This is a genomic window from Streptomyces sp. NBC_00250 (genome assembly GCF_036192275.1).
Classification (GTDB): Bacteria; Actinomycetota; Actinomycetes; order Streptomycetales; family Streptomycetaceae; genus Streptomyces.
The window spans coordinates 284,929-341,148 of the sequence record NZ_CP108088.1 but is presented as its reverse complement, the minus strand read 5'-3'; the positions used below and the strand labels follow the sequence as shown (position 1 = coordinate 341,148).

The following is a 56,220-nucleotide window of genomic DNA, read 5'->3' as shown; positions in this document are numbered from 1 at the left end:
GGGCGAGCGCGGCTTCGGCCATGGTGGCCGACCCGCGCATCGACGCCGGGATCAACATGGACGGGGCCTTCTGGGAGGACCTGCCGGCGGAGGGCCTGCGGGGCCGGCCGTTCATGATGCTCGGCACCCACGACGCCATGCACCTGCCCGGCGGCACGGACACCACCTGGGACGGGACGTGGACGGCCCTCGACGGGTGGAAGCGCTGGGTCACCGTGGCCGACTCCGACCACTTCACCTTCTCCGACGGCCCCGTGATAGCCCGCCACTTCGGTCTGCCGCAGCCCGAGCTGCCCACCGACCGTGCCGTCGACATCACCCGGAGGTACGTCGCCGCCTTCTTCGACCAGCACCTGCGCGGACTCTCCCGCCCGCTGCTCGACGGCCCGTCACCGGCGAACCCGGAGGTCCACTTCCAGCACCGCTGACCCGACCGGGTCCGGTGTGTTCGGCAGCGGTAGCGGGTGTTCAGGAGCGGCACGGAGTGCTCAGGTGCGGTACGGGGTGTTCGCCTCCGCCCAGTCGGCGAGCGCCCGCGCGCACTCGGCGACCGATTCACGCCAGGTGCGCGCGGCGCCGTCACCGGCCTCGTCGCTGACGTGCTTCACGATGCGCAGCGGCACCCCGGCCAGCTCCGCGGCCGCCGCGAGGGCGTACCCCTCCATGTCGACCAGCGGCGCCCGCTCCGCGAGCCGGGCGCGGGCGGTCTCGTCGGAGATGAACGCGTCCCCGGTGGCCAGGACCACGTCGCCGCCGTCCGGCAGCGCCAGCGGCGCGCCGTACGTCTCGCCGGTGAGGGTCGCGAGCAGCCGGCTGTCGAGGTCGTGCTGCAGGACCGTGCCGACGACATGCGTCCCGGTCCAGCCCGGGCGCAGCGCCCCGGCCGTTCCCAGGTTCACGATCCCGGACGGCCGGGGGCCCCGGCCGAGGACGGTCGCGAGCGCGGTCGCCGCGTTCACCTTGCCCATGCCGGTCAGCAGCACGGGCAGCGCCGTGTCCAGGAACTGCGCCTCCTCCTTGACGGCGAGGACGAGCAGGGGACGGTCGGCGGTGATCTCTCCCAAGAGTTCCATGGAGGTCACGCTAGTTCGACGGCCCGCCTGTCGTACAACCGAGACCCGATTCCGGTACGCCCCGGGGCTCACCCCAGCGACAGGCCGCGCTCCGCGAGCACCTCACCGAGCACGCGCAGCGCCTTCGGTCCCACGCCGTGCAGGGCGGCGAGCTCGGCCGCGGGGACACCCGCGAGCTGGTCGAGCCGGGTGTACCCGGCCGCGGCGAGCGCGCGGGTGGCGGGTGCGCCGATGGCGCGGGGGAATTCCGTCTCAGGACGGTCGGATCCGGTGGCCACGAACCGATCGTGCCACGCGGGGGAGCGCTCGGCCCGCTCCCCGTCGTCGTGCCACGTGTGGTCACACGGGCAGGACCGGCGGCACATCCTCGGTCACACCGGCAGCGGGCGGCACACCCACGGTCACACCGGCAGCAGGCGGCCGATCAGTGCCCCCAGCTGGCGGGCGTTCCGGCACGGGCGCATGTCGACGAGACCGGCGTAGGCCGGGGCCACCGAGTCGCCCGTGCCCCACAGCGAGGGCTGCTCGGGGTTGAGCCAGTGGACCCGGCGCGCCCGGTCCGCGATCCGCTTCAGCGCCGCTAGGTTCGGATCGGAGCCGTTGGTGCGGGCGTCCCCGAGGACGAAGACCACCGTGCGCGGGCCCAGCGCCTCCACATACCGGTCGGCGAACTCGCCGAGCGCCGTCCCGTAGTCACTCTGCCCGTGCCACCCGGTCAGCTCCGCCTCCGCCAGGATGCGGTCACCGAGCCCCGCCGGGTCGGCCGAGTCCCGGGCGATCAGCCCCGTCACCTCGTCGACCCGGTTGACGAAGGCGAAGACGCGCACCCGGCTGAACTGGTCGTGCAAGGCCTGCACCAGCAGCATCGTGAACTGCGCGAAACCGGCCACCGACCCCGACACGTCGCACAACAGGACCAGCTCGGGCCGCCGGGGAGGGCGCCGCCGCAGCACGGGCCGCACCGGCACGCCCCCGGTCGACAGCGAACGGCGCAGGGTGCGCCGCAGATCGATCTCCCCGCGCGACGCCCGGCGGCGCCGGGCCGCGAGCCGGGTGGCCAGCTTCCGCGCCAGCGGCCGTACCGTACGCCGCAACTCGTCCAGCTGCGCCCGCCCGGCCAGCAGGAAGTCCACGGAGTCCGCCGTCCCCGCGACCGCGCGGCGCGCGACCAGGTCCCGGCCCTGCCGTTCGCTGACGCGCCGCCGGGCCTCGGTCCGCACCCGCTCGCGGAAGGCCTCGATGCGGCGTCGGATCTCGTCGTCGAGCAGCCGCTCGGTGAACTCGGGGTCCTCCGGTCCGGGAGCCGCCCTCAGCCGCTCTCGTACGCGGGCGAGCAGCGTCTCGGGGCGCAGTCGGGAGAGGGTCTGGTACGAGGACCACCCGTCCGACTCGGGGCCGGAACCGAAGCCGCCGAAACCGCCCACCGCCTCGGCGGCCAGCCGGTCCAGGGCATCGCCGTCCCCGGCCGTGAGGGCCTCGGCGAGCCGGTCGCGCAGCGCCGCGAGATCGGCCGCGGTGTCCTCGTACGTCTCCGTCGTGGTGGTCCGGCCGAGGGGGAAGTACAGGTCGAAGACGCGATCGAACACCGGGCGCTGGCCCTCGCCGTGGAGCAGGGTCGCGGCGAGAGCCTCCCGGACCCGCTCCCGGTCCGTGAACCCGACCGCTTCGAGGGCGTGCCCGGCGTCCACGGTCTCGCCGGTTCCTATGCCGAATCCGTGGGCACGCAGCGCCGCCACGAGACCGGTGAGCCGCGCGGCCGTGGCCGCCGGTGCCGGTTCCGGTGCAGTGGAGGCGTCCGTGGCGCTCACACCGCGTCCAGGTCGAGCTTGGCCGCGGCCTTCACGATGTCGTCCTGGTGCTTCAACAGGACGCCCAGGGTCTCCCGTACGACCTGCTCGTCCAGCCGGTCCGCGCCGAGCGCCAGCAGGGTACGGGCCCAGTCGATGGTCTCCGAGACGGACGGCACCTTCCGCAGGTCCATCGCCCGCAGGGCTCCGACGACCCGCACCACGGACGTGGCGAGCGCGGCATCGAGTCCGGGGACCTTGAGGGTGACGATCCGCCGCTCCAGCTCCTCCTCGGGGAAGCCGATGTGCAGGAAGAGGCAGCGCCGGCGCAGCGCCTCGGACAGCTCGCGGCTCGCGTTCGAGGTGAGCACGGTGAAGGGGCGCCGGGTCGCCGTGATCGTGCCGAGTTCGGGAACGGTGATCTGGAAATCGCTCAGGACCTCCAGGAGCAGGCCCTCCACCTCGACGTCGGCCTTGTCGGTCTCGTCGATCAGGAGCACGGTCGGCTGCTCCGAGCGGATCGCCGTGAGCAGCGGCCGGGGGAGCAGGAACTCCTCGCCGAAGATGTCCGTCCGCGTCTCGTCCCAGGACTCGCCCCGCCCGGCCGTGATCCGCAGCAGCTGCTTGGCGTGGTTCCACTCGTACAGCGCGCGGGACTCGTCGACGCCCTCGTAGCACTGCAGCCGGACCAGTCGCGCGCCCGTCACCTCGGTGACGGCCTTGGCGAGCTCCGTCTTGCCGACGCCCGCCGGGCCCTCGACGAGGAGGGGCTTGCCGAGGCGGTCGGCGAGGAAGACGGTGGTGGCGACGGCGGGTGACGCGAGGTAGCCGGTCGTGGCGAGCCGTTCGGCGACGTCGTCGACGGAGCTGAAGAAACCGGTCGTCATGGCTGTCCCCCCGGGGAGCGAAGTCTCGTACTGGCCAGTAGCCTCTGCTTGTACTTGATCAGATCGAGCACCGCCGCACAACCGCCCGGCGCCAGGTCCGTACCGCGCGCGGGGCGCCGACCGCTGGTGCAATGGGGGGACCGGGTGGACCGCACGGCGGTGGAGGTGTCGTGGCGGAACGGGACGCGGAGCGGGAAGAGGCCCTCCTGACCAGGGTGCGGGCCATGGAGCAGGCGATCGGCGAGATCGGCACGACGCTCGACGAGACGACCACCTGCCGCGAACTGGCGACCTTCGCCGCCCGACGCCTGCGCGCCTCGGTGACGATCGACCTCCGGACGGAACCGGGCGCCCCCGCTCGACGCGCGGCCAGGGCGGACCCCGCCCCCGGGCCGGGTGAGCGCGCCGTGGATGCTCCCGTCACGCCGATCGCCCTCGGGGCCCCCGGCGAGTCCGGTCCCATCGCCGGCGGGTCCGCCCCCGGTGAGTCCGGTCCCATCCCCGGCGGGTCCGCCCCCACCCCTGGCGACCCCGCCGCCGGAGTCGCCCACCAGCTCGTCCTCCCCCTCGCCGTCCACGACGAGGAACCGCTCGGGACGGTCACGCTGACCCGTGTCGGCGGTGCGCCCTTCTCCGGCGGCGACACGGCCCTCCTCCGACAGGCCGCCCGCCTCGCGGCCCGGCACCTCGGGCACGCCCGTCGTCTCGCGGCCACCGAGGACACCGCGCTCCACCTCCAGCGCGCCCTCGTCGCCGAGCCCGGCCGGCCGCACCCCAACCTGGAGATCGCGGGTGGATACCTGCCCGCCGGGCCGCGCGCGCTCGTGGGCGGTGACTGGTTCGAGACCGTACGGCTCCACTTCGGCCGCAGCCTCCTCGTCGTCGGCGACGTCATGGGCCACGGCCTCGACGCCGCCGTCGACATGAACGCCTACCGCACCGCACTCCGTGAGGTCGCCGCGACCGACCTGCCCCCGCACCGGGTCCTGCGCCACCTCGACTCCGTGGTCGCCGAGGACGACGCCCGCCGCCCCGCCACCGTTCTGCTCGTCCGGGTCGATCCGGCCCGGGGCACCGCGACCTTCGCCGGCGCCGGGCACCTGCCGCCCGTGGTGTTCGCCGCGGACGGCTCCGCGGAGCTGGTCGACCTCCTCGTCGGCCCACCGCTCGGCACCGGCGTCGGAGGCTACGAACCGACCACTCGCCCACTCCGCCCCGGCGACACCCTGCTGCTCTTCACCGACGGACTCGTCGAACGGCGCGGCGAGGACATCGACGTCTCCCTCGCCCGGCTCGCAGCCCTCCGGCTCCCTCCGGACTCCGGTCCCGACCAGGTCGTCGACGAGGTGCTCCGCCGCCTCGGCGCGCACGGCGCGGAGGACGACGTGGCCGTCCTCGCGGCGCGCATCCGCGCGCGCCCACCGCAGTGACACGGGGTCACCTCCTCCCCGCACAGCGTCGTGACGGACGGTCACACCAGGCCCGTCTCCGACCTGTTTCGGCCCTGAGCCGGATTCTTCCGGCCGGACGCTTGTGCACGGCCCCCGGGCCCGTCACGCTCCTCGTATGAACACGGCCAGGCATGCCAGTGAACGTCTGATGAGCTGGCCCTCGCTGACCCCCGGCCGCGCCCATTGCGGCGCCGCGCTCGGACTGGGCACCGAGACGCAGGAAATCGTGCATTTCCACGGTGAACACGAGGCCGACGTCCACCTCACCCGCGCCATGATCGCGAAACTGCGCCCGGCCCTCCTCGGGTCGAGCGCGGTCCGCCTTCGCGCCGGATCGGGGTGGGTGACGGTCCGCCTCGACATGGGCTCGGACATCGACCTGCTCGCCACCCTGGTGAGCGCGGCCCTCCAGGCCAACGGCGTCCCCGATGTGGCCCCGGACGGCTGCACCCGCACCCGCCCGGTCACCGGGATCCGCTGAATCGAGCCCACACGGAATCCGGCGCTACGCGCGCGTGCCCCCCGAACCCTCCGCCGGGACCGGGAACAGCATGCACGTGCTGGTCGCGTGGGCGAGCAGTCGGTCCTCCGCGTCGTACAGGCCCGCCTCCGCGAGCGCGGTCCTGCGCCCGCGTGAGATCACCGTGCCGATCGCCCGGACCTTGCCCGTGCCGGTCGTGATCGGCCGGAGGAAGCGGGTCGACAGGTCGAGCGAGGTGTACGCCGTGCCCAGCGGGAGCGTCGAGTGGACCGCGCAGCCGGCCGCCGAGTCGAGGAGGGTCGCGTACACCCCGCCGTGCACACTGCCGATGGGGTTGTAGTGCTCCTCGCCCGGCTCGAAGGCGAACACGGCCCGCCCGTCCTCGACCTCCTCTAGGCCGAAGCCGAGGAGCGCCGCGATCGGGGGTCCCGGCAGCCGTCCCGCCACCATCTCCCGCAGGAAGTCGAGGCCCGCCATCGTTCCGGCGGCCCGCGCGCCGGCCCCGGGGTCCTCCCACTCGACCGTGCGCGACCGCCCCATGACCACTCTCCGCCCGACATGGCCGGCTGACGTCCAGCTGGCTCTGTACGGCGAAGCTAGCTGTCCTGAAAGCTGACTGTCAACGACACAGTCAGGTGGCTACAGTGTGACGATGAAGTGGCTGGAGACGGACACGGAGAACTGCTCGGTCCGCCGCACCCTGGACCTCGTGGGCGAGAAGTGGACCCTGCTGATCCTGCGGGACGCGTTCAACGGCGTCCGCCGCTACGACGAGTTCCGCCGGCACCTCGGGCTCTCGGAGGCAGTCCTCGCCGACCGCCTCCGCAAGCTGGTCTCGGCCGGTGTGCTGCGGGCGGAACCGTACCGAGAGCCCGGCGCGCGCACCCGGTACGAGTACCGGCTCACCCCCAAGGGTGTCGACCTCTGGCCCGTCCTCCTCGCCCTGAAGCAGTGGGGCGACACCCACGCAGCGGACCCCGAGGGCTCGGCCCTCGACATCCGGCACACCGACTGCGGGGCCCCCGTCCGCGTCGTCGTCCAGTGCGAGGGCGAGGAACGGGCCACCCTGAACGCCCGTGACGTCACCGTCCGCCCCGGCCCCGGCGCCCGCCCGCTCCGTTCGTGAGCCGGATTCCTGCCCCGAAACGGATTCCTGCTCCGAGACCGATTCCTCCCCGAAACGGAGTCCTGCTCCGAGACGGATGGCCGTCCTGACGCGGATGCGCCTCCGCCCGGCACCCGTTCGGCCGCACCCCTGCGATGGCCCGCCGCCCGGCCGGGTACCGAACGAGGCATGCCCTCCACACCCGGTCCGCCGCACGACGGTGCCCCCACCGAACACGGCGCCGAACACGGCCACTGGTTCCAGCGACTGTACGTCCGCGTCCTCACCTCGCCCGTCGGCCTCGCCTGGAACCGCGGCCGCGCCATGGAACTCATGCACCGCGCCATGGGCTTCGCGGCGCTCAGCCTGCTCACCCTCGTGCCGCTGCTCATCGTCGTCGCCGCGGCCGACCTCGCCAGCGGCCAGGGCTTCGCCCGCTGGCTCGTGCAGGGGCTGGGTGTCTCCGAGGTCTCGCAGGAGGAGGTCGAGCGGCTCTTCGGCCAGCCGGGACAAGCCCTGCAACGCACCACCGCCTTCGGTCTCGCCGCCCTCGCCGCCTTCGGCGTCACCTTCGGGTCCGCCGTACAGACCGGGTACGAACGCGCCTGGGACCTCCCCACGGCCCGCTGGCACACCATGTGGCGGCACGTCGTCTGGCTCGCCGTCCTCGTCGCCTGCCTGCTCCTCTTCGTCGCCAATCCCGCACCGGCCGACTCCCCGGCCGGTGTCACCGCCCTCGTCGCCCTCGGCGATCTCCTCGGCACGTTCTTCTTCTTCTGGTGGTCGCAGCGCTTCCTGCTCTGCGGACGCATCCGCTGGCGTGCCCTCGCCCCCGGGGCCGTACTGACCGCGCTCGGCCTGCTCGGGCTGCGGATCTTCTCCCAGCTCGTGTTCTCCCCGCTGATCGCCTCGAACGCGGTGACGTACGGCCAGTTCGGCACCGTCCTCGTCCTCCAGTCGTGGCTGGTCGGCGTCGGCTTCGTCGTCTACGGAGGCGCCCTCGTCGGCCGTCTGGTCCACGAGGACCTCGTCCGCCGACGTCTGTACCGCGACCGAGCGACGGCCGCACGACCTCGCTGACCGACCGTCCGAGGGACGCCCCCGCGGCACCCCGGCGCGGCGGGAAAGTGATCACACGATCCGGTGATCCGCCCGTGAGCGGCCCGGTGCCGTCCCCCGGACCGCTTGGATGAAGGTGATCCCATCGGCCCGTCGAAAGAGAGCCGCCCATGGCGAACATCTGGCTGCCGCCCGTCGAGTACGTCGCGACCCTGCCGAGAGCGACGGCGTACGCCTGCCTCTACTTCACCGACACCCGTGGCCGCCCCTTCCAGCTGCGCGCCAGCTACCGCACCGAGCTGTGGCAATGGCCCGGCGGGAACATGGACCCGGGGGAGACTCCTTGGGAGACGGCCGTACGCGAATGCCACGAGGAGACCGGGATCACCTACACCGGCGAACCCCGGCTCCTCGGCACCCACTTCGTCACCGACCGGGGCGACGACTGGCCTGCCAACCACATCGGTTTCGTGTTCGACGGCGGTGAGCTGACGGACGAGCAGATCGCCGGCGTCGTCCTCGACCCCGAGGAGCACAGCGAGTACAGCCTGCGCACGCTCGACGAGTGGGAGCGGGAGATGGAGCCGCGCGAGTTCGCCCGCCTCGCCGAGACCGATCGGGCCCGCAGGACGGGCATCCCGTTGTACCTGGAGGCCGGCCCCGAGGGCGACCGGATGTAGCCGTACGGGGGTGGGGGCCGTCCGGAGGGACGGCCCCCACCCCCGGTTCGGCCCTTCAGGCCCGGCAGCCCACGGGGTGGGCGATGTCGACCACGAAGCGCTCGGGGGAGTGCAGCCGGAAGGTCTTGTACGCGGGCTTGGTGTCGAAGGCGGCTCCGATGGAGACCACGCCCTCGAAGTCGCCGGTGAGCGCGACCCCCTTGAGCGCGGGCAGATGGATCTTCAGCAGCCGGGGTCCCTGGTAGACGGACTTTCCGGCGTCGTCGTGGGCGGCCGCGGGGGAGAGGCGGATCTCCAGGAAGTACTTCCCCGCCAGGGGGACCTTCTGTCCCGAGCCGTCGTAGTACAGCGCGCCGGCCTGGTGCACGGTGACCGGGGGCACGGCACCCCGTATGTCGATCACGAGCCGGTCGAAGGTCGCGTGGCCACCCCAGCGGGCGTTGACGACCAAGGCCGTGGACGGGGTCGCCGAGCTTGTGGACGGGGCGCTCGCGGTGCCTGCCGGGGCTGTGGCGCCGGCCGGGATCGTGGCGCCGATTCCGGCGGTCAACAGGATTCCCGCGGCGACGGCCGCGAGGGTGTGACGGTGATGCATGACGTCCCCCAATTCTCCTGCTCCGGGGACAGTGGTGTCACTGAGAGAGACATCCACCACAACCATACGGTTCCACCCGATATGGGGTAAAAGTTCCGCTGTCCTGTGCGCGCCGGTCGGACTCCTCGCCGCCGTCGCCTCCCCGCTGCCGCTCGTCCGGATCCGGCGACGGCCGTAACTCCTCGGCCGCTCAGTAGTTGACCCGGTCATGAAGAAGCGCAGCATGCTCGCCATCGCCTCCCTCGCCGCAGGCGTCGTCACCGCCCTCGTCACCCCTCCGCCGCAGGCCAGCGCCGCCGAGAGCCCGCTGGGCGGCGCGACCGGCCTCCTCCAGGAGGATCAAGGCGTCGAGACCGTCCTCCATGACACCGTCCAGGGCGCCGAAGGCACGCTCCCGGCCCCCGGGACCGGTGGACTGCTCTGATCCGTGCCGCTCGCGGCGACCGGTGCCCCGCGCCCCCGACGGGCCGCGGGGCACCGGCACGCCGTGACCCGGGAGGGGGCGGCCCGTGCGCGCGCAGTGCGTGAGTAATGACAGGATGTCCCCATGAGCGACAACGTTTACTTCGACATCACCATCAACGACGAGCCCGCGGGCCGGATCACCTTCCAGCTGTTCGACGAGGTCGTCCCGGACACCGCGAAGAACTTCCGCGAGCTCTGCACCGGCGAGCACGGCTTCGGCTACGCCGGCTCCCCGTTCCACCGCGTCATCCCGCAGTTCATGCTGCAGGGCGGCGACTTCACCCGTGGCAACGGCACCGGCGGCAAGAGCATCTACGGCGAGAAGTTCGCCGACGAGAACTTCAAGCTGAAGCACGACCGCCCGTTCCTGCTCTCGATGGCCAACGCCGGCCCGAACAGCAACGGCTCGCAGTTCTTCATCACCACGATCGTCACCGACTGGCTCGACGGCAAGCACGTCGTCTTCGGTGAGGTCGTCGAGGGCCAGGACCTGGTCAAGAAGATCGAGGGCCTCGGCTCCCGCTCCGGCGCCACCAGCGCCACCATCAAGGTCTCCGAGTCCGGCATCGTGAAGGCCTGATCGCCTTCCCGAGCTGAGCCGAGGGCGCCGAGCGCCCTCGCTCGACCCACCCGGCCGGGGCGGGGGACGCCGTCCGTGCGACGCGCGTCCCCGCCCTCGCCGAGGTGTCCCGCGGCCTGCGCAGCCCTCCTTCACGAGGCTCGCTCCCGGGGCCCGTACCTCATGTGAAGGCGGGCGCGTTCCGCTCCGCCCACGCAGAGAAGGGGCGCGGCGCCCGGCCGAGGACACGCTCCACATCGGGACTCACCCGCTGCTCCTCCGCGCTGGGCGCGCCCATCACCGACAGCATCCCGTCGACGGCGGCCTCCGGCAGGAACCGCACCAGCTGGGACCGGGCCTCGCCCGCGCTCAGCGCCACGAACGAGACCGGGTCGCCCACCACTCCGGCCAGCGCCCGCACCTGCTCGCGCGGTGACACCGCCACCGGTCCGGTCAAGACGTACGTCCGCCCCGCGTGCGCCGGGTCGCGCAGCGCCTCCGCCGCGACACCCGCGATGTCCACCGGGTCCACCACCGGCAGCGCCACATCGGCGAACGGGGCCGCCACCGTACGCGCGGAACGCACCTGCTCGGCCCAGAGGAAGGCGTTGGACGCGAAACCGCCGGGCCGCAGGACGGTCCAGTCCAGCCCCGACTCGCGCACCGCCGTCTCGAACGTACGCAGAAGGTCGTGCGACACCGAATCGGTGCGGGTCCCCACCAACTGCGAGGACTGGAACACGATCCGCCGCACCCCGGCGGCCACCGCCGCCGCCACGATCTCCCGCGGACTCAGCTCGTCCCCGAGACCCGCGACGAGCAGATACACCGCCTCCGCACCCTCGAACAGGCCCTTGAGACCGTCCACATCGGCCAGATCCCCCTGCCGGTGCGTCACCCCGGCGGGCAGCCCGCCGGCCGGCTTACGGCTCACCGCCGTCACCTGCTCACCGGCCGCGGCCAGCAGCTCCACCAGCGGTCGTCCGACGTTTCCGGTCGCTCCGGTCACCACGATCACAGCTGTTCCCCTCCAGGGAGTCCCACGGCGGAGCGCGATCCGCTCCGCCGTCTTCGTGACCTCATCCTGGAAGGCGAACTGGCCACCTTCTGGCCAGTTTCACGAGCGGGATCCGAAACTTCCCGCGAGGCGAGGCGAGTGCGCCGGCGGGCAGCGGGAGGGGTCAGGTCTCCTCGCCGAAGCGCCGCTCGAACTTGGCGATCCGGCCCTCGGAGTCCACCGTCCGTGCCGTGCCCGTGTAGAAGGGGTGGCTCTCGGAGGAGATCTCGACGTCGATCACGGGGTACGTGTTGCCGTCGTCCCACTCGATGGTCCGGTCGCTGGTCGCGGTGGACCGGGTCAGAAAGGCGTACCCGGCCGTGCGGTCACGGAAGACCACCGGGCCGTACTCGGGCTGCTTGTCCTGCTGCACGTGTCCTCCTCGGGCTCACGCCCTGACTCGTCCGGCCTGGTCGGCACGGCACCCCCAGCCTCCCCGCGCCCACGACGGCCGACCAGCGCCACGGGCCCGACCGGGTGACTCCCGGGGGTGTCCTGCCGATCAAAGCCGGGCACGCGGCGCGCCCTTCCGGACACCCCCAGGTCGTGTCCGGAAAGTCCCGCCTGGCCTGCGGGCAGACGGCGCTGCTTCCCGGACACCCCCTAACCGCGCTCCGGCCAGCGCGCCGCGAGCAGCAGCGCGATGTCGTCCGGGCGGGACGTGACCTGCCGGGCGTCCCGGATCACCCGGTCGGCCGCCTCCGCGAGCGGCAGCGAACCCGTCGAGGCGAGCGCCCGGCGCAGCAGTTCGATCCCCTCGTCGATGTCCTGACCGGGCTTCTCCACGAGCCCGTCCGTGAACAGCGCGAGCACCGCACCGGGAGCCAGCCGCAGCCGCGTCACCGGATACGAGGCGCGGACGTCGATCCCCAGCACCATCCCGCCCGCCAGTTCCACCCGCTCCGTCGTCCCGTCCGGGTGCATCAGCAGCGGCGGGGGATGGCCGGCCCGTACGGCCCGCAGTTCCCCCGTGTCCGGGTCGAGGAGTACGTAGCAACAGCTCGCGAACTGCCCCGGATCCAGGTCTATGAGGAGCCGGTTGGTGCCCCGCATCACGTCCTGCGGCCGATGACCGGCCAGCGCGAAGGCCCGTACCGCACTGCGCAGCTGACCCATCGTGGCCGCGGCCGCCACCCCGTGGCCCTGGACGTCGCCGATCACGAGCGCGAGGCGTCCATGCCCCGTCTCGATGACGTCGTACCAGTCCCCGCCGACGTCCATGCCCTGCGTGCCCGGCAGGTAGCGGCCCACCGTGTCCACCCCCTCCCACACCGGCAGCCGGTGCGGGAGCAGCGCGTCCTGGAGACCGCGCGCGACCGCCGACTCCGTGTCGTACCGCTGCGCCCGCTCCAGGGCCTGCGCGATGAGGCCCGCGAGCGCCGTGAGGACGGTCCGCTCCTCCGAACTGAACCCGCGCGGCCGGTCGAAGCCGAGGATGCAGGAGCCGACCGGCCGGCCCGAGGCGATCAGCGGCAGGAACGCCCGCGCCCCCGAATGCGCGTCCAGCGGAAGCTCCGGATACATGCGGCCCAGCTGCTCCATCGACTCGAAGAACAGCGGCCTGCCCGTCGTGAGCGTCTCCACCCCCGGCACCCGCGCGTCCAGGGCTACACCGTCGAAGGGTTCGAGGAAACCCGGCGGAAAACCGGTCTCCCAGGCCAGATACAGGCGCCGGTCACTGAGCAGGTAGATGGCCAGCTGACGCCCGCCGAACGCCGGAAGCAGCTCCTCCGTCACCACGGCCGACACCTGGCGGGCCGTCACCGCCTCGGACAGCGCGATCGCGAGGGCCACCGGCCGGTACAGGGCCGAGACCTGGTCGTCGGGCAGGGAGAGACTGTCCTGCGTCCCCTCGACGTTCCTGGAGGCCGGTGTGGGGTGGGCGATCGCATCGTCCTGCGGGACCAGCACCATCGTCACGCCGTCCCGCCCCGGATGGAGGGAGACCGACAGCCATCGGCTCCGCTCCGGGCGGGCGAGGAAGCGCACCGGGTCACCCGAGAGCATCGCGGCGCGCAGCTGCTCCTCGTGGAAGGGGAGGTCGAACCAGGGCAGCGCCTCCCACAGCGGCCTGCCCGCCAGGTCGCCACGGGGGCGGCCGAGCAGCCGCTCGGTGCGCTCGTTGACGTACGTGATGCGTCCGAGGCGGTCGATGGCCAGGATCGCCCGCGGCAGCCGGTCCGTGGCGTCGGAACCGATCAGGCCCGTGCCGAGGTCGACGAGGGTGCAGGTGAGCCGCAGGCCCGTGCCCGCGCCGTCGGCGCGGGCACCTGCCCCGCTTCCGGCTGCCGTCCAGGTCTCCGCGTCCGGTGAGGTCGTACGCGCCCGCGTGGAGACCTCCAGCAGGTGGAGCCCTCCGTCCGGCCCCTTCAGCCGGATCCGGCGCACCGCCGGACGTCCGTCCGGCCCCGTCGCCTGCCGGGCGGCCGCCCACAACGCGTAACCGTCCTCCGGCTCCAGGAGCGACGTGAGCGCACCGATGGAGCACGGCGAGGTCACCTCGGCGCCGAGGATCCCGAGGAGTCCGGAGTCCATCGTGACCATGTCGGTGTCCAGGTCCCAGTCGAACGAACCGAAACGGACCGGCGGCGCCCCCGCGGTGGACAACTGCACACACACCGGCTCGCCGGCCCACTCGATCGCCGTGCCGTGACGGGCCAGATCGGCCAGGGTCTCGCCGAGGTGGAGGCCGCCGCGCGTCATCCGTTTCCTGTCCCGGGTGTCCACCGGGACACCGGGAGTCGGCGCCCGCAGCGCCACGAGCACCCCGAAGCGTTCACGGCCCGCGACGACCGGCGCGTACAGCGAGGCGAAGGGGAAGGGGAGACTCGCCACCAACTGCGGAAACCGTCGCATGGCCTCCTCGACGTCGTGGAGATGGACGGACTGCCCGGAGCGATAGACCTCGGCCACCGGAAACGGCCGGTTCGTGTGCATGCGCGTCCACGGCCGGAACAACGCCCCCGGGAGGCCCACCAGGATCCCCATCCGCAGCAGCCCGGGGGTTCCCGAGCGGAGGTACACCCCGCCCGCGTACCCGCCGACGTCTTCGACGGCCCGCAGCGCCGCCTCCGCGAGCGTCCAGGTCAGCGCGCCCGAAGGAGGCCCGTCGACAGCTCCGTTCCGGGAGGGACGCCCGGTGCCGCCCGCCGGGCCTGGGCCGGACGTGCCGTGCGAGGTCACACAGCCAGGATGCCCCTCACGGGAAAGGCACCGCATCCCGGACCCGGGCCGCGCACCCGCCCCGAGGACCGCCACTGTTGACCGCACGCGTTCGCACCGTCACACTCGGTCGTCGAAAGGCGCCGTGGGGCGCGCGAAACACCACCTCATGAGCAGGGGGCACGATGACGGGCCAGGTTCTTCCGTACGACGTTCAGGGCGGTGGCCCCCGGCGGGCACTCGTGCTCCACAACTGGTTCGGCGACCGCACCAGCTTCGCCCCGCTCCGCGCCCATCTGAGCGACGCCGACGGCTCGTACGCCTTCGTCGACTGCCGCGGTTACGGCGAGGCCCTCGACCACCCGGGCGAGTACACCATGGAGGAGGTCGCGGCCGACGCGCTCGCGGTCGCCGACGACCTCGGCTGGGACTCCTTCTCCGTCATCGGCCACTCGATGGGAGGCAAGGCCGCCCAGCTGATGCTCCTCGACGCCCCCGACCGGATCCGCTCGATCGTCGGCATCTCGCCCGTCTCGGCGGCCGGATTCCCCCTCGACGGGGAGACCTGGGAGCTCTTCGCCGGCGCCGCCGCGGATGCGGCCAACCGGCGCGCGATCATCGACAACACCACCGGCGGCCGGTACGACGACGCCTGGCTGAGCAGCCTCGTGGAGCGCTCCGTCGGGCGCTCCTCCGCGACGGCCTTCCGCGCCTACCTGGACTCCTGGTCGCGCACCGACTTCCACGAGCGGGTCCGTGACAACCCCGTCCCCGTGCTGCTCGTCGTCGGCGCCCACGACCCGGCGCTCGGCGCCGAGGCGATGGAGGCGACCTGGCTGCGCTGGTACCCCAACGCGCGCCTCGCGGTCCTCAAGGACGCCGGCCACTACGCGCCCGAGGAGACTCCGGAAGCCCTCGCAGAGGCCATCGAGGCCTTCCTCGCCGCCTGACGGGACCTCGGCGAGTCGCACGGTCAGGTCGAGGGTCGAGGGTCGAGGGTCGGGCTGAGGCTGAGGCTGAGGGTGAGGGTGAGGCCCTGGCTGGGGGTGTGGGCATGGGTGAGTGCGAGGGTCGGTGCGGGCGGCGGTCGGGCCGATCTCATCCGAACGTCGACGGAAGCGACGACTTTCGAGGACAGCGATACGCCCCCTCGGCATCGGATCATCGTGTTCACGACCTCACGGGGCGGTTCTCCACCGGCCGCCCACGATCAGCAGGAGCACGTTCGATGGGCCTCGCACAGACGCAGCACCGCTTCCTCGTCCGGCAGAAGGTGACGCCCATGGCCAACCGCTACCTGGTGCACACCATGGGGGCGGACGGTGAAGAGGACGAACTCGTCGCCTTCGCCCACCAGAAGCGCATGGCGTTCAAGGAGCACTTCACCTTCTACACCGACGAGTCGCAGCGCCAGGTCCTCTTCACCTTCAAGGCCCGCCAGGTGCTCGACCTCGGTGCGACCTACGACGTGCACGGAGCGTCCGGCACCCGGCTGGGCGGCTTCCGCAAGAACTTCGGCGCCTCCCTGCTGCGCAGCACCTGGCATCTGAACCGGGAGGGCGCCGAGGGGGAGATGACCGGGCAGGAGCGGAGCGAGGCCCTGGCGCTGCTGCGGCGAGCCTGGGAGTTCCTGCCCTTCACCGAGATGCTGCCCTTCGTCGTGCCGTACCACTTCGACTTCACCGATTCGGGGCGGTCCGTGATGTCCGTCGACAAGCTCCTGGGCCTGCGCGACCGGTACGTGCTCGACATAGCGGACCCGGAGCTCGATCGGCGGCTCGCGATAGCCCAGGCCGTGGCCCTCGACGCCCTGCAGTCCCGCTGACCGGTGCCCACCGCCCCTCGTGGCCGTCCGTCCACCCGCCTGCCGCCGAAGGGTCGTCTTACCCTGGAGGCACGGGCAGGGGACGGGACACACCGTTTCTCCCCGAGTCCGGAGCCGTGGAGGCGGAAGGGCGGCGGGCCCATGTACTTCAGCGATCGCACCGACGCGGGCCGGCAGCTCGCGGCCCGACTCGACCACCTCAAGGGCCATGACGTCGTGGTGCTCGGTCTGCCGCGTGGCGGAGTGCCGGTGGCGGCCGAGGTGGCCGACGCGCTCGACGCCCCGCTCGACATCTGTCTCGTACGAAAGCTGGGCGTGCCGACGCAGCCGGAGCTCGCGATGGGCGCGCTCGGCGAGGGTGGGGTACGGGTGGTGAACCAGCGGGTGCTCCGCGAGGCCGGGGTGGGCGCGCGGGATCTGGCCGCGGTCGAGGAGCGCGAGCACGCCGAGCTGGAGCAGCGGGCGCGCCGCTACCGGGGCAGCAGGCGGTCCGTGCCCCTCGAAGGCCGGACGGTCCTCGTCGTCGACGACGGTCTTGCCACGGGTGCGACGGCTCTGGCGGCCTGCCGGGTGGTACGCGCCAGGGGCGCCGCCCGGATCATCCTCGCGGTGCCGGTGGCGCCGAAGGGCTGGACGGCCCGGCTCGGCGGCGAGGCCGACGAAACAGTGAGTGTCCACGCGCCGGAGCTGTTCTACGCGATCGGACAGTTCTACCGGGACTTCGAGCAGACCCCGGACGCCGAGGTCCTCGCCTGCCTGGACCGGAACCGCGCCGCGCACGGCCCGGTCGTCCAGGACGCGGACGTTCGGATCCCCGTCGCCGACGGAGTCACGCTCGCCGGGCGGCTCGCGGTGCCCGAGGGCGCCACCGGCATCGTCCTGTTCGCCCACGGCAGCGGCAGCAGCCGCCACAGCCCCCGGAACCGGGCGGTCGCGACGGCGCTCAACGGGGCGGGGCTCGGAACGCTGCTGTTCGACCTGCTCACCGAGGTCGAGGCGGTCGACCGGGCGCATGTCTTCGACACCCCGCTGCTCGCCGGCAGGCTCGCCCGTGCCACGGAGTGGCTCGCCGAGCGGCCCGAGAGCGACGGCCTCCCGCTCGGCTACTTCGGCGCCAGTACGGGAGCGGCCGCCGCGCTGTGGGCCGCGGGCGACCCCGGGGCCACCGTGGCCGCCGTGGTCTCACGTGGTGGCCGACCGGACCTCGCGGCCGACCACCTGGCCCGGGTCAAGGCTCCGACGCTCCTCGTGGTCGGAGGCAGGGACGCGCTGGTCCTGGACCTCAACCGGCGGGCCGAGTCGCTGCTGCGCTGCGAGAGCAGGCTGGAGGTCGTGGAGGGCGCCACGCACCTCTTCGAGGAGCCGGGCGCCCTGGAGGAGGTGGCGGAGCTCGCCACCTCCTGGTTCACCGGGCACTTCCGGGGTCAGTAGGCCCCGTTGACGTTGTCGATGGAGCCGTAGCGGTCGGCCGCGTAGTTGCAGGCGGCGGTGATGTTGGCGACCGGGTCGAACAGGTCCATCGACGTGCCGGGCACGTGATAGGCGAGGAAGGTCGGCTCGATGACCTGGAGCAGACCCTTCGAGGGCGTGCCGGCCACGGCGTTGGAGTCCCAGAGGTTGATGGCCTGGGGGTTGCCGGAGGACTCGCGCATGATGTTGCGGTGGATCCCCTCGTACGAACCGGGGATGCCGCGCAGGGCCATGATGTCCAGCGACTGCCGGATCCAGCCGTCGAGGTTGTTCGCGTACTGGGTGGCGGCGACGGGAGCGGCCTTGACCGGCGCGGCGGCTGCGGGAGCGGCGGCGGAGGCACCCGTGCCGGTGGCGACGGCCGGGGTGGCCGTACGGCGCTCGGAGCGGCTCGCCCGTTCGGTCGTGGAAGCCTTCTTCGCCTGTGCCGGGGCGGCCTTCACGGCATCCCGACGAAGCGTCAGTTCAAGGCCCGGGTGAATAAGTGACGGATTGTCACCCACGGCGCTCTTGTTGGCCCGGTAAAGGCCCTTCCAGCCGCCCTGAATTCCCTTCTTCTGGGCGATCAGGGAAAGCGAGTCGCCACTGACGACCGTGTAGGTGCGCGCGGCGGCCGGGGCGGCGGGAGCCTTGGTGAGGGCAGTTGCGGCGACCGGAGCGGCGACGGTCTTGACGGCGATTTCCGGGGCTCCGGAAACGGGCGCGGCACCGGCCACTGCGGGGGCGAGCAGCGGGAGGGCAAGGGCGGCTCCGCCCGTACCGACCAGCGCGAGTCCGCGGGAGACGGAACGGCGACGGGGGCGGCGGTGCTTACCGTGAGCAGGCATGACGGATTCCTCTCCGGCGCCTTCGGGGTGAGCTGTCGGGTTCGGACTGGAGATGTCCGGCCGCGCGCACGCGGCTTCACCCCGAGCCGTCCCGGAATCCGGGCCGGCGTATTCGTGGGTCCCCCGCTCCTGCCGTCGGGTGAAAGGGAGGTATTTCGAGCGGTGGCAGGATTCGGCGATCCGCTCGAATGGAGGTGACCGTAGGCCAGTAATGCGACGGAGAACAAGAGGATCTGAGTCCAGGGGTCGGTGAAAGGATCACCGAATTCATGGAATTCAAGATCGACCGCGACTCCGGGGCATCGAACTTCCTTGTCCCGCAGGGCCTGCGCGGATTCTGATCACCCGGGAGTCTCCGGGAAAGTGAGTCGCATCACCACGTACTCAATGTCCGAATATGCACGGTAATTCTGTTAATGGGGGAGTGGGTGATAAAGACCCGTTCGGCCCAACGGGCACTCAAGGGCATAAGTCGCAAAACCGACATTCGTCCTGAAAGATGGAGTAACCCCGACCGAGGAGCCGCCCGGATGTCGCCCCCCACCTCCCTGCTCGACCCCGACGCCCTCGACCGTGAGGCCGCCGTCCTCTACGAGAGCGCCACCTGGCAGCGGATCGTCACGGACTGGGCCGAGCCGCCGACGACCGCACCCGCCGCGGAGGGCTGGCGGGACCTGCTCTCCGTGCCGGTGGACCGGCTCGTCGCCGAGGCGCTCGAAGCCCTCCCACCGCCCCTCCCCGCCGAGCGCCGGCTACCCGGCAGGATCGGCGCCGTCCTGCCCGACCGGCTGCACGCCTGGCGCCGCATCGGCCGGCCCGAGCTGCGCCCCTCCGTCCACCTCGGCCATGCGCGCCTCGTACTGGAGGAGTGGGGCTGGCAGAACGCCCCGTACAAGCTGCGCGACGCTCGCGGGGCCCGGTGCGTCTGCGGTGCGCTCCTCGCCGCGCACCGTCTCGGCTACGGCAGCGCGACGACGATGAACGAGGCGGCCGCCTGGATCATGACCGAACTCAGGTCACGGGGGTGGAACGAGCTGATCGGGCCCTGGAACCGGGCCCCGGGCCGGACGGCCGCCGACGCGGTGGCCCTCCTCGACGCCACGATCCACCGCGCGGCGAACGCCGGGCGGTGAGGCCCTCCCCGGGGTGCGGTGCGGCGGACGGCCGTCCCGCACCCCGGCGCCGGGCTCAGCCGGTGATGCTGGGGGCCCCGGTCTCGATGTGGCCGGTGTACCGGCGCGACCAGGTCCCGTCGATGTCGGCGAGGATCGTGAAGTCGTACCAGCCGTTGTTGTAGGCCACCGCGTTGAAGAAGTCCTCCCGCGTCGACCCGGCCGGAACCGTGTAGGTCCAGGGGCCGTCCGTACGGTAGGCGTTCGAGCGGATCGTGAAGGTGACCGGTCCGGTGGAGGTGTTGGCCAGCTTGAACCACAGGGCCGTCCGGCCCGTCCCCGGCTCGGTCGCGAACCGTGACGTCACCTCGATGGCCTTGCCGGCCTTGGAGGCGTCCCCGATGAACCGCCGCAGGAACCGGTTGGGGCCCATCATCGAGATGTCGTACTTCCCGGACCCCGACCCCAGGCCGATGTTGAAGTAGTCGGTGGCCGTGCCGCCCGGGTCCACCGTGTACTGCCAGGCGGCCGTGTCGCGGTGCTGGTGCGGGTGGATCGAGAAGTGCGCCGCCCGCTTGGCCTCGGTTCCCTGGTTCGTCATCGAGAACCAGGCGAGGATCTTGCCCGCGGCCCCGAACTCGAAGCGGTCGAGGTTGCCGTTCGCCTGGTACGGCAGGGCGCGGGCCGGACGGGTGCCGGGCTCCTGCCCGGGCTGGGCGTTGTTCTGGGGGGCCGGGTTCGGAAGGGGCCCGCAGGTCGCCTGGCCGATGACCTTCGCCGTGGAGGGGAGGCCGGCCGGCACGCCGTACACGGGGTGGGCGAAGTCGAAGACGCCGGTCAGATCGCCCGTCACCTTCCGCCGCCAGGCGCTGATGTTGGGGCAGGTGGCCGGTGTGCCGAGGGCCGTCGTCCAGCTCTCCATGAAGCGCAGGACGGAGGTGTGGTCGAAGACCTCCGAGCTCACCCAACCGCCCCTGGTCCACGGGGACATGACAATCATCGGGACGCGGAAGCCCAGGCCGATCGGGGCGCCGTCGAGGTACTCGCCCGGAGTTCCCGGGGGAGCGACCGGCGGCGGCACATGGTCGAAGAAGCCGTCGTTCTCGTCGTAGTTGAGGAAGAGCACGGTCGAGTCGAACACCTCGGCGTCGGCGGCGAGCGCGCGGTAGACGAGGTCGACGAAGTGCGCGCCGTCCCCGGGCGGCGCGTAGGGATGCTCCGAGAACGCCTCGCTCGCGACCACCCACGACACCTGGGGCAGGGTGCCCGCGAGGACATCGGCGCGGATCGCGGCGGCGATGTCGTCCGGGGTCGAGCCGGTCACCTTGGGGACCGAGCCCATGCCGCGGTCGTACAGCGGGTCGCCGGGCCGCGCGTCGGTGAACTTCTTGAAGTACGCGAGGCCGTTGTCGCCGTAGTTGTCCTGGGCGTTCTGGTAGACCTTCCAGCTCACCCCGGCCCGCTGGAGCGCCTCCGCGTACGTCTCCCAGGTGAGGCCCGACTCGTCGCCGCCGTCCTTGCTGGAGCCGTCGATCTTCCCGCTCCACAGGAAGGTGCGGTTGGGGCCGGTGGCACTCAGCGCCGAGCAGAAGTACGCGTCGCAGATCGTGTAGTGGTCGGCCAGCGCGTGGTGGAAGGGGATGTCCCCGCGGTCGAGGTGGCCGAGCGTCCGGGTGTTGCCCACGCCGGTGACCCAGTTGTCGAGGCGGCCCTTGTTCCAGGCGGCGTGCTGCGAGGTCCAGCTGTGCGGGAGGTCGCCGTTGCACTGGGCGAGGGTCTCGCCGTCCACCCCGCCGGCCGGCGGGGTGTCGCTGAGCTTCCACGGGTACTGGCGGCCGCCCCAGTTGGGCTGGTTGAACATGCCCCAGCCGCCCGGCAGATTGCCCGCGGCGCGGTCGGCGAAGCCACGTACCCCGCGCAGGGTGCCGAAGTAGTGGTCGAAGCTGCGGTTCTCCTGCATGAGGATCACCACGTGCCGGACGTCGGTGAGGGTGCCGGTGGCCGCCCTCGCGGCGGCGGAGGCCGGGGCCGCCGGCAGCGCAGCGCCCGCCACGAGCCCCGCGCCGATACCGACGAATCCTCTGCGGCTGATGGGAATCATGCTCCGCCTCTCCTGTCACGGTGTGCCCGTGCGGCACGTCGGAGACATGATGGGGGAGGGGAGCTTAAAGGTATACAGCCGTGCGGTAATAACTGGACCAACATCCTGAAGACAGCTAATCCCTGGCTTCAGATTGGTTCAGATGCATACCAATGACGGGTGAGAGGTTCAGACGGTGAGGACCTTCACCCCGGCCTCGGTGAGCTGGGCGACCGCCTCCGCGGCGATGCCGGTGTCGGTCACGAGCAGGTCGATCCGGTCCAGACCGCAGATCCGGGCGAACGCGCGGTGCCCCATCTTCGACGAGTCGGTCACCACGATCACCCGGCTCGCCCGTTCCGCGAAGAGTCGGCTGATGCTCGCCTCGTCCTCCTGGTGCGCCATGACGCCGAGAGCGGCGTCGACCCCGTCCACCCCCAGCACCACCACGTCGAGCACGACCTCGTTGAGCACGCCGACCGTCAGGGGGCCCACCAGCTCGTACGTCTGGGGGCGGGCGACCCCGCCGGTGGTCACGATCTTGATCTGCGGGCGCACCGCCAGCTCGCCCGCGATGTTCAGCGCGTTGGTGACCACGGTCAGCGCGGGCCCGGAGGTCGCCGGGCCCGCGGTCCCCGCCGTGTCCGCGCGGCCGCTCGCGAACCGCAGGGCGAGGGCGCGCGCCACTTCGGTCGTCGTCGTGCCCCCGTTGAGCCCCACGACCTCGCCGGGTGCGATCAGGTCGGCGGTGGCCTCGGCGATCCGCCGCTTCTCGGCGGCGTGCCGGGTGGACTTGTAGCGCAGGGGCAGCTCGTACGAGACGCCGTGCGCGACCGCACCACCCCGGGTCCGTATCAACAGCTGCTGTTCGGCGAGCTCGTCGAGGTCCCGACGGATCGTGGCGGCGGAGACGTCGAGCGCGGTCGCCGCCTCCTCGACCTCCAGCTTCCCCGAGGCCGCCAGTAGTTCAAGGAGCGTGTTCCACCGCTCGTGCTTGGACATGGGTCCCTCCCTCGGGCTCGTGCGCGCGTCCGATTCTATCCGCCGACGCGCGGGGGATCTGGAAAGCTGATGCGTGTTTCTGCTTGAATGGCATCGACTTCAAGCATCTTCCATCATTCCTGCGCACTCTTCTTGCAAGGAGACCGGTCATGAGCACCACCCGCACCGCCGTGGAGATCGCATCCCAGCCGACGACCTGGCGTCAGGCTGCCCGTACGCTGCCCCAGCACACCTCCGCGCTGCCCCGGCGGGGCGAGCGGGTCGCGGTGATCGGCTGCGGCACCTCCTGGTTCATGGCCCTGGCCTACGCGGAACTGCGCGAGTCCGGCGGTCACGGCGAGACCGACGCCTTCGCGGCCTCGGAGTTCCCCTACGGGCGCCGCTACGACCGGGTCGTGGCCATCACCCGCTCGGGCACCACCAGCGAGGTCCTGGCCGTCCTGTCCCGGCTGCGCGGCACGATCCCCACCGGCGCGGTCACGGCCGACCCCACGACCCCGGTGATGGACCTCGCCGACGAGGTCGCGGTCCTCGACTTCGCGGACGAGGAGTCGGTGGTCCAGACCCGCTTCGCGACCACGGCGCTCGCCCTGTTCCGTGCGCACCTGGAGGCCGAGGACGCTCTGCCCGAGGGCGTGGCCACCGTCGAGGAGGCCGCGCGGGACGCCGAACTCGCCCTCACCTCCCCGCTCGACGAGAACGTCCTCACGGCGGAGCAGTTCACCTTCCTCGGCCTGGGCTGGACCTATGGACTCGCCCTGGAGGCCGGACTGAAGATGCGCGAGGCCGCGGGCGCGTGGACGGAGGCGTACCCGGCGATGGAGTACCGCCACGGCCCGATCAGCATCACCGGCCCCGGCCGGGTCGCCTGGGGCTTCGGCGCCCTGCCCGCGGGACTCGCCGACGAGGTGCGCAAGGTCGGGGGCACCCTCTCCGAGAGCGACCTGGACCCGCTCGCGGACCTGATCAGGGCCCAGCGCCTGGCCGTCGCCGTCGCCGAGGCCCAGGGCCTGAACCCGGACACCCCCCGGAACCTGACCCGTTCGGTCGTCCTCACCGACGTCCCCGCCTGACCGCCGCCCCGCACCGCAGTCGCCCCGACCCCGCCCCGCACCCGCTCAGACCCCCGGAGAAGGACCATGCCGTTGACGCCGACCGATGAGATCGTCCGCCGCGCCCGCGCGGCGGGCACCGGCGTGGGGGCGTTCAACGTCCTCCAGCTCGAACACGCCCAGGCCATCGTGGCCGGCGCCGAGAGCGCCGACCGACCCGTCGTCCTCCAGATCAGCGAGAACACCGTCCGCTACCACGGCGCCCTGGAACCGGTCGCCCTCGCCTCCCTCGCCATCGCCCGCGCCGCGAAGACCCCCGTCGCCGTCCACCTCGACCACGCCGAGAACCCCGACCTCGTCCGCGAGGCGGTCGGACTCGGCCTGGGCTCGGTGATGTTCGACGCCTCGAAGCTCCCCTACGCCGAGAACGTGACCGCGACCCGCGAGGTCGTGGAGTACTGCCACCAGCACGGCGTCTGGGTCGAGGCCGAACTCGGCGAGGTCGGCGGCAAGGGCGGCGCCCACACCCCGGGCGTACGGACGGACCCCGACGAGGCCCGCGCCTTCGTCGAGGCCACCGGCGTGGACGCCCTCGCGGTCGCGGTCGGCAGCTCCCACCAGATGCTGACCCGGGACGCGGTGCTGGACTTCGCCCTCATCGCGAGGCTGCGTGCCGCCGTCGACACGCCGCTCGTGCTGCACGGCTCCTCGGGCGTGTCGGACGCGGACCTCACCGCGGCCATCGCGGCCGGCATGACCAAGGTGAACGTCTCCACCCATCTCAACAAGGCCTTCACCCAGGCCGTCCGCACCCACCTCACCGAGCACCCCACCGCGGTGGACCCGCGCCACTACCTCACCCCGGCACGGGCGGCCGTGGCCCGGGAGGTCGCCCACCTCCTGACGGTCCTGTCCCCGGCCTGACCTCGCCCCAGGGGCTCACACCTCCTGGAGCGTGGCGAGGAGGCCGCGTACCGCGGGCAGGGACAGCGAGGACTCCCGGACCGCCGCGTGGATCGAACGGACCGGCTCCGGGCCGCGGACCTTGCGGACGGCCACGTTCGGGTGGCGGCTGCCCAGGCCCATCAGCGGGATCAGGCTGACGCCGAGACCGGCAGCCACGAACCCCTGCGCGGTGGCGTACTCCTCGCACTCCACCGCGATGTCAGGGGCGAACCCGGCCGCCGCGCACGCCTCGAGGACCGCGTCGAGGCAGGGGCCGGGCCGCTCGCTGCCGACCCACGGCTCGGCGGCGAGTTCGGCGAGATCGACGGCGGTACGGCGGTCGGCGAGCGGGTGGCCCTTGGGCAGCACGGCCCGGTAGGGGTCGTCGAGCAGATGGACCAGCCGGAGACCGTCGCCCGCCGAGTCCGGGCCGCCGCCCCGGGGCCGTACGACCAGGGTGAGGTCCGCCTCCGGGTCGGGAGCGCCGTCGGCGATCCTCAGGTCGACACGTACGCCGGGGTGTTCGGTGCGGAACCGGGCCAGGGCGGGGGCGACGAGATCGGCGCCCGCGGTGGCGAAGTAGCGGACCGAGATCTGTCCGGTGCGGCCCGCCCGCAGATCGGCGAGGGCGGTCTCGGCCTCGGCTACCTGGCGGCCGATGACGGCGGCGTGCTCGGTGAGCAAGCGTCCGGCGGCGGTCGGCCGCACGCCTCGGCCGAAACGTTCCAGCAGGGCGATGCCCGCCTCCTTCTCCAGGACGCCGATCTGCTGACTCACGGCGGAGGGGGTGTAGCCGAGGTTCGCGGCGGCGGCGGTGACGGAGCCACTGGCGACGACGGCCCGGAGCACCTGCATGCGTCTCACATCCAGCATGTAGCACAGCTTAACGCCGGCTGCATGATTCATCGCTTGTCCTGTCGGATGGGGCACGGGACCGTGAGGACATGACATCGGCGATACGCATGGGAGTCCTGGCCCTGCTCTGGGGCTCGGGCTTCCTCTGGATCAAGATCTCCCTCAACGAGGGCCTCACCCCGGGGTGGATCACCTTCGTACGGTGCCTGCTCGGCTCGGCGGTGCTCCTCGCCCTCGCGTACGGGGCGCGACAGCGGCTGCCACGGGACCGGGCCACCTGGGGGCGGCTCGCCGTCGCCGCCTTCCTCTGCAACGCGCTGCCGTTCCTGCTCTTCTCGATCGGCGAGCAGACCGTGGACAGCGGAGTGGCGGGCGTGCTCAATGCCACCACCCCGCTCTGGTCCCTCCTCATCGGCCTGGCCCTGGGCGCGGAACGGCCCCTGCGCGCCACTCGTTCTGCCGGCCTCCTGCTCGGCTTCGCCGGAGTGCTGCTGATCTTCGCGCCCTGGAGTCACGGCTCCGGCCTGATGAGCTGGGGCGCCCTCGCCCTCCTCGGCGCCTCCGCGAGCTACGCCGTGGCCTTCGCCTACATGGCCCGTCACCTCACCGGCCGGGGCACCGCGCCACTGGCCCTCTCCGCCGCACAACTCCTCACGGCGACCGGCCTCAGCACGCCCGCTCTCGCCGCCGGCGGAGCGGCGACGGTGACCTGGGCAGGGGTCGCCGCCGTCGCCGTCCTCGGCGTCTTCGCCACCGGGCTCACCTTCCACCTGAACTACCGGATGATCGCGGAGGAGGGCCCGACCGCCGCCGCCACGGTCGGGTATCTGCTCCCGGTCGTGTCCGTGACCCTGGGCGCGCTGGTCCTCGGCGAGCCGCTGACGGTACGGGTGGTGGCGGGGATGGCGGTGGTCCTGGTGGGGGTGGGGCTGACGAGGGCGCGCATGCGACCCCTCGGTGTGCCGGCCGGCGCCCACGCCGGAGCCCGGGCCGGCACGTCGGCCGGCGCGCCGGTCGACACCACGGCCGACGCGCCGGTCGATACGCCGGACAGTCCCTACTCGACCCGCTCGACCACGAAGACGGGGATCTCGCGGTCGGTCTTCCGCCGGTAGTCCGCGTAGTCGGGGAAGGCCGCGACGGCCCGCTCCCACCACGCGTCGCGCTCCTGGCCGGTGACCAGACGGGCCTTCATGTCCCACACGTGCGTGCCGTCGCGTACCTCCACGAGCGGCGAGGCGACGAGATTGTGGTACCAGACGGGGTGCTTGACCGCCCCGCCGTTCGACGCGACGAGTGCGTACGCCCCCTCGTGCTCGACCCGCATCAGCGGGGTCTTGCGGAGCTTGCCGCTCTTCACGCCGAGGTTCGTGACCAGGACGACAGGCATGCCCCGCATGGTCGTGCCCTTGGTGCCGCCGGACGACTCGTACAGCTCGACCTGGTTGCGCACCCATGTCGTCGGGCTGGGCTCGTACTCACCTTCGAGGGGCATGAGGGTCCTTTCGTATGGTCTCCGGCGCGGCCGGCCGTGCGTCTGTACCCCACCGACGCTATCGGACGCTCCGCCTCGGGGCAGGCGCTCCGGAGGGGCGCGCTGTCAGTGGCGACTCATAGGGTGGCTCGTGACGGTTCGACAGTGGCGCGACACAGGGGAGTGGACGGCATGCGGGAGTTGTTCCTGACGGATCAGCAGGCGTACATCCGGTGGATCGACCTGCCGGGCGACGGGCCCGTGCGGGTGTTCGTCCACGGCCTCGGGTGCACCTCGACCTCGGACTTCGCCCATATCGCGGCGCACCACGCCCTCGAAGGCGGTCGGGCGCTGCTCGTGGACCTGCTCGGGTACGGGGTGAGCGACCGACCCGCGGACTTCGACTACCGCATGGAGTCCCAGGCGGCGGTGGTGGCCGCCGTCCTCGACCACCTCGGTCTCGCGGGGGTGGACCTCGTCGGGCACTCCATGGGCGGTGCGGTGGCGATCCATCTGGCGGCGGCGCGGCCGGAGCTCGTGGCGAGACTCGTGGTGGCGGAGCCGAACCTGTACGCGGGCGGGGGAGCCTTCAGCTCCCCGGTGGCCGCCCAGGACGAGGACGCGTTCGTGGCGTCGGGGTTCGCCCGGATACTGGCCGTCACCGACCGCCCCGACTACGCGGCCCGGCTGCGCCTCGCCGACCCGAGGGCCCTCCACCGCAGCGCGGTCGCCCTCGTCGAGGGGAGCACGCCCGCGCCCGGTGACCTCCTCGCCGCGCTCGGGCTGCCCCGGACGTTCCTGGTGGGGGAGTGGAGCCTGCCGGACCCCGAGGCGGAGAAGGTGGCCGGCTTCGGCGTCCCGGTGATCGAGATCCCCCGCGCCGGACACAATCTGACGCTGGACAACCCGGACGGCTTCGCGACGGCCCTCGCTCGTGCTCTGTCGGCTGACCAGGCCCCGCTTCCCGGCCACGACGGCAGCTGATCCGGCCACTTCCCCAGGGTTCGACGGGGGTTCGATTGCAGGCGTATGGCGGATGCATGACAAGGCCTCAACTCCCTTGAGCTACGCCCGTAGAACGGCCAGGCTGCTGATCACGCCGGGACCGGAACCACCGGTCCCGGCCGTGTACGTGGCCCCACGTGCACCCCCCCACGGTCGCGCCGTCCCACCCTGCCGGTCGCGACGTCCATGAGGAGGAATCCCTCGTAATGGCACTCCCGAAGAACACCCGGACCCGCTTCGCCGTCACGGCCTCCGTCGCCTCCGTGGCCGCCCTGGTCGGCACCTTCGCCGCCGTCCCCGCCCAGGCGGCGCCCGCCGAGGGAACCGTCCTCGCGGCGGGTTCGGCCGACGCGGTACCCGGGAGCTACATCGTCACCCTCAAGCAGGGCGCGGGCTTCAAGGCAGCCTCCGCCAAGGGACGGAAACTGATAGCCGGTTACGGCGGCACCGTCCGCAAGACCTTCGGCTCCGCCGTCAACGGCTACACCGCGACCCTCGGCGAGACGGAGGCCCGACGACTCGCAGCCGACCCGGCCGTCGCCTCCGTCGAGCAGAACCGGGTCGTGCACGCCGACGCGACCCAGACCAACGCCCCCTGGGGCCTGGACCGCATCGACCAGGCGAACCTGCCGCTCTCCGGCACGTACACCTACCCCGACTCCGCCGGCAGCGGCGTCACGGCGTACGTGATCGACACCGGCGTCCGGATCAGCCACTCCCAGCTCGCCGGGCGCGCGGTGAACGGCTACGACGCCGTCGACGGTGACACCGTCGCCCAGGACGGCAACGGGCACGGCACCCACGTCGCCACGACGATCGCCGGAACCACCTACGGCGTGGCCAAGTCGGCGAAGATCGTGGCCGTCCGCGTGCTCGACAACAACGGCTCCGGCACCACGGCCGGCGTCATCGCGGGCATCGACTGGGTCACCGCCCACCACACCGCCGGTGCCCCGGCCGTGGCCAACCTCTCCCTCGGCGGCGGGGCGTCCACCGCGCTGGACAACGCGGTGAAGAACTCCATCGCCGACGGCGTCACCTACGCCGTCGCCGCGGGCAACTCCGGGGTCAACGCCTCCTCCTCGTCGCCCGCCCGGGTCGCCGAGGCCATCACGGTCGGCGCCACGAGCAACACCGACGCCAAGGCGAGCTGGTCCAACTACGGCTCGGTCCTCGACCTCTTCGCTCCCGGCGTGTCGATCACGGCGGGCTGGAACACCAGCGACACCGCCACCAGCACCATCTCGGGCACCTCGATGGCCACCCCGCACGTCGCGGGCGCCGCCGCGATCTACCTCGCGGGCCACACCTCCGCGACGCCCGCCCAGGTCGCCTCCGCCCTCGTCAACGGCGCGACGACGGGCAAGGTGACCACCCCGGGCAGCGGCTCCCCGAACCGGCTCCTGAAGATCGTCCAGTAGCCCCGATCCGACGACGCGACCACCCCGGAGGCAGCCGGCGCCTCCGGGGCGGCGCCATGCCCGGCCCCGTGGCGGGGGACCGCACTCCTGAGAGGATCGACGACATGACCGTCCCGTTCCCCTCCGGCCCCCGACACCCCCACCCGCTCCAGGAGCCCCCGGTGCCCAGCCCCCTCGCGTACGCCGACATCAAGACCGCCGCCGATCGGATCGCCGGACACGTCCGCCCCGTCACGGTCGCCCCCACCGACCCCGGCGCGGAGCCGTACACACTCCACCTCGCCCTGGAACTCATGCAGCACACCGGCTCCTTCAAGGCACGCGGCGCGCAGAACTTCCTGCTCGCCCACCGCGAGGAAGGCACCCTCCCCGCCGCCGGCGTCACGATCGCCTCCGGCGGCAACGCGGGGCTCGCGTGCGCCTGGGCCGCACTCCGGCAGGGCGTCCGGGCCACAGTCTTCCTGCCGACCACCGCGCCGAAGGTGAAGGCGGACAAGCTCGTCGGCTACGGCGCCGACGTCCGGCTCGTCGGCACCGAGTACGCCGAAGCGCTCGCCGCCTGCGAGGCGTTCGCCGCCGACACAGGGGCGCTCGCGTCCCACGCGTACGACCATCCCCTGATCGCCGCCGGGGCCGGCACCCTGCTCGACGAGATCCACGACAGGATCCCGGACCTCGACACCGTCGTCGTCTCGGTCGGCGGGGGCGGCCTCTTCGCCGGCGTCGCCACCGCCGCCCGGCACCACGGCATCCGGACCGTCGCCGTCGAACCCGAGAACAGCCGCGCCCTCGACGCCGCGCTCCGGGCCGGACACCCCGTCGACGTGACCGTCGACTCCGTCGCCGCCGACTCGCTCGGTGCCCGCCGAGCCTCCGCCACCGCCCTCGCGGCCGCCCGGCGGGACGGCGTCCGTACCGTCCTCGTCACCGACGCCGAGATCAGCCGTGCCCGCCGCGCCCTGTGGGACGACCGCCGCCTCGCCGTCGAGCACGCGGCCGCCACCGCCCTGGCCGCCCTCACCGCCCCGGACCCGCGGGGCGCGACGGACACCGGCTACCGCCCGGCCCCGGGCGAGCAGGTCTGCGTCGTACTCTGCGGCGCCAACACGGACCCCACCGATCTCGCGCACACCGCAGAGACGGCGTAACACGCTCATGAGCCGTCCGCACCCCGAAGGACCCCTCGTCCATCCCGACGACCCGGCGTTCCGGGCCTGGCTCCGGGAGCTCTCCCGCGCTCTCGACCGCGACTTCGAGGAGGACCTCGGCTCACCGGGCGGCCTCGGCTTCCTCCGGTCGGCCTTCACCCACAACGGTGCCGTGCCGGCGCCCTACTTCGCGCCCGTCGTGGACGAGCACCGGCGGATCCACGCCGAGCGCATCGTGACCGTGCTGCTCGCACAGGCACACAGGGACACGGGCCGGGCCTTCGAGGTACCGGTCCGCCACGAGTGGTCCGACGAGCGCGCTGCGATCGGTCAGGTCACCGTCGGCCACGAGACCGTGTGGGGCCTCGACCCGGTCGACATCGCCGTCGAGGCGGCGGAGGGCGTGCAGTGCCACCTGGCCGACCGCGAGCGAGTGGTCTGGCCGCTCTGCCCCGCCCACCGCACCGGACCCCACGCCACCCGCACCCCCACCGGCGCCGCCTGGGTCTGCTCGGTCACCGCCCACGTGGTGGCACCGATCCAGGCCTGAGCCCCCGGAGCCGGTGGCGTGGAGCGCTCGCGCGGTACGTCAGGATGGGGGCATGACCGAAATTCGTACCCCCCGTCTCATCCTCCGGCGCTGGAGCGACGACGACCTTGTCCCGCTGGCCGAGATCAACGCCGATCCCGAGGTGATGCGCTGGATCGGAGACGGCTCGGTCCGGGACCTGGAGCGGACCGCAGAGGACATCGAGCGGTACGAGGAGGACTGGGACGAGGAGGGCTTCGGGATCTTCGCCGTCGAGCTCATCGCCTCGGGCGAGCTGATCGGCTTCGCCGGACTGTCCCTGCCCGAGTTCCTCCCCGAGGTGATGCCGGACGTGGAGATCGGCTGGCGGCTCGGCAGGCAGTTCTGGGGACAGGGATACGCCTCCGAGGCCGCCCACGCGGTCCTGGAGTTCGCGCTCCAGGACCGCGGGCTCGACAGGGTCGTCGCCATCACCCACATCAGCAACCAGGCCTCCGAGAACGTCATCGGCAAGCTCGGCATGACCGAGGAGCGCGAGACGAACCATCCGGTCTTCGGAGTTCCCCTGCGGGTCTACGCGATCGACCTCACCGAGTACGAGGCCTGACCCCCGGGGCCTGATCCCCGGGGGCGAAGGCCCCTCAGTGGCGCTCGGGCAGGTCCCGCTCGGCCGGGAGCGACGTGAGGTCGCGGGCCGTGGGCGAGGCGGCGGCGCGCGAGGACGCCGCGGGCGCCGGCTTCTTGCCGCAGAACGCGGCCTCCAGCGTCCCGCCGAGCGCCGTGTTGGCGGCACCGTGGTTCGAGGTGTTCGCCATCGCCGAGAGGCTGCGCTGCCCGTCGCGGGTCGAGAAGGCGTAGGTGTAGAAGCCCTGCACGGTGCCGGTGTGCCCGTACACCTGCGTACCGCACGAGAGGTTGTAGCGGCGCAGGCCGAGCCCGTAGAACCGGGTGTTGGTGGCGTCGGTCGGCGTGACCGTCGTCATGGCCTCCATCATCGCCGGAGACAGCAGCCGGCCGCGCATCAGCGCGCTGGTGAAGGTGTTCAGGTCGGCGGGGCTGGAGATGACGGCCCCGGCCGACTGGGCCCAGGACACGGTCTGCTCGGTGGAGTCTACGAGCGCGCCGCCGTCCTCGTCGGGGTGCAGGTAGCCGCGTACGTGGTTGCCCTTGATCCGGGTGTCGGGATGCACGTACGAGGTCTTGCCGAGCTTCAGCGGCTCGAAGATGCGGCGCTTGTAGGCGTCGGCCACGGGCTGGCCCGTGAGCTCCTCGATCAGCATGCCGACGACCACGAAGTTGGTGTTCGAGTACTGGTAGGAGGCGCCGGGCTGGGTGGTCCGCGGCTCGCTCAGCGAGAGGTCGACGAGCTCCTGGTAGCTGAACACCCGGTTCCGGACGGCCTCGAAGCCGGGCACCGTGTGCTCGAACATCGCGTTCGTGTAGTCGGCGAGACCGCTGCGGTGGGTCAGCAGATGACGGACCGTGATGCGGTCGTCGGGGAGCAGGCCGGGGAGGTACGTGTTCACCGGGACGTCCAGCTCCAGCTTGCCCTCCTCGACCAGCTGGAGGAGCACGACCGCGGAGAACGTCTTGCTGACGCTGCCGATCCGGAAGCGCGCGTGGCTGTCCATGGGATTGCCCGAGACCCGGTCCTGGACACCGGCGATGCGGATCCGGACGCCGTCGGGGCCGGTGAAGCGGGCCATCGCCCCCGGAGCCCCGTTGTTCATGGCCGAGTTCAGCGCGGCGACCACGCCGTCCATGTCGGGTGCGGGGACGGCGGGTGTCTCGGCGGCGGCCGCGGGGACGACGGGAGCGGCGAAAGCGCTGGTGGCGGGGGCGACGCCCGCGGCGAGCGCGGCGATCAGGGTGGCGCTCACGGCCAGGCGTCGGTTCGACGACAGGGGCACGGTGATTCCTCGACTTCTTCCGAATCGTTCGGCACGGCGCACGGCAGCGGTGCGCCGAAGGGCACGGAACACCTGACCGCGAGGCCTGGCTCCGGTACCCATGGATCATGAGTGCCAACGTCCGAAAACGGTTCCTGACACGGGAAACGGGTTGTGGATCCCGTAACTCCGGATCCGCCGTCCGCCACCGCTGTCCGTGATGCGCCGTCCGCCGTCCGCCGTCCGCCGTCCGGCATGCGCCGGGCCCGGCCGACTGTTGTGCGTCGGCCGGGCCCGGGGGGCAAACAGGGATCAGACGAGGTCGAACCGGTCCAGGTTCATGACCCGGGTCCACGCGGAGACGAAGTCCGTCACGAACTTCTCCTTCGCGTCGTCGCTCGCGTAGACCTCGGCCAGCGCGCGCAGCTCGGAGTTCGAGCCGAACACCAGGTCCGCGCGGGTGCCCGTCCACTTGACCTCGCCGGTGGCGGAGTCGCGGCCCTCGAACGTGGTCGCGTCCTCGGACGTCGCCGTCCAGGCCGTGCCCATGTCGAGCAGGTTGACGAAGAAGTCGTTCGTCAGGGAGCCCGGGGTGGTGGTGAGGACGCCGTGCGCGGACTGCTGGTGGTTCGCGCCCAGGACGCGAAGGCCGCCGACGAGGACCGTCAGCTCCGGCGCGCTCAGGGTCAGCAGGTTCGCGCGGTCGACCAGCAGGTACTCGGCCGGGAGGCGGTTGCCCTTGCCGAGGTAGTTGCGGAACCCGTCGGCCTGCGGCTCCAGCGCGGCGAAGGACTCGACGTCCGTCTGGTCCTGCGCCGCGTCGACGCGACCGGGCGTGAACGGCACCTCGACCTCGAAGCCGCCGTCCTTGGCCGCCTTCTCGACAGCCGCGGAGCCCGCGAGCACGACCAGGTCGGCGATCGAGACCTTCTTGGCGCCCGCGGCGTCGAAGGAGGCCTTGACGCCCTCGAGGGTACGCAGCACCTGCGCCAGCTCGTCCGGGCTGTTGACCTCCCAGTTGCGCTGCGGCTCCAGGCGGATGCGGCCACCGTTGGCACCGCCGCGCTTGTCGCTGCCGCGGAAGGAGGAGGCCGAGGCCCAGGCCGCGGAGACCAGCTGCGCGACGGTGAGGTCCGAACCGAGGATCTGCTCCTTGAGGGAGGCGATGTCCGCGGCGTCGATCAGCTCGCCCTCGCGGGCAGGCAGCGGGTCCTGCCACAGGAGGACCTCGGAGGGGACCTCCGGGCCGAGGTAGCGGACGGCCGGACCCATGTCACGGTGCGTCAGCTTGTACCAGGCGCGGGCGAAGGCGTCCGCGAACTGCTCCGGGTGCTCGTAGAAGCGCCGCGAGATCTGCTCGTACGCCGGGTCGAAGCGCAGCGACAGGTCGGTGGTGAGCATCGTGGGAAGGTGCTTCTTCGACGCGTCGTGGGCGTCGGGGATGATCGCCTCGGCGTTCTTCGCCACCCACTGGTTCGCGCCGGCCGGGCTCTGGGTGAGCTCGTACTCGTACTCGAAGAGGTGCTTGAAGAAGTCGTTGCTCCACCGGGCCGGGGTCGTGGTCCAGGTGACCTCGAGACCGCTGGTGATCGCGTCGCCGCCCTTGCCGCTGCCGTACGAGTTCGCCCAGCCGAAGCCCTGCGCCTCAAGGGGCGCGGCCTCGGGGTCGGCGCCGACGTTGTCCGCCGGGCCGGCGCCGTGGGCCTTGCCGAAGGTGTGGCCGCCGGCGATGAGGGCGACGGTCTCCTCGTCGTTCATCGCCATGCGGCGGAACGTCTCGCGGATGTCGCGGGCCGCGGCGATCGGGTCCGGGTTGCCGTTGGGGCCCTCGGGGTTGACGTAGATGAGGCCCATCTGGACCGCACCGAGCGGGCTCTCCAGCTCACGGTCACCGGTGTAGCGCTCGTCGCCGAGCCAGGTGGTCTCGGGGCCCCAGTAGACGTCCTCGTCGGCCTCCCACACATCGGCGCGGCCACCGGCGAAGCCGAAGGTCTCGAAGCCCATCGTCTCCAGGGCGACGTTGCCGGTGAGGATCATGAGGTCGGCCCAGGAGATGTTCTGGCCGTACTTCTTCTTCACCGGCCAGAGCAGACGGCGGGCCTTGTCCAGGTTGCCGTTGTCCGGCCAGCTGTTCAGCGGCGCGAAGCGCTGCTGGCCGGCGCCGGCGCCGCCGCGGCCGTCGCTGATGCGGTACGTACCGGCACTGTGCCAGGCCATGCGGATCATCAGCGGGCCGTAGTGGCCGAAGTCGGCGGGCCACCAGTCCTGCGAGGTGGTGAGCACCTCGGCGATGTCCCGCTTCACGGCGGCGAGGTCGAGGGAGCCGAAGGCCTCGGCGTAGTCGAAGTCCGCGCCGAGCGGGTTCCCCACGACGGGGTTGGTGGCGAGGATCTTCAGGTTGAGCCGCTCCGGCCACCACTGGCGGTTGCCGCCGCCCTGGGTCGGGTGCGCGGCACGGCCGTGCGCCACCGGGCAGCCGCCCGACTCCTGGGATGCGGCGTCGGTGACGGTGGCGTCGTGGTTCTCGGACATGGAAATCCTTCCGGACGGGGCGGATCGCGGTGCTCAGCCGGGGCGGGCACCAGCGGGGCCTTGCGCCCGACCGGAGCCATGATGTGCCTTGGCTATTGCCGGAACCGATCCTACGATGGACAGAGTCCAAGTCAAGAACCACGCGAACCATCCGAAGGGGTGAGCCGAAAATGAGCGACCTGCTGGAGCGCCTGCGTGCGCGCGGCTGGCGGATGACGTCCCAGCGGCGTGTCGTCGCGGAGGTCCTCGCCGGCGAGCACGTGCACCTCACGGCCGACGAGGTGCACGCCCGCGCCGCGGCGCGCCTGCCGGAGATCGCGCGGGCGACCGTCTACAACACCCTGGGCGAACTGGTCGCCCTAGGGGAGGTGGTGGAGCTTTCCACCGACGGCCGGGCGAAGCGGTACGACCCGAACGCGCACCACCCGCACCAGCACCTGGTCTGCTCGAACTGCGGCATCATCCGCGACGTCCACCCGACGGGGGACCCGCTGACGGTCCTCCCGCCCGCGGAGCGGTTCGGCTTCACCGTGTCGAAGGCGGATGTGACGTACCGCGGGCTCTGCCCCGCCTGCGCCTGACCGGGCCGTGCCCGACCGGCTCTGGAAACGGCCCTGGACGGGGCTCTGGAAACGGCACTCGACCGGGCTCTCGAAACGGCAGGAGCCCCTCCACCGGGTCGGTGGAGGGGCTCCCGTGCGTCTGCCGTGATCCGGCGGCGTTCCTACTTCAGGGCCGCGAGCGCGTCCTCGTAGCTGGGCTCCTCGGCGATCTCGCCCACGAGCTGCGCGTGCAGGACGGTGTCGTTCTCGTCGAGGACGACGACCGCGCGGGCGGTCAGGCCGGCCAGCGGGCCGTCCGCGATCTCCACGCCGTAGTTGGTGTGGAACTCACGGCCGCGGAGCGTCGAGAGGCTCTTGACGTTCTCAAGGCCCTCGGCGCCGCAGAAGCGCGCCTGGGCGAAGGGGAGGTCGGCGGAGATGCAGAGCACCACCGTGTTCTCCAGCTCGCCGACCTTCTCGTTGAAGGCGCGCACGGAGGACGCGCACGTCGGGGTGTCGACGCTCGGGAAGATGTTGAGGACCTTGCGCTGACCGGCGTAGTCCTTCAGCGACGTGTCCGCGAGGCCCGCGGCGACGAGCGTGAAGTCAGGAGCCTGGCTTCCCGGGGTCGGCAGGGTGCCGTTGACCTGCACCGGGCTGCCCTTCAGCGTGACCTGGGCCATGGGGGATCTCCTTCGGACGAGGTAGGTGACAACGGGGGAATCGTACGGCGTGCCGAGCTGCCCACCGGACATCGCCGTCCGGTCGCGCCCGGCGGTGCCGACGGTCTGTCATTCACACACATGAACGCATGGCGCGCTCCCATGTGCGTCCGAGCTGGTGAAACCGTTCATCCGGCACTCATCTCACCGTCTTGACGTCACTGGTTCAGACCTTTAGGTTCCACCCTCGACAGTCACCAAGCGTTCATATATCTGAAGAAGGAGCAACCCCATGTTCATGTGGCGCGATGGTTCCCACGCGAAGCGCAGGGGAAGGAGTGCGCTGCTCGCCGTCCCCGCACTGGCCGCCACGCTCCTGGCCGCACTCGTCGCCGGCCCCGGGGGCGGCCGCGCCGAAGCGGCCCCCACCACGTTCGTCCACCCCGGCGTCCTGGTCTCCCGTGGCCAGCTCGACTTCACCCGGGAGCGGGTCGATGCCGGGGCGCAGCCCTGGAAGGGCGCCTACGACCAGATGATGGGGAGCAAGTACGCCTCGCTCTCCCGGGTCCCGAAGCCCCGCTCGGTCGTGGAGTGCGGCTCGTACTCGAACCCGAACAACGGCTGCACCGACGAGCGCGAGGACGCCATCGCCGCGTACACGCTCTCCCTCGCCTGGTACGTCACGCGGGACAGCCGGTACGCCCAGAAGGCCATCGAGATCATGGACGCCTGGTCCGGGGTGATCACGGACCACACCAACTCCAACGCGCCCCTGCAGACGGGCTGGGCCGGATCCTCCTGGCCGCGGGCCGCCGAGATCATCCGCTACACCTACACCGGCTGGCCCCAGGCCCGCGTCGACCGCTTCAAGACCATGCTGCGCACGGTCTACCTCCCCGAGGTAACCAACGGCTCCCACTCCAACGGCAACTGGGAGCTGAGCATGACCGAGGCCGCCATCGGCATCTCCGTCTTCCTGGAGGACCGCGCCGCCTACGACAAGGCCGTGGGCAAGTTCCGCGGCCGCGTCCCCGCGTACATCTACCTGGCGAGCGACGGCGCCCTGCCCAAGGCCGCGCCCGGCAGCGGCCTCGACACCCGCGACGAGATCGTCCGTTACTGGCAGGGCCAGACCACCTTCGTCGACGGCCTCACCCAGGAGACCTGCCGCGACCTCACGCACACCGGCTACGGCCTGTCCGCCATCTCGCACATCGCCGAGACCAGCCGCATCCAGGGCCAGGACCTCTACCCCGAGGTCGCCGACCGGCTCCGGCACGCCCTCGGCCTCCAGGCCAAGTACGAGCTGGGTACGGCGGTCCCGAGCTGGCTCTGCGGCGGCACGCTCAAGGATCACCTCGGGCCGGTCACCGAGGTGGGGTTCAACGCGCTCCACCACCGCATGGGGTACGGGATGACGAACACCCAGAACCTCACCGAGTCGCGGCGTCCGGCGGGCACCGACAACCTCTTCGTGGCCTGGGAGACCCTCACCCACGCCGGCAACTCCCGCTGAGCCGAGGGTGCGAGGGAGGGCCGTACCTCTTGACGCCCCCTTACTTCACTCCTTAAATCATGGGGTCTGTCAAGGCTCTTGCTGTGTCATGCGCATGGCAAGAGCCATGTCCCCCACACCCGACGGAAGTGAGAGTACGGAAGTGAGAGTCATGCCCTCCTCCCGATCGTCACGGCGCCCGCTGCTGACCGCCGTGACGGCCCTCGCCCTCGCCCTGGCCACCGCGGCCCTGGGCCCCACCGGTCTCACCGGCCCCACTGAGCGTGTCGCCGCCCTCCAACCCGCGGCCGAGGCCGCCGCCGTCACCTTCTCCGACGACTTCGACGGCGCCGCGGGACTCCCCGTGGACGGCTCGCGGTGGCAGATCGAGACCGGCGACAACGTCAGCAACCACGAGCGGCAGTACTACACGGCCGGCAACCGCAACGCCGCCCTCGACGGCCAGGGCCACCTGGTGATCACCGCCCGCAAGGAGAACCCCGGCAACTACCAGTGCTGGTACGGCCGGTGCGAGTACACCTCGGCGCGGCTCAACACCGCCGGGAAGTTCACCGCGCAGTACGGCCACGTCGAGGCCCGGATGAAGGTGCCGCGCGGCCAGGGCATGTGGCCCGCCTTCTGGATGCTCGGCAACGACCTCGGCCAGGTCGGCTGGCCCGCCTCCGGCGAGATCGACATCATGGAGAACGTCGGCTTCGAGCCGTCCACCGTGCACGGCACCCTGCACGGCCCCGGCTACTCCGGCTCCGGCGGCATCGGCGCCGGCTACACCCTGCCCGGCGGCCAGGCCTTCGCCGACGCCTTCCACACCTTCGCCGTCGACTGGTCGCCCGGCAGGATCACCTGGTCCGTGGACGGAACCGTCTACCAGACCCGTACGCCCGCCGACCTCGGCGGCCGCGCCTGGGTGTTCGACAAGCCGTTCTTCCTCATCCTCAACCTCGCGGTCGGCGGCTACTGGCCCGGTGACCCGGACGGCTCGACCGCCTTCCCGCAGCAGCTCGTCGTCGACCACGTCCGCGTCACCACCGCGGACACGCCGACGACCGGGGGGCCGATCACCGGAATCGGCGGCAAGTGCGTCGACGTGGCCGCGGCGAACAGCGCGAACGGCACCGCCGTCCAGCTCTACGACTGCAACGGCACCGGCGCCCAGCGGTGGACCGTGGGGACCGACGGCACGATCCGGGCTCTGGGCAAGTGCCTCGACGTCACCTCCGCCGGTACGGCCGACGGCACGCCCGTCCAGCTGTGGGACTGCAACGGCACCGGCGCTCAGCAGTGGACCGCCAACGGCGCCCGGGACATCGTCAACCTCGGATCAGGCAAGTGCCTGGACGCCACCGGCAACAGCTCCGCCAACGGCACCAGGCTGCAGATCTGGTCGTGCGGCGGCGGCGCGAACCAGAAGTGGACGGTGACGCGCTGACCTGCTGAGCCGCCTGCGGGCGGCGCGGGCCGCCCGCCTACGCTGGTAACCGTGCCGCCTACCCCCCGCCTCCACCGCGTCGCCGTCCTCGTGCTCGAAGGGGCGAAGCCGCTCGACGTCGGCATCCCCGCGCAGGTCTTCACGACCCGCGCGAGCATGCCCTACGAGGTGAGGGTGTGCGGCGCGGAACCCGGTCTGGTGACCGGGGGCGACGGCCTCTCCTATGCCGTCGCCCACGGCCTCGACGCCCTCGCCTGGGCCGACATCGTCTTCGTCCCCGGCTACCGCTATCCCGACCGCGAGGACCCGCCGCAGGCCGTCGTCGAGGCGCTGATCGCGGCCCACGACCGCGGCGCCCGCCTCGCCGCGATCTCCACGGGCGCCTTCGCGCTCGCCGCGACCGGCCTGCTCGACGGCAAACGCGCCACCACCCACTGGCACTACACCCAGGCACTCGCGGTGAAACGCCCCCTCGTCCACGTCGACGAGAACGTCCTCTTCGTCGACGAGGGGAGCGTGCTCACCTCGGCGGGCGCCGCCTCCGGCATCGACCTGTGCCTGCACATCCTCCGCGGCGACCTCGGCGTGGCCGCCGCGAACCATGCCGCCCGACGGCTGGTCGCCGCCCCCTACCGCAGCGGCGGCCAAGCACAGTACGTACCGCGCAGCCTCCCCGAGCCGCTCGGCGAAAGGTTCGCCGCCACCCGTGAATGGGCCCTGCACCGGCTCGGTGAGCCGCTCACCCTCGACGTCCTCGCCCACCACGCGGCGGTCTCGGCACGCACCTTCTCCCGCCGCTTCGTCGAGGACACCGGGTACACGCCCATGCAGTGGGTGATGCGCGCCCGCGTCGACCTCGCCCGCGAACTCCTGGAGCGCTCGGAGCGGAGCGTCGAGCAGATCGCCGCCGACGTCGGCCTCGGCACCGGCGCGAATCTGCGACTGCACTTCCAGCGCATCCTCGGCACCACGCCCAGCGAGTACCGGCGCACCTTCACCAAGGGCGAGTAGCCCCTCGCCGAGGCTTGGCGCGATCCTTGCGGACCGTGGCGATCCCGCCTCTGTCAGGACCGTTCCCGCCGAGCGAACCTGGTGGCGACGCAGAAGTTGAAGGGACACCATTCATGACTCGCATCGCCATCAACGGATTCGGCCGCATCGGACGCAACGTGCTCCGCGCCCTGCTGGAGCGCGACACCGACCTCGAGGTCGTGGCCGTGAACGACCTGACGGAGCCGAAGGCCCTCGCGCGACTGCTCGCCTTCGACTCGACCTCGGGCCGCCTCGGCCGGCCGGTGAGCGTCGACGGGGACACCCTCGTCGTCGACGGCCGCCGCATCAAGGTCCTCGCCGAGCGCGAGCCGGCGCAGCTTCCCTGGGCCGAGCTCGGCGTCGAGATCGTCCTTGAGGCGACCGGCCGCTTCACCAACGCCAAGGCCGCCCGCGCCCACATCGACGCCGGTGCCAAGCGCGTGCTCGTCAGCGCTCCCGCCGACGGTGCCGATGTGACGCTCGCCTACGGCGTCAACACCGACGCGTACGACGCCGAGCTGCACACCATCGTCTCGAACGCCTCGTGCACGACGAACGCCCTCGCGCCCCTCGCCAAGGTCCTCGACGACCTGGCCGGCATCGAGCACGGCTTCATGACGACGGTGCACGCCTACACGCAGGAGCAGAACCTGCAGGACGGCCCGCACCGCGACCCGCGTCGCGCCCGCGCCGCCGGCGTCAACATCGTCCCGACCTCGACGGGCGCCGCCAAGGCGATCGGCCACGTGCTGCCGAACCTCGACGGCAAGCTGTCGGGCGACTCGATCCGCGTGCCGGTCCCGGTCGGCTCGATCGTCGAGCTCAACACCACCGTCGCCCGTGACGTGACGCGCGAGGACGTCCTGGAGGCGTACCGCGCCGCCGCGGCCGGCCCGCTCGCCGGTGTCCTGGAGTACTCGGAGGACGCGCTCGTCTCCTCCGACATCACCGGTAACCCGGCCTCGTCGATCTTCGACTCGGAGCTCACCCGCGTCGAGGGCCGCCACATCAAGGTCGTCGCCTGGTACGACAACGAGTGGGGCTTCTCGAACCGCGTGATCGACACCCTCCAGCTGCTGGCCCGCTGACCCGGCCGCCACCACCGCCCGCTGCCCCCACCGAACCACGGATTCGGCGGGGGCGGGGGGCGTTCTGGGCAGATGCCCAAGGAGACCCCGGAAGGTCTGGGCTCCTGCGGACAGACACTCGCCCCCGCGAGCTCGATCATGGCCTGGTCACGCTTGCGAGGACGCGCAACGTGCCTGATCCGTGAAGGAGTTCGTATGCCAGGGAGAACGAGCCGTGTGTTCGGCGGCCTTCTGCTCGCCGCCGTGATGGCCGTGTGCACCACGCCGGGCACTGCCGGCGCGGCCGCCGACGCCGGGACCGCGGGCAGGATCCCGTCCGTCGGCACCGACTGGGGCCGGACGGGCCCGTACGAGGTGAGCGTCGACATCGAGGCCGTGCACACCTTCTACTACCCGCGGACCATGGGGCAGTCGGGCGAACGCCACCCGGTGATCATCTGGGGCAACGGCACGGGCGCCGTGCCCGGCATCTACAGCTCGCTGCTGCGCCACTGGGCGAGCCAGGGCTTCATCGTCGCCGCCGCCAACACCCCCACGTCGAACTTCGCGATCAGCATGCGCGCGGGAATCGACGTCCTGGAGCACCGCAACGCGGACAGCTCCAGCAAGTTCCACGGCAAGGTCGACCTCGACCACATCGCCTCGGCAGGTCACTCGCAGGGCGGAGCCGCTGCCGTCAACGCGGCCGTCGACCCCCGGGTCGACACCGCCATCCCGATCCAGCCCGGTCCGCTGACCGATCCGGACCTGATGGACGAGCCCGTTCTCTACCTGGCGGGCCAGCGCGACCTGACGGTGTGGCCGGCCCTGGTGAAGGCCCTGTACCGGGACACCGACCACGCACCCGCCGTGTACGGCGAGGTCCGCGGCGCCGGGCACCTCAGCTCCATCGGCGACGGCGGGGACTTCCGCGCCCCGACCACCGCCTGGCTGCGGTTCTGGCTGCTCGGCGACGAGAACGCTCGCGGGGAGTTCTTCGGCCCCGGGTGCGGCTACTGCGTCGACACCGATCTGTGGTCGGGTTGGGACCGCAACGCCAAGGCGCTCCAGATCCCCGGGGCCTCCGCCTGACGTCACCTCGGCACGTACGAACGGCTCCGGGCCTCCCTCGGCAGGAGGGCGTCCCGGAGCCGTGTCGTGGCCCGGCGTCAGCGGCGTACGGCCCGCAGCAGGAGGACGGCGCCGAGGGTCGGGACGCCCAGCGAGAACACGAGGATCAGCAGGACCTCCATCGGCCCGATCCGGGACGCGTCTCCGAGAAGCGCGCCCAGGAAGACCGCGACGGGCAGGGCCACGCCGGTGGCGGTTCCGATGAGCTTCTGACGGCTCTCCCACTGGGGCGCGCCCCACAGCAGCACCAGGGCGACGATCAGCGCGGCCGCCCCGACGTACGGGTTGAGCAGGAGGAGCACCCCGGAGACGCCGAGCAGGATCGCGGTCAGCTTGGTGCGGCCGGGCGCCGGGGCGGACACCGAGCCGGCCGGCGCCTCCTCGGCGAGGGCGGAGGCGGCGACGGTACGGGGCTCGCCGAGCTCGGCGAGGACCGCGCGGACCTGGTCGTCGCCGTCCGCGCCGCTGACCTCGATGTGCTCGCGGAGGTCCGCGAGGAGCTCGGCCCGGCGCTCGGCGGGCAGCTCGGCCGTCTCGCGCGCGACGGCGTCGAGGTAGGCGGCGACGAGTGGGTGCTGGTCGGTGGCGTTCATGCGGAATCCCCCTGTGGGTCGGTGAGGAAGTGGTCGACGGCGTCCCTGAACAGCGGCCACGCCTGGGCGAACTCGGCGAGGGAGGCCCGGCCGACGCCCGTGAGCGTGTAGTAGCGGCGCGACGGCCCGCTGGGGGAGTCGCGCAGCTCGGTGTCGACGAGTCCTTCGCGCCGCAGCCGCGACAGCAGGGGGTAGATCGTGCCCTGGCTGGTGGTCATGACGCTGACCGCGGAGAGCTCGGCGACGAGCTCGACGCCGTACTTCGGCTCGTCCCTGAGCAGCGCGAGGACGCAGTACTCCAGCACTCCCTTGCGGAGCTGGCTGGGGACCCTGTCGCCCGCCTCATTCATTGCGTTACCAGGAACCATGCAATGCAAGATAGCGCGGGCGGGCGGGGCCCGACAAGCCCGACCCCCGGGGCGCGAGCTCCCCCGGGGGTCGGGTCACAGCGACACCGGTCAGCCCGCGGCCCGGTACGCCTCCGTCAGCTTGCCGACCGCGCCCCCGAGATCACCCGTGAGCAGCAGATGGTCGGCGTCGGCGAACGGCTTCGCCGTCGCCTCGGTGATGTTCTGGCCGATCCTCTTCTGCGCGATCTGCCGCGCCACCGCGACGAGCTTCCGCCCCTCGGGGGAGTCGCCCCGGCCGATCGCCTGGAGTGCCTTGGCCGCGACCCGCAGCGCCCGCAGCGCGGGCTCCCCTCCGGTCGGCGCCGGGGTGAGAGTGGTCAGCCCCCAGCCGTACGGGTACTGCGGGTCGTAGCTGCTGTCACCCACGTTGAGGGGCAGCTGCGCCTCCGACTTCGGCCAGGTCACCGGAAGCTGACCGGTGAACGGCCGCCTGCCGTAGAGGACGTCGGCGACGCCGTCGCCCTCCGTGCCCGGCAGCCAGGACGCGACCAGGGCGTCGACGGCCGGCAGCCGGTCGCCGATGAGCTGCGGCCGTCCCGACACCACCAGGACCGCGCACGGCATCGCCGCGCAGACCGTGTCGACCGCGGCCTTGTCGGCGGCCGTCAGTTCGAGGTCGTTGCCGTTGCCCACGTCCCCGAACCCTTCGGCGTACGGGGTCTCGCCGACCACCACCACACCGACGTCGTAGCCCTCGGTCGGCGCGGAGGCGTCCTTCGACCAGCCGATCTCGGCCCCCGGCGCGGCCTTCCGCATCCCTTCGAGGATCGTCGTACCGGTCGTCGTACGACCGGAGGAGCCCTGCCAGCTGATCGTCCAGCCACCGGCCTGGTTGCCGAGGTCGTCGGCGTTCGACCCGGCCACGTACACCTTCTGGGAAGGCTTCAGCGGCAGGACGGAGCCCTCGTTCTTGAGGAGCACCTGCGACTTCGCCACGGCCTCCCGCGCCACCGCGCGGTGCTCGGCCGAGCCGATCGACGGCAGGTTCGTGGTGTCCGCGTACGGCTTCTCGAACAGACCGAGGCGGAACTTCTGGGTCAGGATGCGGGCCACCGCGTCGTCGATCCGCGCGGTGGAGATCCGACCGGCCCCGACCTCGGCGGTCAGGGTCCGGGTGAACTCCTGGTAGTTCGTCGGCACCATGATCATGTCGAGGCCGGCGTTGACCGAGGTGCGCACATCGCTGGGGTAGTCGCCGGGGATCTGGTCGATGGCCTGCCAGTCGCTGATGACGAAGCCCTCGAAGCCCATCCGGTCCTTCAGGACGCCGTTGATCATCTCGGCGTTGGCGTGCATCTTCACCGGACCCTGCTCGTCCCCGAGGATGTCGAGCGAGGAGTACGAGGGCATGACCGTGCCCGTACCGCGCTTCACCGCCTCCGCGAACGGGGCCAGGTGCACGGCCTCCAGCTCGGCGCGGCTGACCTTGGTGACGCCCTGGTCGATCGTGTACGAACCGGTGGCCGATGAGCCGAACGCGGTCCCGCCGTCGCCGACGAAGTGCTTGGCGCTGGTGAGGACCTTGTCGTTGCGGTCGAGGTCCTTGCCGTTCGGCGCGCCCTGCATGCCGTTGATGACGGTCTCCATCGCGGTGACGAGCGCCGGGTCCTCGCCGAAGGCCTCGTAGGAACGGCCCCAGCGCTCGTCGCGGGTCACACAGAGACACGGGGCGAAGTCCCACGGGACGCCGGTCGCCCGTACCTCCTTCGCGGTCACCGCGCCGGTCCGCGCGGCGAGCTCCGGGTCACGGCCCGCGCCGATGCCGATGTTGTGCGGCATGATCGTCGCGCCGATGACGTTGTTGTGCCCGTGCACCGCGTCCACGCCGTAGATCAGCGGGATCTGGAAGCGGGTCGCCTGCGCGCGCAGCTGGTAGGCGTCCACCATCGCGGCCCAGGCCGCGGGCGTGTTGGGCGTGGGGACCGAGCCGCCGCCCGAGAGCAGGGACCCGAGGGAGTATCCGGCGATGTCGCCCGGCGCCCGCAGCGCGTTGCGCTCGGCCTGCGTCATCTGGCCGGCCTTCTCCTCCAGGGACATCCGGGAGAGGAGATCGGCGACCCGCTTCCGTACCGGCAGCCTGGTGTCGAGGTACGGCAGGCCGTGCGCGTTCACCACGACCAGCGGGGTCTCGGCCGGTGCCTTGGCGCCGTCCACCGTGAGCCGCAGCGGAATCGTCTCGGCGGACTCGGCGGCCTTGTCCTTGAGGGTCTGCACGGTGATCGAGCGGGTCGTACCGGAGGGCGTCCCGGCGGGGAACACGATGCTGCCCGTGACCGGTCGGTAGTCCTTCCCGGGCTCGGCGCCGCCGCCGGTCTCCGTCTCGTACGCCACGGTGACCGGCTCCCCGATCGGCCCGGAGCCGGTGGTGGCCACCGAGACGTCGACCCGGGCGCTGCCGCCCTCGTCGACGGGGTGCACGACGGACTTCGTGACCACCTTGGTGTTCAGGGCGGGCTCCGCCGTGCCGTACAGCTCGACGCCGTCCAGGGCGAACGCCCCCGGCGCACCGGTCGGGAGCGTGACGGCGTACCCCCACATCCGGTCGAGCCCGAGCACCTGGTCGATTCCGCCGACGGGCTGGTAGTCGGCCCGGTACTGGAACGTGGAGAACGGGATCTCCACGAGGTGCCAGCCCTCCCAGTCGTCGGTGAAGGAGGTCGTCCACAGCTCGGACGCCTCGCCGTTCGCGCCGCCGTCCTTGATCTCCAGGGCGATCCGCTTGCCCGAGCCGGGCGGTAGTGGCGCCGTGTTCTGGCCGTACCACCAGAAGCGGATGCCCCTGTACGCCGTCCAGTCGTGCGCCGGCTGGTCGAACGCGAAGTCGTGGGTGAAGCCGCCCCAGCCGCTGATGTCGTAGCGGCCTTCGAGGACCTTGCCGCCCTCGGGGGCGTCGGCGCGCTCCTTCAGTTCGAGCTTCGGGTGGGACTCGGTGGCATTGCCCCAGGTGAACAGGCCTTCCGCGGGCGGCGGTGCGAACGGGATCTCCCCTTCGAACCGGTCGACGGCTCGGGGTGCGGGTTCCTGGGCGGCGGCACTCGGCAGGCCGCCGGTGAGCAGACCGGTGAGTACGGCGGTCGCGGCGACGACCGCGGCGCTCACCGTTCTTCTGCTGGGACGAGCGGGGGACATGCGGGCTCCTTGAAGGGCCTTCTGAGGGGGAGGAGGGCGGAGAGGGCAGGCCGGGTCAGGCCGCGTTGTGGGTCCACTTCTGGTTGGCCCCGCCGGTGCAGGACCAGATCTGGGCCCGAGTCCCGTCGGCGGAGGAGTTGCCGGTGATGTCCAGGCACTTGTTCGCGCCGGTGTTGACCACGTCGTGCGTGGTGGCGTTGTACGTCCAGCGCTGTGCGGCCGTGCCGTTGCAGTTGTACAACTGGACCTGGGCGCCGTCGGCCGTCGAACCGCCGCTGACGTCGAGACACTTGCCGAGCGCCCGCACGCTGCCGTCGGCGGCGAGCGTCCAGCGCTGCGCCTCGGTGCCGTTGCAGCCGTACAGCTGGACGGGGGTGCCGTCGGCGGTGGCGCCACCGGCCACGTCCAGGCACTTCCCGGCCAGACCGGTCAGCGTCCCGGCGCCCGTCTCACCGCCCCCGGTCGTCCCCGACCAGGTGAAGGTCGCCGTGGTGCGGGCGGGCAGCGTGTACGTGAAGGACTGGTTGCCCCAGTCGACCCGGACGGACTGGGCGGAGGTGCCGCCGTTGTGGGCGATCAGCGCCTTGGAGCCGTCGGCGTTGCGCCAGGCCACGTTCTGGACCGTGCTGTTCGCGGTGGAGTCGATGCGATACGCGCCGGGCTTCACGAACTTGGTGAGGTGACCCGTCGTGTAGTACTCGACCGTGTAGTCGACCTGCCCGGCCCGGGCGCCGCCCTCCTGCACGGTGATGAGACCGGTGCAGGTGCCGCAGCCGCCGTTGTGCGGGCCCATGCTCTGGTTGAGCCCGAGGCTCCACTTGACCAGGCTGCCGCTCCAGTTGCGGGCGTAGTTGACGATGTCGCTCAGGTCCTCGTTGTGCTGGTTCCCGATCCAGGTGCCGCCCGAGTGCTCGGTGCTGAACTGTTTCACCGACGGGTACTGGTTGTGGACCTGGGTGCCCACGGCCGGGTCGCCGGCGTAGCCGTGCCAGGCGATGCCGCCGAACAGCGGGTCGTTGCGCACGCCCGCGTCGTTGAGGATCCCGGCGCCGAAGTTGGCGTAGTCGCCGTAGTTCCAGTCGTGCACCAGGACCTTGGTGGTGATGCCCGCGGCCCGGAAGGCCGGGTAGACGTGGTTCTTGGTGAACTCGACGAGCCCGGCCGGGTTCCAGCTCATGCCCGGGTAGTTCATGGCGGTCGGGTTGCCGGCCTGACAGCAGTTCGGCTCGTTCTGCACGGAGAGGTAGTCGACCTTCACGCCTGCGGCCTGGTAGCTCTGCACGTACTTCACCAGGTACTGGGCGTACAGCGGGTAGTACTCCGCCTTCAGCCAGCCCATCTGGTCCATCCGGCCGTTGTCCTTCATCCAGCCCGGGGCGCTCCACGGCACGCCCTTGACCCGGAGGGCCGGGTTGAGCTGCTTGGCCTGGGCGGTCAGCAGCCGGACGTCGGTGTCGTAGCCGTTGCTCCCGAAGTCGCCGAGGTCGCAGCAGGTGTCGTCGAGGGAGACGTTCCCCGGCCGGGAGAGGTCCGAGGCGCCGATGGGGTTGCGGACGAAGGACAGGCCGATGCCCTCGGTCGGCGAGAACAGCTTGCGCATCACCTCGTCACGGGTGGCGGCGCTGACGGCTCCGCCGCGCAGCAGATGGGCGGTGGTGTCGGTGATCGACGCGCCGCCGCCCTCGAACTGCTGGTACGTGGTGCTCTCGTTGACGGTGATCGTGTGGTTCGCGGTGCCACCGGCCGGGCCGAACGCGAGGGGCGCCTGCTGGGCGAGACCGCGCGTGACGGTACGGCCGCCGGAGTCGGAGGTGGTGGTGAGCCAGACGTCGACCCGCTCGCCGGCGGCCTGTGCGGTGCCGGGTCCGGTGAGGACGAGGCTGCCCGCTACGAGGGCTCCCGCGGTGAGTGCGGTCAGCGGCCGGAGGCGGCGGGTGCGGGGCCCGGCGTCCGCTCCTCGCTCCGCTCTCCCCGCTCCTCGCCGGAGGAACGTGCGTACCCGCATGCGTGTGGTCTGCACCTGACAACCCTTTCGCCGTTTCGCGCCCGACGGACAACAACAGCAAGCCTTTTATCAAGGCCTGAAGTTATGAGGCGCCCTTCTGCCCGTCAACCCTTCAAACGTTGTCGGCTCTCATGGGTTGCGTTCGTCGACCGCAAGAGCATGCCAAGGACGCAACTCGCTTGCGAAGTTTGCGATACTCTTGCGTTCATGACGCGACGACTTGCTCAAGTGGCCAAGAAGGTGGGAGTCAGCGAGGCCACGGTCAGCCGTGTCCTCAACGGAAAGCCCGGTGTCTCCGAGGCGACACGGCAGTCCGTTCTCACCGCGCTCGACGTGCTCGGCTACGAGCGGCCCACGCAGCTGCGGGGCGAGCGCGCACGTCTGGTCGGCCTGGTCCTGCCGGAGCTGCAGAACCCCATCTTCCCCGCGTTCGCTGAGGTGATCGGCGGCGCGCTCGCGCAGCAGGGCCTCACTCCCGTCCTGTGCACCCAGACCAAGGGCGGCGTCTCCGAGGCGGACTACGTGGACCTCCTCCTCCAGCAGCAGGTGTCCGGAGTCGTCTTCGCCGGCGGCTTGTTCGCGCAGGCCGACGCGCCGCACGACCACTACCACCAGCTGGCCGAGCGCAACATCCCGGTGGTCCTGATCAACGCCTCCATCAAGGGGCTCAACTTCCCCTGCGTCTCCTGCGACGACGCCGTCGCCGTCGAGCAGGCCTGGCGCCACCTGGCCTCCCTCGGGCACGAGCGGATCGGCCTCGTCCTCGGCCCCGGCGACCACGTCCCCTCGCGCCGCAAGCTCGAAGCGGCCCGGGCCGTGGCCGAAGCGGCGGGTGGTTCGCTGCCGGACGAGTTCGTCGTACGGTCGATCTTCTCGCTCGAAGGCGGGCAGGCCGCCGCCACCCGTCTCCTGGAGCGCGGTGTCACCGGCATCGTGTGCGCCAGCGACCCGCTCGCCCTCGGCGCCATCAGGGCCGCGCGCCGCCGCGGACTCTCGGTCCCCTCGCAGGTGTCGGTCGTCGGCTTCGACGACTCCGCCTTCATGAACTGCACCGAGCCGCCGCTCTCCACCGTGCGCCAGCCCATCGAGGCGATGGGTCGGGCCGCCGTCGAGCTGCTGTGCGCCCAGATCTCGGGCACCCAGACGGATCCCGGCGAGCTCCTCTTCGAGCCCGAACTCGTGGTGCGCGGCTCGACGGCGCCGCCGCCCACCGTCTGATCCTTCCGCTCTCCGTACCCCGGCTCCGGCGCCGGGGAGGCCTCACCGCCTCCCCGGCGCCGGAGCCGTTTGTCGTTGACCTGCGCGGATGTGAGCCCTCAACTTCCGTTTTTGCCACGGCTGTTGACAAAGCGGTGACCTGCTAGAAACCTGACACCCCGGCGGCGCAAAAGATTAACGAAAATGCTCAATAAGTCTGTATCTAGCCGTCATTCATTGTCAGAGTTCCGCTGGGTTCCTAGCGAGAGGCCCTGTGTCGGCTCCGAGCCGTGGCCCAGCAGACGGAGAGGCCCCTATGAGAGGCAAAATCCTGAGCTGGCGGCTGACGGTCGGCGTACTGATAGCCGGACTGATCGCCGTCGGACTCCTGCCCGTCACCGCGTACGCGGCGGCCGCACCCGACCTGGCCCTCGGCAGAACGGCGACGGCGAGCGGCGCCCACGGCGCGTACCCGGCCGGCAACGTCACCGACGGAAGCCAGCAGTCCTACTGGGAGGGCCCGGCCGGGTCGTTCCCGCAGTGGGTCCAGGTCGACCTCGGCGCCGGAACCCGCGTCGACAGCGTCGTACTGAAGCTTCCCACCACCTGGGAGGCCCGCTCCCAGACCGTCGCCGTGCTCGGCAGCACCGACGGCGGCACCTTCACCACCCTCGCCGCACCGCAGTCACGGGCGTTCGACCCCTCCGCGGCGAACACCGTCACCATCGGTGTCACCTCCGCCACGACCCGGTACCTCCGCGTCCGGGTGACCGCCAACACCGGCTGGAACGCGGCCCAGCTCTCCGAGGTCGAGGTCTACGGCCAGGGCGACCAGGGACCGGTCGACCCGCCGCCCGCCGGCACCAACCTGGCACGCAACAAGCCCATCGAGGCGACCTCGACGACCCAGACGTACGTCGCGGCCAACGCCAACGACGACGCCACCGCCTCCTACTGGGAGTCCGCGGGCTTCCCGTCCAGCCTCACCGTGAAGCTCGGCGCCGACGCGAACGTCACGGGCGTCGTCGTCAAGCTCAACCCCGACCAGGCCTGGGGCCCCCGGACACAGGCGATCCAGGTCCTCGGGCGTGAGCAGGCCGCCTCCGGCTTCACCTCGCTCAAGGCGCGGGCCGACTACGCGTTCAGCCCCTCCACCGGACAGAACACCGTCACCATCCCCGTGACCGGCAGCTACGCCGACCTGCGGCTGACCTTCTTCTCCAACACCGGCGCCCCCGGCGCGCAGGTCGCGGAGTTCCAGGTCGTCGGCACGGCGGCACCGAGCCCCGACCTCACCGTCACCGACCTGACCTGGACTCCGTCCGCCCCCTCCGAGACGGACGCCGTGACCGTCGACGCCACCGTGCGCAACGCCGGCACCGCCGCGGCCGCCGCCACCACCGTCGAGGTCGGCGTCGAGGGCGCCGTGGCCGGGTCCGCCCAGGTCGGCGCGCTCGCCGCCGGTGCCTCGGCGACCGTACCGGTCACCATCGGCAAGCGGCCCATGGGCTCGTACACCGTCTCGGCCGTGGTCGACCCGACCGACACCGTCCCCGAGCCGGACAACGGCAACAACAGCCGGACGGCCTCGACGAAGCTCGTCGTCGGCCAGAGCCCCGGCCCCGACCTGCGGGTCACCGGCATCACCACCAACCCGACCAGCCCCGCTGTCGGCTCCGCCGTCACCTTCACCGTCGCGGTCCAGAACCGCGGCACCACCACCGCACCCGCCGGCACGATCACCCGGCTGACCGCCGGAGCCAGCACCCTCAACGGCTCCACCGGCGCCATCGCCGCAGGCCAGACGGTCAACGTGCCGATCTCCGGCAGCTGGACCGCCACCACCGGCGGTGCCACGCTCACCGCGACCGCCGACGCCACCGCCACCCTCACCGAGACCGACGAGAGCAACAACGTCTTCTCACGCTCCCTCGTCGTCGGCCGGGGCGCGGCCGTGCCGTACACCGAGTACGAGGCGGAGGACGCCCGCTACCAGGGCACCCTGCTCACCGCCGACCAGAAGCGGACCTTCGGGCACACCAACTTCGCCACCGAGTCCTCCGGCCGCAAGTCGGTCCGGCTCAGCTCCACGGGTGAGTTCGTCGAGTTCACCTCCACCGACCCGGCCAACTCCATCGTCGTCCGCAACTCCGTGCCCGACGCGGCCGCGGGCGGCGGCGCCGACGCCACGATCAGCCTCTACGCCAACGACGTCTTCGTCCGCAAGCTGACCCTGTCGTCCAAGCACAGCTGGCTCTACGGCAGCACCGACGACCCCGAAGGACTCACCAACCGCCCCGGCGGCGACGCCCGCCGCCTCTTCGACGAGTCCCACGCCCTGCTCGCCCAGTCGTACCCGGTGGGAACGAAGTTCCGCCTCCAGCGCGACGCCGGGGACTCGGCGTCCTTCTACGTCATCGACCTGATCGACCTGGAGCAGGTCGCACCCCCGGCCGCCAAGCCGGCGAACTGCGTCTCCATCACCGAGTACGGCGCCGTCCCCAACGACGGCATCGACGACACCGACGCCCTCCAGCGCGCGGTGACCGCCGACCAGAACGGCCAGATCCCCTGCGTCTGGATCCCTGCCGGCCAGTGGCGCCAGGAGCAGAAGATCCTCACCGACGACCCGCTGAACCGCGGTCAGTTCAACCAGGTCGGCATCCGCGACGTCACCATCCGCGGCGCGGGCATGTGGCACTCCCAGCTCCACACCCTCACCCCGCCGCACGAGGCCGGCGGCATCAATCACCCGCACGAGGGCAACTTCGGCTTCGACATCGACCACAACACCCAGATCTCCGACATCGCCATCTTCGGCTCCGGAGCGATCCGCGGCGGTGACGGCAACGCAGAGGGCGGCGTCGGCCTCAACGGACGCTTCGGCAAGGACACCAAGATCAGCAACGTCTGGATCGAGCACGCCAACGTCGGCGTCTGGGCGGGCCGCGACTACTCCAACATCCCCGAACTGTGGGGCCCCGGAGACGGTCTCGAGTTCACCGGCATGCGGATCCGCAACACCTACGCCGACGGCATCAACTTCGCCAACGGCACCCGCAACTCCACCGTCTTCAACTCGTCCTTCCGCAACACCGGCGACGACGCCCTGGCCGTCTGGGCCAGCAAGTACGTCAAGGACACCTCGGTCGACGTCGGCCACGACAACCACTTCCGCAACAACACCATCCAGCTGCCCTGGCGCGCCAACGGCATCGCGGTCTACGGCGGTTACGGCAACACCATCGAGAACAACATCATCTCGGACACCATGAACTACCCCGGGATCATGCTCGCGACCGACCACGACCCGCTGCCCTTCTCCGGCCAGACCCTCATCTCCAACAACGCCCTGCACCGCACCGGCGGCGCGTTCTGGAACGAGGACCAGGAGTTCGGCGCCATCACCCTCTTCGCCCAGGGCCAGCCCATCCCCGGCGTCACCATCCGGGACACCGAGATCCTCGACTCGACGTACGACGGCATCCAGTTCAAGACGGGTGGCGGCGAGATGCCGGACGTGAAGATCACCAACGTCCGCATCGACAAGTCGGTCAACGGCTCCGGGATCCTCGCGATGAGCGGCGCCCGCGGCAGCGCGACGCTGACCGGCGTCACCATCACCAACTCGGCCGAGGGCGACGTCCTCGTCGAGCCCGGTTCCCAGTTCGTCGTCAACCGGACCGGCTGACCCCGTGCCCATGAATCGAGAGCGAGGACGGATGAGTTTCCGCCACTGGAGATCACGGGGTCTGAGCGCCGTGATCGCCACCAGCCTCCTGGCCCTGGGAGGACCGCTCGTGTCCGCCCAGGCGGCGGGCGGCCCCAACATCGCCCTGGGCGACGCCACCGCGGCGTCCGGATCCCACGCCGAGTACGGCGCCGCGAACATCACCGACGGCAACCAGGGAACGTACTGGCAGAGTGCCGGCAGCACCCTGCCCCAGTGGGTGCAGGTCGACCTCGGCGCCACCACCCGCGTGGACGAGGTGGTCCTGAAGCTGCCCGCCGGCTGGGAGAGCCGCAACCAGACGCTGTCCGTCCAGGGCAGCGCCGACGGCACGAGCTTCGCGACCCTCAAGAGCTCCGCCTCCTACACCTTCGCCCCGGGCGCGGCCAACACCGTGACGGTCTCCTTCCCGGCCACCCAGGCCCGGTTCGTACGGGTCGACATCACCGCCAACACCGGCTGGCAGGCCGCGCAGCTCTCCGAACTGGAGGTCCACGCGGCCGACGGGTCCTCGGCCGACCTGGCGAGCGGCCGCACCCTGACCGCGAGCAGCCACACCGAGGTGTACGCGGCGGGCAACGCCAACGACGGCAACCGGGCCACCTACTGGGAGAGCGCCAACAACGCCCTCCCGCAGTGGATCCAGGCCGACCTCGGGGCGTCCGTCCGCGTCGACCGGGTCGTGCTCCGCCTGCCCGACGGCTGGGGTGCGCGCAGCCAGACCCTCAAGATCCAGGGCAGTGCGAACGGCACCGCCTTCACCGATCTGACCGCCTCCCAGGTGTACACCTTCGACGCCGCCGGAGGACGGGCCGCGACCGTCACCTTCGACGCGACCACCACCCGGTACGTCCGGGTCCTCGTCACGGCGAACAGCGTGCAGCCCGCCGCCCAGCTCTCCGAGCTGGAGATCTACGGACCGCAGACGGGCGACACCCAGGCCCCGACCGCCCCGGCGAACCTCGCCTTCACCCAGCCGGCCACCGATCAGATCCGCCTCACCTGGAACGCCTCCTCCGACGACACCGGCGTCACCGGCTACGACCTCTACGCCAACGGCACCCTGCTGACCAGCCTCGCCGGGAACGTCACCACCTTCACCGACACCCGACCGGCGAACCAGACGGTCACCTACCGGGTCCGCGCGAAGGACGCGGCGGGCAACCAGTCGACCGACAGCAACGCCGTCACCCGCACCGGCAGCGGCGGTGGCGGCTCCAACCTCGCCGTCGGCAAGGAGATCAACGCCTCCTCCGTCGTCCACACCTTCGTCGCGGCCAACGCCAACGACAACAACACCAGCACCTACTGGGAAGGTGCCGGCGGCAGCTACCCGAACACCCTGACCGTCAAGCTGGGCTCCAACGCCGACGTCGACAGCCTCGTCCTCAAGCTCAACCCGGGCACGGCGTGGTCGACCCGCAGCCAGACCGTCGAGGTCCTCGGCCGGGAGCAGAGCGCCACCGGCTTCAGCGGCATCACGGCCGCGAAGAGCTACACCTTCGACCCGGCGAGCGGCAACACCGTCACCATTCCCGTCTCCGTCCGCGTCGCCGACGTCCAGCTGAAGTTCACCGCCAACACCGGCTCCGCGGCGGGCCAGCTCGCCGAGTTCCAGGTCGTCGGCGTTCCCGCCCCCAACCCCGACCTCGAAGTCACCGGCCTCACCACCACACCCGCCTCGCCCGTCGAGTCGGACCCGATCACCGTCAGCGCCACCGTCCGCAACAGCGGCCCGGCCGCCGCACCGGCCAGCGCCGTCGCGCTGCGCCTCGGCGGCACCAAGGTCGCCACCGCGCAGGTCGGCGCCCTGGCCGCCGGCGCCCAGACCACGGTCAGCGCCTCCATCGGCGCCCGCGACGCGGGCAGCTACCAGCTCAGCGCCGTCGCCGACGAGGCGAACGCCGTCATCGAGCAGAACGAGTCCAACAACACCTACACCCGCCCCACCGCCCTGGTGGTCACACCGGTGTCCAGCTCCGACCTGGTCGCCGCCTCGGTGACGACCTCGCCGTCCAGCCTGTCCGCCGGGGACACGGTCACCTTCAAGGTGGCCCTGAAGAACCAGGGCACCGCGGCGAGCGCCGCGGGCGGCCACGGCGTCACCCTCACCCTGACGGACTCGACGGGCGCCACCGTCAAGACCCTGACGGGAGCCCACAACGGAGCCCTCGCGGCCGGTGCGAGCGCCGAGGTGAACCTCGGCCCCTGGATGGCCGTCAACGGCTCCTACACCGTGAAGACGGTCGT

50 protein-coding genes and 1 riboswitch (2 of these 51 cut by a window edge) are annotated in these 56,220 nt (G+C 71.7%); of the genes, 29 read left to right on the top strand and 21 right to left on the bottom strand.

Annotated features, from left to right (window positions below):
• Nucleotides 1–428, top strand: the 3' portion of a protein-coding gene (locus tag OG259_RS01545; RefSeq protein WP_328940505.1) for an alpha/beta hydrolase family protein. The gene continues 745 nt to the left of window position 1, outside the view; 428 of the gene's 1,173 nt are visible here — the last part of the coding sequence; its start codon lies off the left edge, out of view; it ends in the stop codon at nt 426–428.
• Between the two features lie 60 nt (nt 429–488).
• Here the strand turns inward: OG259_RS01545 and OG259_RS01540 are convergent, their stop codons facing one another.
• The 4 genes from OG259_RS01540 to OG259_RS01525 all read right to left on the bottom strand — a co-directional run bounded on the left by OG259_RS01540 (nt 489) and on the right by OG259_RS01525 (nt 3,747).
• Nucleotides 489–1,073 carry a nucleosidase gene (locus tag OG259_RS01540; RefSeq protein ID WP_328940504.1) on the bottom strand — a complete coding sequence of 195 codons (585 nt, stop codon included), beginning with the start codon at nt 1,071–1,073 and terminating at the stop codon, nt 489–491.
• A gap of 68 nt (nt 1,074–1,141) precedes the next feature.
• Nucleotides 1,142–1,351, bottom strand: a complete 210-nt coding sequence (locus OG259_RS01535; RefSeq protein WP_266900423.1) for a DNA-binding protein — start codon at nt 1,349–1,351, stop codon at nt 1,142–1,144.
• 123 nt (nt 1,352–1,474) lie between these two features.
• Nucleotides 1,475–2,881 carry a vWA domain-containing protein gene (locus OG259_RS01530; RefSeq protein ID WP_328940503.1) on the bottom strand — a complete coding sequence of 469 codons (1,407 nt, stop codon included), beginning with the start codon at nt 2,879–2,881 and terminating at the stop codon, nt 1,475–1,477.
• Nucleotides 2,878–3,747, bottom strand: coding sequence for an AAA family ATPase (locus OG259_RS01525; protein WP_266900426.1), 870 nt, complete (start codon nt 3,745–3,747; stop codon nt 2,878–2,880). Before OG259_RS01525 ends, OG259_RS01530 begins: the two co-directional genes overlap by 4 nt.
• A 224-nt stretch (nt 3,748–3,971) precedes the next feature.
• On the opposite strand from OG259_RS01525, the gene OG259_RS01520 reads away from it, so the two are divergent.
• Nucleotides 3,972–5,177: a PP2C family protein-serine/threonine phosphatase gene (locus OG259_RS01520; protein ID WP_443052107.1), complete on the top strand. Its 1,206-nt coding sequence runs from the start codon at nt 3,972–3,974 to the stop codon at nt 5,175–5,177.
• Between the two features lie 136 nt (nt 5,178–5,313).
• Entirely contained in the window at nt 5,314–5,679 is a 366-nt protein-coding gene (locus tag OG259_RS01515) for a luciferase domain-containing protein (protein ID WP_266900430.1), read from the top strand.
• A 24-nt stretch (nt 5,680–5,703) separates the two neighbouring features.
• On the opposite strand, the gene OG259_RS01510 is transcribed toward OG259_RS01515, so the two are convergent.
• Nucleotides 5,704–6,219, bottom strand: coding sequence for a PaaI family thioesterase (locus OG259_RS01510; RefSeq protein ID WP_328940501.1), 516 nt, complete (start codon nt 6,217–6,219; stop codon nt 5,704–5,706).
• A gap of 112 nt (nt 6,220–6,331) precedes the next feature.
• Between OG259_RS01510 and OG259_RS01505 the strand changes: the two genes are divergently transcribed.
• The 3 genes from OG259_RS01505 (at nt 6,332) to OG259_RS01495 (ending at nt 8,523) form a co-directional block, all read left to right on the top strand.
• A complete protein-coding gene (locus tag OG259_RS01505; RefSeq protein ID WP_328940500.1) occupies nt 6,332–6,805 on the top strand; it encodes a winged helix-turn-helix transcriptional regulator in 474 nt (157 codons plus the stop codon).
• A gap of 168 nt (nt 6,806–6,973) precedes the next feature.
• Nucleotides 6,974–7,864: a YhjD/YihY/BrkB family envelope integrity protein gene (locus OG259_RS01500; RefSeq protein WP_328940499.1), complete on the top strand. Its 891-nt coding sequence runs from the start codon at nt 6,974–6,976 to the stop codon at nt 7,862–7,864.
• A gap of 149 nt (nt 7,865–8,013) precedes the next feature.
• Nucleotides 8,014–8,523, top strand: a complete 510-nt coding sequence (locus OG259_RS01495; RefSeq protein WP_328940498.1) for an NUDIX hydrolase — start codon at nt 8,014–8,016, stop codon at nt 8,521–8,523.
• A gap of 55 nt (nt 8,524–8,578) precedes the next feature.
• Here the strand turns inward: OG259_RS01495 and OG259_RS01490 are convergent, their stop codons facing one another.
• A complete protein-coding gene (locus tag OG259_RS01490; RefSeq protein WP_328940497.1) occupies nt 8,579–9,118 on the bottom strand; it encodes an AMIN-like domain-containing (lipo)protein in 540 nt (179 codons plus the stop codon).
• 208 nt (nt 9,119–9,326) lie between these two features.
• On the opposite strand from OG259_RS01490, the gene OG259_RS01485 reads away from it, so the two are divergent.
• Both OG259_RS01485 and OG259_RS01480 read left to right on the top strand, forming a co-directional pair.
• Nucleotides 9,327–9,542: a hypothetical protein gene (locus OG259_RS01485; RefSeq protein ID WP_328940496.1), complete on the top strand. Its 216-nt coding sequence runs from the start codon at nt 9,327–9,329 to the stop codon at nt 9,540–9,542.
• Nucleotides 9,543–9,665: 123 nt separating this feature from the next.
• The gene (locus OG259_RS01480; RefSeq protein ID WP_328940495.1) at nt 9,666–10,163 is read left to right on the top strand and encodes a peptidylprolyl isomerase; all 498 of its coding nucleotides are present in this window, start codon (nt 9,666–9,668) and stop codon (nt 10,161–10,163) included.
• A gap of 160 nt (nt 10,164–10,323) precedes the next feature.
• Here OG259_RS01480 and OG259_RS01475 read toward each other — a convergent pair whose 3' ends face one another.
• The 3 genes from OG259_RS01475 to OG259_RS01465 form a co-directional block, all read right to left on the bottom strand.
• Nucleotides 10,324–11,160, bottom strand: coding sequence for an SDR family oxidoreductase (locus OG259_RS01475; RefSeq protein WP_328940494.1), 837 nt, complete (start codon nt 11,158–11,160; stop codon nt 10,324–10,326).
• Nucleotides 11,161–11,323: 163 nt separating this feature from the next.
• Entirely contained in the window at nt 11,324–11,572 is a 249-nt protein-coding gene (locus tag OG259_RS01470) for a type B 50S ribosomal protein L31 (RefSeq protein WP_266900448.1), read from the bottom strand.
• A gap of 230 nt (nt 11,573–11,802) precedes the next feature.
• Nucleotides 11,803–14,382, bottom strand: a complete 2,580-nt coding sequence (locus OG259_RS01465) for a SpoIIE family protein phosphatase (RefSeq protein ID WP_328940493.1) — start codon at nt 14,380–14,382, stop codon at nt 11,803–11,805.
• 164 nt (nt 14,383–14,546) lie between these two features.
• On the opposite strand from OG259_RS01465, the gene OG259_RS01460 reads away from it, so the two are divergent.
• From OG259_RS01460 to OG259_RS01450, 3 genes are all read left to right on the top strand, one after another.
• Nucleotides 14,547–15,311, top strand: a complete 765-nt coding sequence (locus OG259_RS01460) for an alpha/beta fold hydrolase (RefSeq protein WP_328940492.1) — start codon at nt 14,547–14,549, stop codon at nt 15,309–15,311.
• A gap of 278 nt (nt 15,312–15,589) precedes the next feature.
• Nucleotides 15,590–16,186 (top strand): hypothetical protein, encoded by a 597-nt coding sequence (locus tag OG259_RS01455; RefSeq protein WP_328940491.1) that lies wholly within the window; start codon nt 15,590–15,592, stop codon nt 16,184–16,186.
• A gap of 141 nt (nt 16,187–16,327) precedes the next feature.
• A complete protein-coding gene (locus OG259_RS01450) occupies nt 16,328–17,617 on the top strand; it encodes a phosphoribosyltransferase family protein (protein WP_328940490.1) in 1,290 nt (429 codons plus the stop codon).
• Here OG259_RS01450 and OG259_RS01445 read toward each other — a convergent pair.
• Complete coding sequence (locus OG259_RS01445; RefSeq protein WP_328940489.1) at nt 17,611–18,483, bottom strand: LysM peptidoglycan-binding domain-containing protein; 873 nt, start codon at nt 18,481–18,483, stop codon at nt 17,611–17,613. The genes OG259_RS01450 and OG259_RS01445 overlap by 7 nt on opposite strands.
• A gap of 4 nt (nt 18,484–18,487) precedes the next feature.
• A riboswitch (cyclic di-AMP (ydaO/yuaA leader) is annotated at nt 18,488–18,671 on the bottom strand.
• Nucleotides 18,672–19,013: 342 nt separating this feature from the next.
• On the opposite strand from OG259_RS01445, the gene OG259_RS01440 reads away from it, so the two are divergent.
• A complete protein-coding gene (locus tag OG259_RS01440; protein ID WP_328940488.1) occupies nt 19,014–19,616 on the top strand; it encodes a DUF6197 family protein in 603 nt (200 codons plus the stop codon).
• 55 nt (nt 19,617–19,671) lie between these two features.
• Here OG259_RS01440 and OG259_RS01435 read toward each other — a convergent pair whose 3' ends face one another.
• Nucleotides 19,672–21,696, bottom strand: coding sequence for a phosphocholine-specific phospholipase C (locus tag OG259_RS01435; RefSeq protein WP_328940487.1), 2,025 nt, complete (start codon nt 21,694–21,696; stop codon nt 19,672–19,674).
• Between the two features lie 168 nt (nt 21,697–21,864).
• On the bottom strand, nt 21,865–22,677 hold the full coding sequence (locus OG259_RS01430) for a DeoR/GlpR family DNA-binding transcription regulator (protein WP_328940486.1): 813 nt from the start codon (nt 22,675–22,677) through the stop codon (nt 21,865–21,867).
• Between the two features lie 149 nt (nt 22,678–22,826).
• Between OG259_RS01430 and OG259_RS01425 the strand changes: the two genes are divergently transcribed.
• Complete coding sequence (locus tag OG259_RS01425) at nt 22,827–23,750, top strand: SIS domain-containing protein (RefSeq protein ID WP_328940485.1); 924 nt, start codon at nt 22,827–22,829, stop codon at nt 23,748–23,750.
• 66 nt (nt 23,751–23,816) lie between these two features.
• Nucleotides 23,817–24,653: a class II fructose-bisphosphate aldolase gene (locus OG259_RS01420; RefSeq protein ID WP_328940484.1), complete on the top strand. Its 837-nt coding sequence runs from the start codon at nt 23,817–23,819 to the stop codon at nt 24,651–24,653.
• 15 nt (nt 24,654–24,668) lie between these two features.
• Here the strand turns inward: OG259_RS01420 and OG259_RS01415 are convergent, their stop codons facing one another.
• On the bottom strand, nt 24,669–25,547 hold the full coding sequence (locus OG259_RS01415) for a LysR family transcriptional regulator (protein ID WP_328940483.1): 879 nt from the start codon (nt 25,545–25,547) through the stop codon (nt 24,669–24,671).
• Nucleotides 25,548–25,618: 71 nt separating this feature from the next.
• Here OG259_RS01415 and OG259_RS01410 point away from each other — a divergent pair, with 71 nt between their 5' ends.
• Complete coding sequence (locus OG259_RS01410; RefSeq protein ID WP_328940482.1) at nt 25,619–26,644, top strand: DMT family transporter; 1,026 nt, start codon at nt 25,619–25,621, stop codon at nt 26,642–26,644.
• Here OG259_RS01410 and OG259_RS01405 read toward each other — a convergent pair.
• Nucleotides 26,587–27,024 (bottom strand): nitroreductase family deazaflavin-dependent oxidoreductase, encoded by a 438-nt coding sequence (locus OG259_RS01405; RefSeq protein WP_328940481.1) that lies wholly within the window; start codon nt 27,022–27,024, stop codon nt 26,587–26,589. The genes OG259_RS01410 and OG259_RS01405 overlap by 58 nt on opposite strands.
• A gap of 171 nt (nt 27,025–27,195) precedes the next feature.
• Here OG259_RS01405 and OG259_RS01400 point away from each other — a divergent pair, with 171 nt between their 5' ends.
• The 5 genes from OG259_RS01400 (at nt 27,196) to OG259_RS01380 (ending at nt 31,713) form a co-directional block, all read left to right on the top strand.
• The gene (locus OG259_RS01400; protein WP_328940480.1) at nt 27,196–27,987 is read left to right on the top strand and encodes an alpha/beta fold hydrolase; all 792 of its coding nucleotides are present in this window, start codon (nt 27,196–27,198) and stop codon (nt 27,985–27,987) included.
• A 227-nt stretch (nt 27,988–28,214) separates the two neighbouring features.
• Nucleotides 28,215–29,429 carry a S8 family peptidase gene (locus tag OG259_RS01395; protein WP_328940479.1) on the top strand — a complete coding sequence of 405 codons (1,215 nt, stop codon included), beginning with the start codon at nt 28,215–28,217 and terminating at the stop codon, nt 29,427–29,429.
• A 161-nt stretch (nt 29,430–29,590) separates the two neighbouring features.
• Nucleotides 29,591–30,577 (top strand): serine/threonine dehydratase, encoded by a 987-nt coding sequence (locus tag OG259_RS01390; protein WP_328946958.1) that lies wholly within the window; start codon nt 29,591–29,593, stop codon nt 30,575–30,577.
• 7 nt (nt 30,578–30,584) lie between these two features.
• The gene (locus tag OG259_RS01385; protein WP_328940478.1) at nt 30,585–31,127 is read left to right on the top strand and encodes a hypothetical protein; all 543 of its coding nucleotides are present in this window, start codon (nt 30,585–30,587) and stop codon (nt 31,125–31,127) included.
• A gap of 52 nt (nt 31,128–31,179) precedes the next feature.
• Nucleotides 31,180–31,713 carry a GNAT family N-acetyltransferase gene (locus OG259_RS01380; RefSeq protein WP_328940477.1) on the top strand — a complete coding sequence of 178 codons (534 nt, stop codon included), beginning with the start codon at nt 31,180–31,182 and terminating at the stop codon, nt 31,711–31,713.
• Nucleotides 31,714–31,747: 34 nt separating this feature from the next.
• Here the strand turns inward: OG259_RS01380 and OG259_RS01375 are convergent, their stop codons facing one another.
• Together OG259_RS01375 and katG are read right to left on the bottom strand one after the other, a co-directional pair.
• On the bottom strand, nt 31,748–33,016 hold the full coding sequence (locus OG259_RS01375; protein ID WP_328940476.1) for a serine hydrolase domain-containing protein: 1,269 nt from the start codon (nt 33,014–33,016) through the stop codon (nt 31,748–31,750).
• Nucleotides 33,017–33,307: 291 nt separating this feature from the next.
• Entirely contained in the window at nt 33,308–35,527 is a 2,220-nt protein-coding gene (katG, locus tag OG259_RS01370) for a catalase/peroxidase HPI (protein ID WP_328940475.1), read from the bottom strand.
• A gap of 170 nt (nt 35,528–35,697) precedes the next feature.
• Here katG and OG259_RS01365 point away from each other — a divergent pair, with 170 nt between their 5' ends.
• Nucleotides 35,698–36,108 (top strand): Fur family transcriptional regulator, encoded by a 411-nt coding sequence (locus tag OG259_RS01365; protein WP_328940474.1) that lies wholly within the window; start codon nt 35,698–35,700, stop codon nt 36,106–36,108.
• Nucleotides 36,109–36,251: 143 nt separating this feature from the next.
• Here OG259_RS01365 and tpx read toward each other — a convergent pair whose 3' ends face one another.
• A complete protein-coding gene (gene tpx, locus OG259_RS01360) occupies nt 36,252–36,752 on the bottom strand; it encodes a thiol peroxidase (RefSeq protein ID WP_266900490.1) in 501 nt (166 codons plus the stop codon).
• Nucleotides 36,753–37,029: 277 nt separating this feature from the next.
• Between tpx and OG259_RS01355 the strand changes: the two genes are divergently transcribed.
• The 5 genes from OG259_RS01355 (at nt 37,030) to OG259_RS01335 (ending at nt 42,867) form a co-directional block, all read left to right on the top strand.
• The gene (locus tag OG259_RS01355; RefSeq protein WP_443052106.1) at nt 37,030–38,247 is read left to right on the top strand and encodes an alginate lyase family protein; all 1,218 of its coding nucleotides are present in this window, start codon (nt 37,030–37,032) and stop codon (nt 38,245–38,247) included.
• Nucleotides 38,248–38,398: 151 nt separating this feature from the next.
• Nucleotides 38,399–39,676: a ricin-type beta-trefoil lectin domain protein gene (locus OG259_RS01350; RefSeq protein WP_328940472.1), complete on the top strand. Its 1,278-nt coding sequence runs from the start codon at nt 38,399–38,401 to the stop codon at nt 39,674–39,676.
• A gap of 51 nt (nt 39,677–39,727) precedes the next feature.
• A complete protein-coding gene (locus OG259_RS01345) occupies nt 39,728–40,687 on the top strand; it encodes a GlxA family transcriptional regulator (RefSeq protein ID WP_328940471.1) in 960 nt (319 codons plus the stop codon).
• A 113-nt stretch (nt 40,688–40,800) separates the two neighbouring features.
• Entirely contained in the window at nt 40,801–41,796 is a 996-nt protein-coding gene (gene gap / locus OG259_RS01340; protein ID WP_319317338.1) for a type I glyceraldehyde-3-phosphate dehydrogenase, read from the top strand.
• A 195-nt stretch (nt 41,797–41,991) separates the two neighbouring features.
• Nucleotides 41,992–42,867 carry a poly(ethylene terephthalate) hydrolase family protein gene (locus tag OG259_RS01335; RefSeq protein WP_328940470.1) on the top strand — a complete coding sequence of 292 codons (876 nt, stop codon included), beginning with the start codon at nt 41,992–41,994 and terminating at the stop codon, nt 42,865–42,867.
• A gap of 77 nt (nt 42,868–42,944) precedes the next feature.
• Here OG259_RS01335 and OG259_RS01330 read toward each other — a convergent pair whose 3' ends face one another.
• From OG259_RS01330 to OG259_RS01315, 4 genes are all read right to left on the bottom strand, one after another.
• On the bottom strand, nt 42,945–43,499 hold the full coding sequence (locus tag OG259_RS01330; RefSeq protein WP_328940469.1) for an HAAS signaling domain-containing protein: 555 nt from the start codon (nt 43,497–43,499) through the stop codon (nt 42,945–42,947).
• The gene (locus OG259_RS01325) at nt 43,496–43,867 is read right to left on the bottom strand and encodes a PadR family transcriptional regulator (RefSeq protein WP_266900504.1); all 372 of its coding nucleotides are present in this window, start codon (nt 43,865–43,867) and stop codon (nt 43,496–43,498) included. The genes OG259_RS01330 and OG259_RS01325 overlap by 4 nt, the downstream gene beginning before the upstream one ends.
• 90 nt (nt 43,868–43,957) lie before the next feature.
• Nucleotides 43,958–47,038, bottom strand: coding sequence for a glycoside hydrolase family 3 protein (locus tag OG259_RS01320; RefSeq protein WP_328940468.1), 3,081 nt, complete (start codon nt 47,036–47,038; stop codon nt 43,958–43,960).
• Between the two features lie 55 nt (nt 47,039–47,093).
• On the bottom strand, nt 47,094–49,043 hold the full coding sequence (locus OG259_RS01315; RefSeq protein ID WP_443052105.1) for a lectin: 1,950 nt from the start codon (nt 49,041–49,043) through the stop codon (nt 47,094–47,096).
• A gap of 207 nt (nt 49,044–49,250) precedes the next feature.
• Between OG259_RS01315 and OG259_RS01310 the strand changes: the two genes are divergently transcribed.
• From OG259_RS01310 to OG259_RS01300, 3 genes are all read left to right on the top strand, one after another.
• Nucleotides 49,251–50,261: a LacI family DNA-binding transcriptional regulator gene (locus OG259_RS01310; protein ID WP_328940466.1), complete on the top strand. Its 1,011-nt coding sequence runs from the start codon at nt 49,251–49,253 to the stop codon at nt 50,259–50,261.
• Between the two features lie 295 nt (nt 50,262–50,556).
• On the top strand, nt 50,557–53,931 hold the full coding sequence (locus OG259_RS01305) for a CARDB domain-containing protein (RefSeq protein WP_328940465.1): 3,375 nt from the start codon (nt 50,557–50,559) through the stop codon (nt 53,929–53,931).
• Nucleotides 53,932–53,962: 31 nt separating this feature from the next.
• On the top strand, nt 53,963–56,220 hold the 5' portion of the coding sequence (locus tag OG259_RS01300) for a discoidin domain-containing protein (protein ID WP_328940464.1). The gene runs 1,750 nt beyond the window's last position; 2,258 of the gene's 4,008 nt are visible here — the first part of the coding sequence; the start codon lies at nt 53,963–53,965; the stop codon falls past the right edge of the window.

Excerpts from the sequence above, each read along its gene's own strand:
- OG259_RS01445 (WP_328940489.1), bottom strand. The coding sequence starts at position 18,483 with ATGCCTGCTCACGGTAAGCACCGCCGCCCCCGTCGCCGTTCCGTCTCC.
- OG259_RS01355 (WP_443052106.1), top strand. The coding sequence starts at position 37,030 with ATGTGGCGCGATGGTTCCCACGCGAAGCGCAGGGGAAGGAGTGCGCTG.
- OG259_RS01380 (WP_328940477.1), top strand. The coding sequence starts at position 31,180 with ATGACCGAAATTCGTACCCCCCGTCTCATCCTCCGGCGCTGGAGCGAC.
- OG259_RS01520 (WP_443052107.1), top strand. The coding sequence starts at position 3,972 with ATGGAGCAGGCGATCGGCGAGATCGGCACGACGCTCGACGAGACGACC.
- OG259_RS01350 (WP_328940472.1), top strand. The coding sequence starts at position 38,399 with ATGCCCTCCTCCCGATCGTCACGGCGCCCGCTGCTGACCGCCGTGACG.
- OG259_RS01490 (WP_328940497.1), bottom strand. The coding sequence starts at position 9,118 with ATGCATCACCGTCACACCCTCGCGGCCGTCGCCGCGGGAATCCTGTTG.
- gap (WP_319317338.1), top strand. The coding sequence starts at position 40,801 with ATGACTCGCATCGCCATCAACGGATTCGGCCGCATCGGACGCAACGTG.
- OG259_RS01495 (WP_328940498.1), top strand. The coding sequence starts at position 8,014 with ATGGCGAACATCTGGCTGCCGCCCGTCGAGTACGTCGCGACCCTGCCG.
- OG259_RS01485 (WP_328940496.1), top strand. The coding sequence starts at position 9,327 with ATGAAGAAGCGCAGCATGCTCGCCATCGCCTCCCTCGCCGCAGGCGTC.
- OG259_RS01505 (WP_328940500.1), top strand. The coding sequence starts at position 6,332 with ATGAAGTGGCTGGAGACGGACACGGAGAACTGCTCGGTCCGCCGCACC.
- tpx (WP_266900490.1), bottom strand. The coding sequence starts at position 36,752 with ATGGCCCAGGTCACGCTGAAGGGCAGCCCGGTGCAGGTCAACGGCACC.
- OG259_RS01365 (WP_328940474.1), top strand. The coding sequence starts at position 35,698 with ATGAGCGACCTGCTGGAGCGCCTGCGTGCGCGCGGCTGGCGGATGACG.
- OG259_RS01525 (WP_266900426.1), bottom strand. The coding sequence starts at position 3,747 with ATGACGACCGGTTTCTTCAGCTCCGTCGACGACGTCGCCGAACGGCTC.
- katG (WP_328940475.1), bottom strand. The coding sequence starts at position 35,527 with ATGTCCGAGAACCACGACGCCACCGTCACCGACGCCGCATCCCAGGAG.
- OG259_RS01540 (WP_328940504.1), bottom strand. The coding sequence starts at position 1,073 with ATGGAACTCTTGGGAGAGATCACCGCCGACCGTCCCCTGCTCGTCCTC.
- OG259_RS01500 (WP_328940499.1), top strand. The coding sequence starts at position 6,974 with ATGCCCTCCACACCCGGTCCGCCGCACGACGGTGCCCCCACCGAACAC.
- OG259_RS01330 (WP_328940469.1), bottom strand. The coding sequence starts at position 43,499 with ATGAACGCCACCGACCAGCACCCACTCGTCGCCGCCTACCTCGACGCC.
- OG259_RS01480 (WP_328940495.1), top strand. The coding sequence starts at position 9,666 with ATGAGCGACAACGTTTACTTCGACATCACCATCAACGACGAGCCCGCG.
- OG259_RS01420 (WP_328940484.1), top strand. The coding sequence starts at position 23,817 with ATGCCGTTGACGCCGACCGATGAGATCGTCCGCCGCGCCCGCGCGGCG.
- OG259_RS01310 (WP_328940466.1), top strand. The coding sequence starts at position 49,251 with ATGACGCGACGACTTGCTCAAGTGGCCAAGAAGGTGGGAGTCAGCGAG.
- OG259_RS01325 (WP_266900504.1), bottom strand. The coding sequence starts at position 43,867 with ATGGTTCCTGGTAACGCAATGAATGAGGCGGGCGACAGGGTCCCCAGC.
- OG259_RS01430 (WP_328940486.1), bottom strand. The coding sequence starts at position 22,677 with ATGTCCAAGCACGAGCGGTGGAACACGCTCCTTGAACTACTGGCGGCC.
- OG259_RS01410 (WP_328940482.1), top strand. The coding sequence starts at position 25,619 with ATGACATCGGCGATACGCATGGGAGTCCTGGCCCTGCTCTGGGGCTCG.
- OG259_RS01320 (WP_328940468.1), bottom strand. The coding sequence starts at position 47,038 with ATGTCCCCCGCTCGTCCCAGCAGAAGAACGGTGAGCGCCGCGGTCGTC.
- OG259_RS01405 (WP_328940481.1), bottom strand. The coding sequence starts at position 27,024 with ATGCCCCTCGAAGGTGAGTACGAGCCCAGCCCGACGACATGGGTGCGC.
- OG259_RS01455 (WP_328940491.1), top strand. The coding sequence starts at position 15,590 with ATGGGCCTCGCACAGACGCAGCACCGCTTCCTCGTCCGGCAGAAGGTG.
- OG259_RS01400 (WP_328940480.1), top strand. The coding sequence starts at position 27,196 with ATGCGGGAGTTGTTCCTGACGGATCAGCAGGCGTACATCCGGTGGATC.
- OG259_RS01440 (WP_328940488.1), top strand. The coding sequence starts at position 19,014 with ATGTCGCCCCCCACCTCCCTGCTCGACCCCGACGCCCTCGACCGTGAG.
- OG259_RS01415 (WP_328940483.1), bottom strand. The coding sequence starts at position 25,547 with ATGCTGGATGTGAGACGCATGCAGGTGCTCCGGGCCGTCGTCGCCAGT.
- OG259_RS01315 (WP_443052105.1), bottom strand. The coding sequence starts at position 49,043 with ATGCGGGTACGCACGTTCCTCCGGCGAGGAGCGGGGAGAGCGGAGCGA.
- OG259_RS01385 (WP_328940478.1), top strand. The coding sequence starts at position 30,585 with ATGAGCCGTCCGCACCCCGAAGGACCCCTCGTCCATCCCGACGACCCG.
- OG259_RS01460 (WP_328940492.1), top strand. The coding sequence starts at position 14,547 with ATGACGGGCCAGGTTCTTCCGTACGACGTTCAGGGCGGTGGCCCCCGG.
- OG259_RS01515 (WP_266900430.1), top strand. The coding sequence starts at position 5,314 with ATGAACACGGCCAGGCATGCCAGTGAACGTCTGATGAGCTGGCCCTCG.
- OG259_RS01335 (WP_328940470.1), top strand. The coding sequence starts at position 41,992 with ATGCCAGGGAGAACGAGCCGTGTGTTCGGCGGCCTTCTGCTCGCCGCC.
- OG259_RS01510 (WP_328940501.1), bottom strand. The coding sequence starts at position 6,219 with ATGGGGCGGTCGCGCACGGTCGAGTGGGAGGACCCCGGGGCCGGCGCG.
- OG259_RS01425 (WP_328940485.1), top strand. The coding sequence starts at position 22,827 with ATGAGCACCACCCGCACCGCCGTGGAGATCGCATCCCAGCCGACGACC.
- OG259_RS01435 (WP_328940487.1), bottom strand. The coding sequence starts at position 21,696 with ATGATTCCCATCAGCCGCAGAGGATTCGTCGGTATCGGCGCGGGGCTC.
- OG259_RS01305 (WP_328940465.1), top strand. The coding sequence starts at position 50,557 with ATGAGAGGCAAAATCCTGAGCTGGCGGCTGACGGTCGGCGTACTGATA.
- OG259_RS01395 (WP_328940479.1), top strand. The coding sequence starts at position 28,215 with ATGGCACTCCCGAAGAACACCCGGACCCGCTTCGCCGTCACGGCCTCC.
- OG259_RS01450 (WP_328940490.1), top strand. The coding sequence starts at position 16,328 with ATGTACTTCAGCGATCGCACCGACGCGGGCCGGCAGCTCGCGGCCCGA.